The following is a 57,671-nucleotide window of genomic DNA, read 5'->3' on the forward strand; positions in this document are numbered from 1 at the left end:
CCAGCACATCAGCCTGTTCGTGGCCGGGGTGAAGGACAAGGTCAGCCTCAAACTGATCGCCGCCAAGGGCAAGGTGCAGTTGCAGGCGCAGAGCGATGCGATGGAGCTGACGGCGGATAAGGATGTGGCCATCAGCAGCCTGAGCGCCAGCCAGCTGTTCAACGGCAAGAAAGAGGTGCTACTGACCTGCGGCGGCGCCTACATCTGCATCAAGGACGGCAAGATCGAACTGCACGCGCCGGGCAAGGTGAGCTTCAAGGGCGGCAGCCACGACTGGAGCGGGCCGGCGAAGATGACTCCGGCCCATCCGTCCTTTCCGCAGCATGCGCCGACATTCCCGCTCAGCATCAAGGTCGACCAGTCGCCACTGGGCGTGAAGAGCGGTTGGGGCGGCATGCCCTACAAGCTGTATGCCGATGGCGCCTTGCAGGGCGAAGGCGTGATAGACGAACAAGGGCACATTCAGGTGGAGCATCGCGTACCGGTACAGAAATACAAGTTGGAGCTGGCCAATGGCGTGGTGTACGACATTCCGGTTGCCGTGGATTACCACAACCCGGCGCAGGGTGATGCGGCGAATGCCGGCTTTCACAAGCACATTGCCGGACCTGCACCAGACGGTGGTCGTGACGAGCACCAGGCATCGGCGCGTGAAGACTTTCTGGCGCTGTTCAAACCGGCAGACAAGGGCGAATAAGCATGGGAACCAAGATCAAAACGCCGATTGCGGCCAACCAGGGCCTGCAATGCACCATCACCCCGCCATGGTTTGTGCAGCAATCGGAATACACCCCGCTGAACGGCACTTTCGATTTCCTGATCAATGGCGAGCGCGCGTTTGGGGAAGTGCACCACGCCATCGCTGCAGCAAAACAGTCCGTTTGCATCATTTGCTGGGGCTTTCAGCCATCGATGTATTTCATTCGTGATGGCAAATCGCCATCGATAGGCCAATTACTGGAACAGAAAGCCGCGGATGGCGTGAAAGTGCGGGTGCTGTGCTATGTGGTGGGCAATGATTACGCGACCAGCTTGACTGGATTCTCAATGGACGAGCCAAACATGCCGAACCGGTCAGGCCCTTACACCACCGGTTACAAGGATGTGCCAGCCACCAGCAGCAGGGAACAGAACAAGTTCGACAGTCATTGGTTTAGCCGCTACGACCGAGATCGCGGCAAGGCGCAAACACTGACAAAAGCCGCGCAGAATGTTCTTGGGGACAAACAGGTCAAGAATCTGATTTTCCGGGTAAGGGGATTTTCTGCCGCGGACCGCGCCTATCTTGCCAATCAGGAATTCGAAGACAAAAAGGTCTCCGGCACCATGCGAACCGTACTGTCGGCCTTCCCCAGCCATCACCAGAAAATGGTGCTGGTGGATTACGGTAGCCCGAGTGAGCACGTTGGCTTTGTCATGGGGCACAACATGCTGGACGAGTATTGGGATACCTGTGCGCACAGCTACCACCGTAGAACAGCGAATACCGGACGAAACGGCACGCTGCCACGAGAAGATCTTTCCAGTCGGGTAACAGGCCCGATTTGTGGCGCCCTGTTTCGTAATTTCGCCCAAGCCTGGGAAAAAGAAACCGGCGAAAGCCTGGACAAGCCGAGTACCGGCTTTGCCCACTATCCGCTACGCGAAGCATTGGGCAAGAAAATCCAGGGACAGATTCTGCGTACTCAGCCGCAGTACCGGGCGGAAGACATCAAGAAGGCCTATCTGCAGGCGGTAAGCAATGCCACTCAATGCATCTATGTCGAGAACCAGTATTTTCGCTGGCCGCCACTGGCAGACAGGATCAAGCAGGCGGCTGCCAAACAATGCCAATGGGGGCGAGACCCAGCCAGCCATCAATCACTCTATCTGTTCGTGGTAACCAATAGCAGTGATGGCGGCATGGGGTCGGGAACGGTCAAGACTCAGGAAATGCTCAGCAGTCTTGGCCGGGCCGATGTCATGCCCGGTGTCGAGCTGCAAAACCGTATCCAGGATCAGACCACCGCCATTAACCAGGCTGAAAACCGGCTACGCCAGTACGATGCCAGCCTGGGCAAGGTAGCAAGTGCCCTGCCCAACCCCGCTGTCTTCAAGGGTGGCAAATACCCGCCCGCCTGGCTGCGGGACCCGAGAACCCGCGAACTGCTTGAAAAGCATAACCAGCTGGCCAGCCAGCGCGACCGGCTGCAACAGGAAAAAGACAAGATGCAAAAAGACCTGGAGCTGCTGGGCGCCAGGAGCGAAGACAAGCTCGGCCAGAAAATGAAAGCCGCCGAGGCCATCGTGCCGGAAGAACGCCCCGGTCTGAAGGTGCACATCTGTACCCTGGTGCCCCCAGACACCCCGGCAGGGGTTGCCTGGCCCGAGATATACGTGCACAGCAAGCTGCTGCTGGTCAACGATACCTACATGACGCTGGGCAGCGCCAACATCAATACCCGTAGCATGGAAGTGGACAGCGAGCTGAATGTTGCGCACTGCAACCCGCATATCAGTCGCCAGGCACGGCTGGACTTGTGGAACATCCATACCGGAGGCAAGGGAGCACAGGAGGATGTGAGTGAGGCGTTCAAGTCTTGGGAATGGATTATCGACGAAAACAAACGGCGCGAGCCACGAAAACAGGCTCCCCAAGCATCTCTACGAGGCTTTCTACGTTTCGACCCCACCCAATCCAACAAGGACTGAATATGCGGCATGCCCTGCTTTTATTGCTTGCCTTGCTAGCGGCCTGCGGCAAACCCGCCGAAACCCGGAGTCATCCCATGTCCAACTCATCGCCACTGACGGCCATTCCCAACAAGCTGGAACAGCAGCTTACCTTCAGCTGCAGCCATGAACAGGCACGCATCCCCAAGCCGCACCCGGAAGCCGAGCAGCTATTCAAGCATGCACGCTGGCTGCAAAAACGGAACCTGCTCAAGGACGACCCGGCCCAGTATCCGGACATCGAGCGACTGTACCGTATTGCCGCCGCCTGGGGCCACGACAAGGCCAACCACAATCTGGCACTGCTGCTGATTCGCGGCCACAGCGATGCCGACGATGTCATCAGCCTGCCGGTAGCACTGGCGCAAGACCTGATCCAGCGCGGCATCCCGCAGGGCTACTACGATATGGGGGCTCTGCTCACCAAAGGCTATGGGGTGGTCGAAAGCGAGGCATCCGCCCTGCAATACCTGCGCCATGCCGCCGACCTGGGCAATCCGGACGCACAATACTATGTGGGCGACCAGCTATTCAACCTTAGCATTGACTACCCAGTGCCATTCAATATCGGACTGCAAATGAAAAAATGTGCGGCTGAACAGGGGCATAGTGAAGCTGCATTTGAATACGCCATTCGGATGAAGAATTCAAAAAACTATTCCGAAGCTCTCAAGTACTTCCAGTTGGCAGTAAAGGCTGGCAATGAAACTGTAGCCTTCAAACTAGGAAAGGTATTTCTCGCCCCGCCACCCAGCGATGAACTGGATTATCTCGCCCAGGAAAAAGACGAAGAGCGCTCCCGTCGCTACAACATCCTGTCCGACATCCTGGAGCGCTACTCCTATCTCAACCCCACGGTAGACGACATCGACGACATCGTGCCCTTGCCGCCGGCCAAACTGCCGCCGTGGGATGGCAAGACTAAGTGGCTGAAGGACTGGGAAAGCAATGTGCCGCCGCCACTGCCCAGCGAAGCACGCATTGCCGAGATGGCCAAGGCCAAGGGCCTGGACCCGGCCACCGGCATGCCTGTCGCCAAGACGTCGCCGCGATGAGCTTTCGCTGTTCATGTCACCTGCGACTGCCGTTGCGGCCAACCTTGGCCGCAACCTCCCCGCCGCCGACGGCTATCCCCGACCATCTGGAACAGCAGCTTGTCTTTACCTGCCACGATGCACATACGCGTAATCCTGTAATCCGGAATACCTGACATGCTCGAATCCCTCCTCCCTTATTACGAACGCGAGCTCGGCCATCTGCGCGAGCTGTCGGGCGAGTTCGCCCGGCGTTACCCCAAGATTGCCGGCCGGCTGCAGCTGGAAGGCGACCAGTGCGAAGACCCGCATACCGAGCGGCTGATCGAGGCGTTCGCCTTTTTGACGGCGCGGGTGCACAAGAAGCTGGATGACGACTACCCGGAGGTGGCCACCAGCTTTCTGGACGTGATGTACCCGCACTATCTGCAGCCGATGCCGGCGGCCACCGTGGTGCAGTTCGAGTGCGATGCGCAGCGGCCGGAGATCGGCAAGCGCTACCGCATCGAGCGCGGGCAGCAGGTGTTGGCGCCGGCCATCCAGGGGGTAAGTTGCAAGTTCCGCAGCGTGTATCCGGTGGATCTGTACCCGCTGCAACTGCAGGAAGCCAAGCTGGAACTGACCAGCGGCTCGCCCTATCTGCGCAGCCTGGCGCCGGATGCGGCGGCGGTGCTGACGCTGCGGCTGCAGACCCAGGGTGGGGTAGCGCTGAATGCCATCGATCTGCAATCGCTGCGCTTTTTCCTGGACGGGGAACCGGCGCTGATGCACCTGCTGTACGAGATGCTGCTGTCCAATGTGCTGCGGCTGCAGGTGGGAGATGGCAGCGAGGACCCGGTACGCACGCGCATGTTGGCCGCAGACAGCCTGCAGGCGGTGGGCTTTGGTGCCGACGAGGGCATGCTGGAGTACGACGAGCGCTCTTTCCTCGGCTACCGGCTATTGTCGGAATACTTCAGCTATCCGGACAAATTCCTGTTTATCGACCTGCTCAATCTGGCGCCGTTGGTGGCCCGGCTGCAGGGCGATACGCTGCTGCTGCGCATCCAGCTGCGCGACTACCCGGATAGCGAGCGTCATCACCGTTTGCAAAGCCAGTTGCAGCCGGCGCACTTCAAGCTGGGTTGCACGCCGCTGATCAACCTGTTTACCCAGCCGGGCGAGCCGATCCGCGTCACGCACCAGAAAAGCAGTTACCCGGTGCTGGCCGACGGGCGAAAACAGCTTTCCTACGAGGTGGTAAATATCCGCCGCGTGGTGCGGGTGGAGAAATCCGGCGAAGGCGACAGCAGTGAAGAGGTGCCGCCGTTCTACGCAACGCGCCACGGCAGTGGCAAGACGCCGCGTTTCTACTGGCATGCCACGCGCGAGCCATCGGTGCGCCAGGGCGACCGCGGCACAGACATGGCGTTGCACCTGGTGGACCTGCAGTTCGACGCGGTGCGTCCGGCTGGCGAGGTGTTGAGTCTGGAACTGCTGTGCAGCAACCGCGATCTGCCGGAGCAGATTCCGTTTGGCGGCAGTCAGGCCAGCCAGCGTACCGATCTGCAGCTGCCGGGACACTCGGTGGTGAAGCGTGTACGCCTGTTGCGCAAGCCTGGCGCCAGCCAGCGCAGCCCGCTGGGACGGGCATTGCAGTGGCGGTTGATCTCGCATCTGTCGCTCAACTACATGTCCATTGTCGATGCCGGGCGCGAGGCGCTGCAGGAAATGCTCACGCTGTACAACCTGGGCGAAGCAGCGGCCAACGTGCGGCAGATCCAGGGCATTGTCGGCATCAGCAGCCAGCCGGCGGTGCAGCGCGTCAGTGGCCGCCACTTCGCCGGCTTCGTGCGCGGCACCGAGATCACGCTGACGCTGGACGCCGACTACTACGTCGGCGGCAGCGTCTACCTGTTTGCCTCGGTGCTGGAGCGTTTCTTTGCGCTGTACTGCGCGCCGAACAGCTTTACCCGGCTGCGGGTGCATACCGTACAGCACGACGCTGTGGTGGCCAGCTGGCCGGCCCGCGCCGGTGAAGCACTGGTGATCTGAGGAGCCGTCATGTCTGTTCCGATGTTGCCGGTCTCCGGTTTGCCTGTGCCAGGTCGTCAACCACGCGATCTGCGGCAAGCGCTGGCAAAAGATGCCAGCCAGTTCGGCTTCTTCCAGGCAGTGCGCATTCTCGGGTTGTGCGAAGGCACGCGCCGCACGCGTCGCAGCCTGCCTGTGCGGTTGCGTTTCCGGACGCTGGCCAGTCTGGCTTTCCCGGCCAGCGAGCTGGTGAATTACCGGTCACATGAGGCCGATGGGGAGTCGTCTGCCGAGATGACTGTCAGCTTCATGGGGCTGACCGGTCCCAGCGGGGCGTTGCCCACTTCCTATACCGAGCTGCTGCTGGAGCGACGGCAGCAGTATCGCGATGACACATTGCATTCCTTTCTGGATTTGTTCAGTCACCGTGCGGTGTCGCTGTTCTACCAGGCATGGCGCAAGTACCGCTTCTGGCTGGCGGAGGAGGCCGGCGAGGGCGACGGTTTCCGTCGCAACTTGCTGGATCTGGCCGGCCTCGGGCTCGGGCGCTTGCGTAGCCAGACGGCAGAACAGGGGGTACTGGACGAGCGCCTGTTTATCTATTTTTCCGGCCTGCTGAGCCAGAAGCCGCTGTCGGCGCAGACCTTGCAAACGCTGGTGTCCGGCCTGTTCGGCGTGCGCGCGCAGCTTCAGCAGTTTGCCGGGCAGTGGTTGTCGGTTCCGCCGGAAGAGCAGAGCCAGCTGGGTTTACGCAACGGTGAGCTGGGCTTGTCGCTGTTCTGTGGCGAGCGGCAATGGGACCGCCAGACCCGCTTGCAATTGCGGCTGTGCGGGTTGCGGCGTGCGCAGTTCGAGGCATTGCTACAGGGAGGGGCAGGAGCCGTGGCCTTGCAATCACTGCTGCAGTACGCGGTGGGACATCAGCTGGCGGTGGACGTGTGTCTGGAGCTGGACAAGCGCGACGTGCCTCCGGCACGGCTTGACTCTGAACAACCATTACGACTCGGTGCCAGCAGCTGGCTGGGGCCACAACAGCGTGACCCGGACGATGTGCGTTACGCGCTGCTGCACTAGCAGGCGGCGTTTCAATTTTCCTTACTGGATGGACTTGCTATGTCGGTACCTTTGAAATCCCTGATCGAACGCCTTACACCTGCTGCTCGCCGGTGCGTGGAACAGGCGGCCAGTCGTGCCTTGGCGCGGACACACTTCGAAATCGAGATCGAGCATGTGCTGCTGACCTTGCTGGACGAGAACGATAATGCCGCCATTGCCGCACTGCAGGCCGGTGGCGTGGATATTCCCGTTTTGCAACAGGCGCTGGAGCGGGCACTGGATGGTTTCCGCAGCGGCAACAGCCGTAACCCGGTGCTGTCGGCGTGGTTGCCAAAATGGCTGGAGAAAGCCTGGTTGCTGGCCAGCGCGGAATTCGGACAGGACAGCGTCTCTACCCTCGACCTGCTGCTGGCGTTGCTGCGTGACGAGAGTTTGCGCCCGGCCGTGCAAAGCGGCTGCCCGACGCTGTTGCAGCTGGATGCCGGCCGGCTGCTGCCGGCCTATGCCGCGTTACGCCAGCATGGCGGCGAGTCGGCCGAAGGCGGGCCGGCTGGCGCGGATCCGGCGGCGGCACCAGTCACGGCCGCCAAGGTACGGGGCGGGGCTGCGCTGGACAAGTACACCATCGATCTTACTGCCCAGGCCCGAGCCGGCAAGATCGACCCGGTGCTGGGGCGCGAGGTAGAAATCCGCCAGATGATCGACATCCTGATGCGCCGCCGGCAGAACAATCCCATCCTCACCGGCGAGCCTGGCGTGGGCAAGACCGCGGTGGTGGAAGGGCTGGCGCGCAAGATCGTGCACGGCGAGGTACCGCCGGTGCTGACCGGTGTGGCGCTGCGCACACTGGACCTGGGCCTGCTGCAGGCCGGCGCCAGCGTCAAGGGCGAGTTCGAGAACCGCCTGCGCCAGGTGATCGATGAGGTCAAGGCCAGTCCGGTGCCCATCATCCTGTTCATCGACGAGGCGCATACCCTGATCGGCGCCGGCGGTGCCGCCGGGCAGAACGATGCGGCCAACCTGTTGAAGCCGGCGCTGGCGCGTGGCGAGTTGCGTACCATCGCCGCTACCACCTGGGCGGAATACAAGAAGTACTTCGAGAAAGACGCCGCACTGGCGCGTCGTTTCCAGGTGGTGAAGGTGGAGGAGCCGGCACCGGAGATCGCGGTGCAGATGGTGCGCGGCCTGGCGCAGGCCATGGCCGAGCACCACCAGGTGGAGATTCTGGAAGAGGCGGTAGCGGCGGCAGTACACCTGTCCAGCCGCTACATCACCGGCCGTCAGTTGCCGGACAAAGCCATCAGTGTGCTCGACACCGCCTGCGCCCGCGTGGCGCTGTCTCGTGCCGGCAAACCGGGGCCGGTCGAGGATGTGGCCGTGCTGATCGCCAACGTGGAGCGCGAGATTGCCGCATTGCAGCGCGAGGAAGGTCATGGCGAGAGAATCGACGAGCTGGAAGCCCGCCGCGAGCAGCTGCAGGATGATCTGGCGCAATTGCATGCCGCCTGGCAGACGCAGCAGCAACTGGTCGCCGAGATCGATGCTGCTCGCCAGCAGCCAGCTGAGAGCAAAGGCGGCAAAACCCGCAAGGCCAGCCCGTTGCAGAGCAAACGCAAGGCATTGCGCGAGCTGCAGCAGACGCAGCCACTGGCGTTCGAGTGCGTGGATGAAAACGTGATCGCCGACGTGATAGCCGGCTGGACCGGCATTCCGCTGGGCCGCATGGTTAGCAACGAACTGGCGCAGGTGCAGCGCCTGGCTACCCTGCTGGGCGAGCGGGTGATCGGTCAGGACCACGCGCTGCGGCAGATTGCCGAGCGGGTGCAGATCGCCAAGGCCGGGCTGGAAGACCCGGGCAAGCCCAAGGGCGTGTTCCTGCTGGTGGGGCCGTCCGGCGTGGGCAAGACCGAAACCGCGCTGGCGCTGGCCGAGGCGCTGTACGGCGGCGAGCGCAATCTGGTCACCATCAATATGTCGGAATACCAGGAGGCGCACAGCGTATCCGGGCTGAAAGGCTCGCCGCCGGGCTATGTCGGCTATGGCGAGGGCGGTGTGCTCACCGAGGCAGTGCGGCGCAAGCCTTATTCGGTGGTGTTGCTGGATGAAGTGGAAAAAGCGCACCCGGACGTGCTGGAGCTGTTCTTCCAGGTATTCGACAAGGGCGTGCTGGAAGACAGCGAAGGCCGCGAGGTGGACTTCAAGAACACCATCATCCTGCTCACCTCCAACGCCGGCACTGAGCTGGTGATGCGCGCCTGCGAACACGGCGTGACGGTGGAAGGCGAAACCCGCGCTCCTGGCGCCGAAGACCTGGTGGAAGTGCTGCGGCCAACCTTGCAGCAGGTGTTCAAACCTGCCTTCCTCGGCCGGCTGGACATCGTGCCTTACTTCCCGATCAGCGACGACGTACTGCATGCCATCGTGCAACTGAAGTTGGAGCGTATCCGTCGCCGCATTGCCGACAATCACGGCGCACAAGTGGAGTTCCCGGACGAGTTGGCCGCGACCATGGCCGCGCGCTGTCTGGACGTGGACAGCGGTGCCCGCAACGCCGATGCCATCCTCACCCGTACTCTGCTGGCGCAAATCTCCAGCGATCTGCTGGCGCGCATGGCCAGCGGCAAACCGGTGAAGAAGATTGCCGTGGCGCTGAAAGGCGAGGCGCTCAAGGTACGTGTGAGCTAAGAGGCGGGAACCATGCTGAAACTGCTGGCCCTGCTGGGCCTGTCTACCTTGCTGTGGTGGGCGGCGTTGTGGCTGCTCATCCCGGTGAACTGGCAACAAGTCAGCCCGACTGCCATGTTGCTGCTGCACCTGCTGCCGCCGCTGTTGTTGACGGCGTTGGCCTTTTTCTGGCGACAGCGCCGCCTGCGCCAGGAGCAGGCAGCCGCCAAGGCGCAGGCGGATGCCGACGCTGCCATCTTGCAGTCGCAGCGCGATGAAGCGCGCGCACAGCATCTGCATGCATTGCAACAGCGGCAACAGGTAGTGCATTGCCGCTGGCTGTGGGTGCAGGCGCTGCCGCAGCGCGACGAGCCGGCCTGGCTGGCAGAGCTGCCGGATGCGTGCGCATGGGAGCTGCTGGCAAACGACGACCTGGAAACCGGCGAGGTGCTCGATAGCCTGCAACAGAGCGCCGCTGCCGGTCTGGAAGCGCTGTACGCCGAACTGCCGGGGGCCGCGGCCTTGCCGCTGCTGCTGGAAGTGCTGCCCGGAACCAGCGGTGTGGAACAGGTTGGCCGCATCAAGCAGTGGCAGCAACAGGCATGGCAACAGCTGCACGGCGATATGCCACCTCCGGCCAGCGATTGTCGCTTCCTGCCGGGGAGTGGCACGGTAGCCGATCGCGTGCAGCAGTTCCTGGCGCAGGATCCGGAGCTGCCGGGGGCGGTACTGCTGTCGCTGGATGCACCGCGGGCGGCATGGGATCCGGATGACGAGGCCGACGCCACGACCCGGCAACAATGGCGGGAGCAGGGGCGCCCCGGCGCCGCAGTCGTATTGATGTTGTTCCTGCGTGACGGGCTGAGTGCGGTAGAGGGCGATATGCAAGCCTTGGCGGCTGATCCCTATCAGCCGTACTGGGAGCGCGACCCGGCCGGTGCCAGTGCCGGTTGGGGGCGGGTGCCGGCTGGCGCGCAGCAAGCGCTGGCAGCTTTGCCGCTGCTCGGCTGCCTGGCGCAATCCGCCCAGGGAGTACCGGGACGGGTGGGGACGCTGCAGCTTACCCGGCAGTTGCAGCCGTTGCTGGACAACGCGCTGGTGAATGCCAGCCTGCTGGATTTCCCTTTCAGCGCCGAAGATGCGGACCCGGCACGCAACCAGGCCGACAGTGTGGCCTGGCTGGTGCATAACGGTGGCGATGTGGATGTCGGCGGTGTGCGCATGGCGGCCATCGGCAGCAATCTTTCCCGCCACCAGATCGGGCTCGATCTGGTGGAAGAAGCCAGCAATCTGGTGCGCGAATGGGGAGATGTCGGCGCGGCCGCGCCAGCACTGCTGGCGGCATTGGCGGTCAGCCACTGTGCCCGCTTGTCCGCACCGGCCGTGCTGGCGCAGTTTCAACATGATCATGCCGCATTGGGGCTGGTACGGCCGGCCTGACGGGAGAACGGGATGAAACGAGTGATACGGTTGGGCGATCCGACCAGCCATGGCGGTCAGGTAGTCAGTGCCGCCTCGACTACGACGCTGTTTGGCAAACAGGTGGCGTTGCTGGGCGACAAGGTGACTTGCCCGCAGCAGGGCCATGTCAACTGCAGCATTGTGGAAGGTGATGGCAGCTGGCTGGTAGGTGGCAAGCCGGTAGCGCTGGAAGGCCACAAGGTTAGTTGTGGTGCCACGCTGATTTCCACCATGCCGGAAGTGGGCAAAGGCTGAATGCGACAAGATTGGGAACACAACATGACACTGGAACAACTTCTGGCCCCGATCGCGGGGCCGCAGCCAGCGGGCGAGGACATGAGCTACTCGGCGCTGTTCGACCAGATCCGCGAAGCGCGCCGCAGCGACGACCCGTCGCTGGCACAGGGCGACTGGGAGCAGACACTGAAGCAGGCCGACTGGCCCAAGGTAGTGAAACTGTGCGAGCAGGCCCTGGCGGAGCAGAGCAAGGATCTGCAGCTGCTGGTGTGGTATGCGGAAGCCAAGACCAAGGTGGAAGGGCTGGCGGGCTTGCAGTTGGCCCTGGGCGCACTGGATGGCTGGCTGCAGCAGTATTGGGAGAGCGGTTATCCGGAACTGGATCCGCATGACTTTGACGAACGGGTTGGCAAGCTGGAGTGGCTCAATCTGCAGCTTGGGGTGGCGGTACGCGAGGTCGCGCTGACCCGGCCGGAATCCGGAGGTTACAGCTGGCAGCAGTGGCAGCAGTCGCGCGAGGTCGACAACCTCGGGCTGAAGAATCCGGAAGCGCGCGAGGCGGCATTGGCCGAGGGCAAGCTGGCTGGCGAAACTTTCGACAAAGCAGCACAGCAATCGGGGGCCGCATGGTTCCAGCAGTGCATGGAGCAACTGGTGGCGGTATTGGCAAGTTACGAGGCGCTGGATGCCAGCATCGACCTGCGGTTTGGCGCGCAAGCGCCTAGTTTGGCCGAGCTGCGCAATGCGTTGTATGCCTGCCAGGATCTGGTGCTGCGCTATCGCCAGCAGCTGGCTCCGGCCACTGCGAGTCCGGCAGTCCCCCCCCGCACCGTTATCGAGGAGAAAGTCGTGAGCCAGCCGATTACCGTTACGCCCGCTGCGTTGGCCGCGCCGGTTGCCGATTTCGGTGGCCCGATCGCCAACCGCCAGCAGGCTGTGCAGATGCTGACCGAGGTAGCGCGCTATTTTCGTCGTAACGAGCCGCATAGCCCGGTGTCGCTGCTGGCGGAACGGGCCGCACGCTGGGCAGAGATGAGCCTGGAAGAATGGCTGCAGCATGTGGTAAAGGATGACTCCACCCTGCGGCAACTGCAGGAACTGCTGGACGTGCGCGACAACTGAGTCGGTAGTTGGCCGCAGGCAGGCGTGGCGGAGCCCTCCCGGGGCCGGGCGGTACACCTGCCATTTGCCGCAGGAGTGTTGACCCAAGGCAGGGGGCTGGGGATAATCCAGCCTCTTTTCAAATGCTTAGCGCAGATTGCCACCTGTTTCGATGACCGTAGCACCCACCGCCTTGCCCCCGCGCCGCCTGTCCGTAGCTCCGATGCTGGACTGGACCGACCGCCACTACCGCTACTTCGCGCGCCTGATCACCAAGCACACCTGGCTGTACACCGAGATGGTGACCACCGGTGCGCTGCTGCATGGCGATGTTGGCCGCCACCTGCGCTACCACGAAGCGGAGCATCCGATTGCGCTGCAGCTGGGTGGCAGCGAGCCGGCCGAGCTGGCGCAGTGCGCGCGACTGGCGCAGCAGTGGGGCTATGACGAGGTGAATCTGAACGTGGGCTGTCCGTCGGAGCGGGTGCAGAAGGGCGCGTTCGGTGCCTGCCTGATGGCCGAGCCGCAACTGGTAGCCGATTGCGTGAAGGCGATGCGCGACGTGGTGGATATCGACGTGACGGTGAAGCATCGCATCGGTATCGACCAGATCGACAGCTACGACTACATGCGCGAGTTTGTGGATACCGTGGCCGAGGCCGGCTGCCGTACCTTCATCGTGCATGCGCGCAACGCCATCCTGAAGGGCCTGAGCCCGAAGGAGAACCGCGAGATTCCGCCGCTGAAGTACGACTACGTCTACCGGCTGAAGCAGGAGCGTCCGGAGCTGGAAATCATCATCAACGGCGGCATCAAGACCAATGCCGAGATTGCCGGCCACCTGCAGCATGTGGATGGCGTGATGGTTGGCCGCGAGGCGTATCACAACCCCTACCTGATGGCGAGCTGGGATGCCGACTTCTACGGCGACGCCAGCCCGGTGCGTTCGCGCGGCAAGGTGGTGGAGGCGCTGCTGCCCTATGTGGCCGAGCGCTTGCAGGATGGCAGCAGCGTGCGTCACATCGCACGCCATGTGCTGGGGCTGTTCCACGGCGAGCCGGGTGGCCGCCAGTGGCGGCGCCTGCTGTCCGATGCCAAGGCGCTGAAGGATGCGGACGAGCGTCTGTTTATCGAAGCCATGCTGGCCACCCAGGGCCAGCCGGTCTGATGATTTGGTAACATGGCGCCTTTCCCGCCCGGCCAGTCCGGGCGTTTTCACTGCCGGGGCCGTAAGGCTACCGGCGGGCTTGGAGCAAGCATGATTGAAAAACTAGTGCTGGCCAGCAATAACGCCGGCAAGTTGAAGGAATTCTCGGCGCTGCTGGCGCCGCTGGGCGTAGAAGTGATCCCGCAGGGACAGCTGAATGTGCCGGAGTGCCCGGAGCCGCACGGCACCTTCCTGGAGAATGCGCTGGAGAAGGCGCGCCACGCCTGTCGCGTCACCGGCCTGCCGGCGCTGGCCGACGATTCCGGCATCTGCGTGGAAGCGCTGGGCGGTAAGCCCGGTGTGCTGTCGGCACGCTATGCCGGCGAGCCGAAATCGGACGCGCGCAACAACGCGCAGCTGATCGCCGATCTGCAAGGCCAGGGCAACCGCCGCGCCTACTACTATTGCGTGCTGGTGCTGCTGCGCCATGCCGACGACCCGCAGCCGCTGGTGGCGGACGGCGCCTGGTATGGCGAGGTGGTGGACACTGCATCCGGCAACGGCGGCTTCGGCTACGACCCGCACTTCTGGCTGCCGGCGCATGGCTGCACCGTGGCCGATCTGCCGGCCGGCGTGAAGAACGGCATCAGCCACCGCGGCCAGGCAATGCAGGCGTTGCTGGCCAAGCTGCAGGCGCAGCTGGCATGAGCGTGATCGACCTGTCGGCGTTGAAGGGCGGGCTGAGAGAACTGCCGCCGCTGTCGCTGTACATCCATTTCCCGTGGTGCGTGAAGAAGTGCCCGTACTGCGACTTCAACTCGCATGAATTCCGTGCCGGCAGCATCCCGATTGCCAATGCGGCCAACACTGGCCGCAGCCGGGTGGGCGAGGGCTTCGACGAGATGGCCTATGTCGAGGCGCTGCTGCGCGACTTCGAATACAGCCTGCCGTCGATCTGGGGCCGCAGCATTAGCACCATCTTCATGGGCGGCGGTACCCCCAGCCTGTTCAGTCCGCAGGCGATGGACGCGCTGCTGGCCGGTATCCGCGCCCGCGTGCGGCTGCAGCCGGATGCCGAGATCACCATGGAGGCCAATCCGGGCACTTTCGAGCGCGAGCGCTTCCACGGTTACCGCGATGCCGGCATCAACCGGCTGTCCATCGGGATCCAGAGCTTCAACCCGCGCCACCTGCAGGCGCTGGGCCGTATCCACGACGACGCCGAGGCGCGCCGCGCGGTGGAAACTGCGCTGAGCTGCTTCGATAACGTCAACCTCGACCTGATGTACGCGCTGCCGCAGCAGACGCTGGCCGAGGCGCTGGCGGATATCGACACCGCGCTGTCGTATGGCGTCAGCCACATTTCCGCCTACCACCTCACCATCGAGCCGAACACGCTGTTCGCGGTGCAGCTGCCGCAGAACCTGCCGGACGACGAGCTGTCCGCCGACATGCAGGAGGCGATCGAGGCGCGGCTGGAAGGCGCCGGTTTCGTGCATTACGAGACTTCCGCCTTTGCGCAGCCGGGGCGCTTCGCCCGCCACAACGTCAACTACTGGCAGTTTGGCGACTACGTCGGCATCGGTGCCGGCGCGCATGGCAAGATCAGCTCGCACGCAGGTATCGTGCGCGAGATGCGCTACAAGCAGCCGGCGGCCTATCTGCAGGCGATTGCCGAGGGCAAGCCGGTGCAGAGCAGCCACAAGGTTGGCCGCAAGGACCTGCCGTTCGAATTCATGATGAACTTGCTGCGCCTTACTGGCGGTTTCGAGCTGCGACTGTTCAGCGAGCGCACCGGTTTGCCGGTATCCTGTATCCAATCGCAATTGCAGCAAGCGCGGGCGGAAGGGCTGATCGAACATGATCTCACCCACCCGCGGCCAACTTTGAAGGGCCAGCGCTTCCTGAATGACCTGTTAAACCTGTTCCTGCACGAAGACGGAGAAAACTGAAAATGGCTAAAGAGATCATCCACACCGACAAGGCCCCGGCAGCAATCGGCGCTTACTCCCAGGCAGTCAAAGCCGGCGATACCGTATACCTGTCCGGCCAGATCCCGCTCGACCCGGTGACCATGACCGTGGTGGAAGGCGGTTTTGCTGCCGAGGCGCATCAGGTGTTCAAGAACCTGAAAGCCGTGTGTGAGGCCGCCGGTGGCAGCCTGGACCAGATCGTGAAGCTGAATGCCTTCCTGACCGACCTGTCCAACTTCGCCACTTTCAACGAAGTGATGAGCCAGTACATGAGCCAGCCGTTCCCGGCCCGCGCCGCCATCGGCGTGGCCAGCCTGCCGAAGGGCGTGCAGGTGGAAGCCGACGCGGTAATGGTGCTGGGCAACTGATCACGCGATCAGCCTGGTAGTGAAAAGCGGCCTGCGGGCCGCTTTTTCTTTGTGGCGACGGCTGCAGCGGGCAGCAGGGTTTTTCGTGCCGCGGCTGGCGCGTGCGGCCAACGCTGTGCCTCTGCGCGGTTTGGCAAAACAGACTGTTCCCGTGGCCGGCTCGGCTCGCTGCCGGCAGGCGGTTACACTGGCCGGCATTACCTGGGAGCCCGCCATGATTGCCGAATCCACGCTGCTGCTGTTCCTGATGACCGTGCTGCTGCTGTTCCTGTCGCCGGGGCCGAACATGGCCTTCCTGCTGTCGCACAGCACCGTGATGGGGCCGCGTGGCGGTTACGCGGTAGCGCTGGGCATTGCGCTGGCCGACCTGGTGCTGACCGTGCTCACCGCCAGCGGCATCACCGCCATGTTGGCCGCCTGGCCGCCGATGTTCGATCTGTTGCGCCTTGGCGGGGCGCTGTATCTGGGCTGGATGGCGTGGCAGGCGTGGCGCAGCGGTGGCATGGCTGCACTGGCGCAGGCACCGCAGCGCAGCCATCGCCAGATTGTGCGCATGGCGATGCTCAATAGCCTGCTCAACCCCAAGGCGCTGCTGTTCTTCATGGTGTTTCTGCCGCAGTTTGTCGATACCGCGCGCGGTGCGGTGGCGCAGCAGGTGCTGCTGCTGGGGGCGTTGCTGGCGCTGGTCGGGCTGGGGTTCAACTTTGTGCTGGCGCATGGCAGCGGAGTGATCGGCCGTCAGCTGGCGCGGGCGCCGCAATTTGCCCGCTGGCAGGGGCGGGCGCTGGCGCTGGTGTTGCTGGGCCTGGCGCTGCGCTTGCTGCTGTTGCAGCGGCCAACGGCGCAGTAGCCGGTAGCACCGATAAAAAAAGCACCCCGCATGGGGTGCTTTTTTCGTGCCGGCGGCGGGCGATCAGATTTCGTTGCTCGCCAGCTGCGGAACTTCTTCGCTGACATCGCCGGCGGCGATGCAGGCAGCGGCGGTGAACAGCACGTCGGTGGAGCTGTTGAGCGCGGTTTCGGCGGAATCCTGCACCACGCCGATGATGAAGCCGACAGCAACGACCTGCATCGCCACGTCGTTGCTGATGCCGAACAGGCTGCAGGCCATCGGGATCAGCAGCAGCGAACCACCGGCTACGCCGGAGGCACCGCAGGCGGCGACGGCGGACAGCACCGACAGCAGCAGCGCGGTCGGCATGTCCACGTGGATGCCCAGGGTGTGTACCGCGGCCAGGCTCAGCACCGAGATGGTGATGGCGGCACCGGCCATATTGATGGTGGCGCCCAGCGGGATCGACACCGCGTAGGTATCCTCGTTCAGCCCCAGCTTCTTGCACAGGTTCATGTTCACCGGGATGTTGGCCGCCGAGCTGCGGGTGAAGAAGGCGGTGACACCGCTTTCACGCAGGCAGGTCAGCACTAACGGGTACGGGTTGCGGCGGATGGTCAGGCCGACGATCAGCGGGTTCACCACCAGCGCGATAACCAGCATGGCGCCTACCAGTACCAGCAGCAGCTGGCTGTAACCCAGCAGCGAGGACAGGCCGGTGGTGGCCACCGATTCGGCCACCAGACCGAACACGCCCACCGGCGCGAAACGGATGATCACGCTGACAATGCGCGATACGCCGTCGGCCAGCTCGTTCAGCAGCAGTTTGGTGCTGTCGCTGGCGTGATGCAGCGCCATGCCCAGCGCTACGGCCCAGGTCAGGATGCCGATGTAGTTGCCTGTGGCAATGGCATTGATCGGGTTGTCCACGATCTGGAATACCAGGTTGTTCAGCACCTGGCCAATGCCGGCCGGCGGGGTGGTGCCGGTGGCGGCGGCGACCAGGGTCAGCCGGGTCGGGAAGGCAAAGCTGGCCAGCACGCCGGTGACGGCGGCCAGGAAGGTGCCCAGCAGGTACAGGGTCAGCACCGGGCGCATATTGGTCTGCACGCCCTTTTTCTTGTTGGCGATGGCGCTGGCAACCAGCACGAACACCAGTACCGGCGCCACGGCCTTCAGCCCTTTGACGAACAGGCTGCCCAGAAAGGTTAGCGACTTGGCGGTGTCGGGGGAGAAGCTGGCCAGAGCGATACCGGCCAGCATGCCGATCATGATCTGCAGCACGATGCTGCCGTTCATGATTTTGCTGAGAAGGGTTGGGTTCTGCTGCATATCGGTTCCACGTTACTGTCGTTATTGGTTTGATGCCTGCGCCCGGCGCATGACAGGACGGTTGGCGGCCAACCTGGTGACAGTCCGGAAACAGCAGAACAATCAACGGGGTATGGCCAATCGACTCCATCCGGCGCGCAGTGTAACAAAGTTTTTATGGTGACAGAATCCAGTATCCAATCTTGCGTAACTGTCACCATTGTTGGCGCCATAAAAACAATCTGTTTGCATGGCGCTGCTTTATTGCACCGCGGATGGCATGGCTTAATGACAGTATCGATTGCAGTCCAGCACAAGGAGTGAGGCATGACAGCCAGCTTTGATTACCGCATCGTCAACGTGTTTGCCGAGAGCCGTTTCGGCGGCAACCCGCTGGCGGTATTTACCGATGCCTGTGGCCTGGGCGACGAGGATATGCAGCTGATCGCGCGCCAGTTCAATCTGTCGGAGACGGTGTTCCTGCTGCCGGGGGACGCCGAGGCGGTGGCCAGCCTGCGCATCTTCACCCCCAGTTACGAGCTGCCGTTTGCCGGCCATCCCACCATTGGCAGCGCCGCGGTGCTGCACGCGCTGCATGGGCTGGATGAGCGTTTCACCCTGCGCACCAGCGCCGGCTTGATTCCGATCCGCCTGCAGGATGGTGTGTTCCGCCTCACCGCGGTGGCCGCCACACAGCGTACGGCCAACCTTGCCGCCGCGGAGGCTGCCGCCATGCTGGGCATTGGCGCGGAAGACATCGCCGCCGAGCCGGTGTGGGTGAATGCCGGCAGCGAGCAGCTGTTGATCCGCGCTGCCAGCCGTGCGGCGGTGCTGGCGGCCAAACCGCAGCATGAATTGTTTGTGCGTCATGCCACCTTGCGTCCCGGGCGCAGCATCGCCTACCTGTGGCATGAGGCTGCTGGCGTGGCCACCGTGCGGCTGTTCTTCGAGCAGCAAGGCGCAGTGATCGAGGATCCGGGCACCGGCAGCGCCTGCGCCAACCTCGGCGGCTGGTGTGCGCTCAACGGGCTGGCGCCGCTGTCGTGGCGCATCGAGCAGGGCGCGGTGATCCAGCGTCCCAACGTGCTGTATCTGGATGTCGATGCGGCCGGTGGCGTGCAAGTGGGTGGCAAGGTGCAGCAGTTGGGCGTGGGGCAGTTCAGCTTGCCGTAGCCGCGGGCTGTTGCCACTATCAAGGCGGCCATGTTGGCCGCCATTTTTATTGCGAGGAACAGCCATGCTGCCAGATCGTTTTGCGGTCTTGTCCGACATCCACGGCAACCTGCCGGCGCTGCAGGCGGTGCTGGCCGATATGCGCGGCCGCGGCGTCAGCCAGGCGGTCAACCTCGGCGACATCCTCTCCGGTCCGTTGTGGCCGGCGGAAACGGCCGAGCTGCTGATGGGGCTGAAGCTGCCCTCCATTGCCGGCAATCACGAGCGCCAGTTGCTGGCCTGTGCCGATCGCCCGGGCGGACCGTCCGACCAGTACGCCTATGAGCACACCACCGCGACCCAGCGCGCCTGGCTGGCTGCGCTGCCGCCAGGGGGGCAGCTGGGCGAGGTGCAACTGACGCACGGCAGCCCGCAATCGGACCTGCAGTATCTGCTGGACGATATTGTTGCGGCCAACCTGGTGCCGGCCAGTCCGCAGACAGTGGCGGCAAGGCTGGGGCCGACGGCGGCGACGCTGGTGTTGTGTGGCCACAGCCACCTGCCGCGCTTGCTGCAATTGCCGGATGGACCGTTGCTGCTGAATCCGGGCAGCGTCGGTCTGCCGGCGTACGACGACAGCGACGGTGGCTACCACCGGGTGCAGACAGGTGCTCCGCACGCCAGTTACGCCATCGTCGAGCGGCTGGCCACCGGTTGGCAGCTGCAGCTGTTGCGCGTGCAGTACAACTGGCAGGCGGCAGCAGCGCAGGCGGCACGCAATGGCCGGCCGGACTGGGCGCAGTGGCTGCAAAGCGGCGTGGTGGCGTAGCGGGGCGTTGACGCTGGCGCAAGTGACTGATAATTTTGCGCAATACGGCTAGAGCCGTAGCACCAAACTGGCGTTTGAAAAGGCATGAGGGGTGCCCGCGCCAGACACAATACGAGGGAGATACACATGAAAGCACTGGTAAAACTGGCGGCGGTGAGTGCACTGGCCCTGTCGGCACAGGCTGCACTGGCGTTAAGCGCCGGCGGTACCTGGAAGACCATCGACGACGAGAGCCATCAGGCCAAGTCGCTGGTGGAAATCAGCGAGGCCGCCAACGGCGAGCTGACCGGCAAGGTCGTGAAACTGTTCAATAATCCGGATGCGGTATGCGACAAGTGCGACGGCGCACTGAAAGGCAAACCGATCGTCGGCCTGACCATCATCACCGGCCTGAAAAAAGACGGCGAGGCCTGGGAAAACGGCAAGATTCTCGATCCGAAATCCGGCAAGGTGTACAGCGCCAAGGCCAAGCTGGTCGATGGCGGCAAGAAGCTGGAAGTGCGCGGCTTCCTCGGCTTCTCGCTGCTGGGGCGCACCCAGGTGTGGGAACGCCAGTAATCGCGTGCTGAGGTTGGCCGCGGCCAACCTTGACGCTTGCAACGGGACGGCAGCTGCCGTCCCGTTGTGCTTTCTGCCGACACCAGTGGCGGTAGCCGGTGCGAGCAAAAGATCGCGGCGCGGTTCTTGGGTACAATCGTGGCATGAACCATCCCGTCGACATCGCCAGCCAGCCGCCAGCGGCGCCGGCCGCCACCGCCAAGAAACTGGAGAAGCTGGGCATCCGCCGCCGCTTCGATCTGGTGCTGCACCTGCCGCTGCGTTACGAAGACGAAACCCACCTCTACCCCATCGCGCAGGCACCGTATGGCCAGGCAGTGCTGGTGGAAGGCGAGGTGAGCAAGTGCGAGGTGCAGTTCCGCCCGCGGCGCCAGCTGGTGGCGCAGATCGAGGACAAGTCCGGCAAGCTGGTACTGCGCTTCATTCATTTCTACCCCAATACCCAGCAGGCACTGGCCGTCGGGAGTCGCGTGCGCGCACTGGGCGAGATCCGCCGTGGTTTCTTTGGCGACGAGATGGTGCACCCCAAGCTGCGCAGCGTGCGCGAGGGCGATGCGCTGGCCGACAGCCTCACCCCGGTATACCCGACGGTAAACGGCCTGACCCAGCCGGTGCTGCGCAAGCTGATCCACGCCGAGCTGAAAACCCTGCCGCTGCCGGAAACGCTGCCGGACGAGGTGCGCCGCAGCCACGGACTGATGCCGTTTGCCGACGCGGTGCAACTGCTGCACAAGCCGGGGCCGGAGTATTCCGCCACCCAGCTGACCGACGGCAATCTGCCGGCCTGGCAGCGCTTGAAGTTCGATGAGCTGCTGGCGCAGCAGCTGTCGATGCGGCTGGCCTACCGTGCGCGGCGAGAAGGCACTGCGCCGGTGATCCAGGGCGACGGCAGCCTGCGCGGCCAACTGGCGGCCAGCCTGCCGTTCGCACTGACCGGTGCGCAGCAGAAAGTGCTGGCCGAGATCACCGCCGACCTGGCGCTGCCGCACCCGATGAACCGCCTGCTACAGGGCGATGTCGGCAGCGGCAAGACTATCGTGGCGGCGATGAGCGCGCTGGCGGCGATCGAGGCCGGCTTCCAGGTGGCGCTGATGGCGCCGACCGAAATCCTGGCCGAACAGCATTATCTGAAACTGTCGGCGTGGATGGCGCCGCTGGGCATCGAGGTGGCCTGGCTGTCCGGCAGCCTGCGCAAGAAGGCGCGCGGCGAGATGGCGGCCAGCATTGCCAGCGGCAGTGCGCGGCTGGCCGTCGGCACCCACGCGCTGTTCCAGGATGACGTCAACTTCGAGCGGCTGGGGCTGGTGATCGTCGACGAGCAGCACCGCTTCGGCGTCGGCCAGCGGCTGGCGCTGCAGCAGAAGGGCGCCGAACCGCACCAGCTGATGATGTCGGCGACACCGATTCCGCGCACATTGGCAATGAGTTTCTACGCCGACCTGGACGTGTCGGTGATCGACGAGCTGCCGCCGGGACGTACCCCCATCGTCACCAAGCTGATCAGCGCCGAACGCCGCGATGCGGTAGTGGCCTATGTCAACAAGACCTGCGGCGAAGGCAACCAGGTGTACTGGGTGTGTCCGCTGATCGAGGAGTCGGAGGCGCTGCAACTGCAGACTGCAGTGGATACCCATGTGGTGTTGCAGCAGGATCTGCCGCAGTGGGGCATCGGCCTGGTGCACGGCCGCATGAAGGCGGCGGAGAAGGCGGCGGTGATGGCGCAGTTCGCCGCCGGTGAGCTGCATATCCTGGTGGCGACCACGGTGATCGAAGTAGGGGTCGACGTGCCCAATGCCAGCCTGATGGTGATCGAGCACGCCGAACGCATGGGGTTGGCACAATTGCACCAGCTACGTGGCCGGGTTGGCCGCGGCGCCGCCAAGTCCACCTGCGTGCTGTTGTTTGAGACGCCGCTGTCGGAGCTGGCCAAGGCGCGACTGAAGGTGATCTACGAGAATACCGATGGCTTCGAGATCGCGCGGCAGGATCTGAACATCCGCGGCCCGGGCGAGTTTCTCGGTGCCCGGCAGAGCGGGTTGCCGATGCTGCGCTTTGCCGACCTGGAGGCGGATATCGAGCTGCTGGAAGCCGCCCGTCAGCTGGCGCCGCAGCTGCTGCAACGTTGGCCGCAATATGCCAACGCCCACCTGGTACGCTGGCTGGCCGGACGCGAGCATTTCCTCAAGGCCTAGCCACGGCGGCCGCGGTGCGGCCAACCTTCCGGCATGAAAAAAGGGCTGCCAGCAGGCAGCCCTTGTCATGTACGGATCAGCGATCAGGCAATCAGTTTGATACCGCAGTAATACATGCCCAGCGCCAGGCACAGGCTGGCCGGCAGGGTCAGGATCCAGGTCAGGGCGATGGTTTTCACCGTCGAGAAGTGGATGCCGGCGCGGTTGACCAGCATGGTGCCGGCGACGGCGCTGGACAGGATCTGGGTGGTGGACACCGGTGCGCCGATCAGACTGGCCAGGCCAATGGAGGCGGCCGACATGGTCTGTGCGGCCATCCCCTGAGCGTAGGTCATGTCCTGCTTGCCGATCTTCTCGCCAATGGTGTGTACCACGCGCTTCCAGCCCACCATGGTGCCCATGCCGATGGCCAGTGCCACGGCGATGATGACCCAGGTCGGTGCGTATTCGGTCAGGTTGCTCAGGTCCTTCTGCATGCCCTTGAGCTGCTTCTGGTCAACTTCGCTGATGCCTGGCACCTTGGCGATCTTCTTGGCGGCATCGGCCAGGCAGATCAGCTGGGTGCGGGTGCTGCTGCGGGCGTTTTCCGGCAGCTGGTCCAGCGACTTGGCATCGCCGATGGCGGAGAGCAGGGCGCCGCTTTCGTCGACGACCTTGCTTACCTCGCAGGTGTGGTTGCCACCGGCCGGGTACTTGGCATCGATAATGGCCTGATTGCGCTGGTACATCTCTTTCAGTTGTACCACGGCGATCTTGGTGTGCTCGATCTGCAGCGGCTCGGCGTCCAGGTTCACCACAAACTGGGCCGGAGCCAGGGCGATCAGCACCAGCATGACCATGCCGACACCTTTCTGGCCGTCATTGGAGCCGTGGGTGAAGCTCATGCCCATCGACGACACGATCAGCATGAAGCGCGCCCAGAACGGAGGGTGCTTGCGGCCTTCGATCTGCTGGCGCTGGAACGGCGACTTGTGGATGTTGCTCAGCGGGCGGATTTTCAGCAGTGCGTACAGCATCAGGCCGGCCAGGCCAGCGCCGAAGATCGGCGATACCAGCAGCGACATGAACACGTCGAGAGCCTTGCCCCAGTTGATACCGTTGGCGATGGAATCACCGGTGAGCAGGGCGTTGCCGATGCCGACACCCAGGATGGAACCGATCAGCGTGTGCGAGCTGGAGGCCGGAATGCCGAAATACCAGGTGCCCAGGTTCCACAGGATGGCGGAGGCGAACAGCGAGAACACCATCACCATGCCTTGTGCCGACTGGATATGCAGCAGCATCTCGGTAGGAATCAGGTTGACGATGGCGTAGGCCACGGCCAGACCGCCAAAGAACACACCCAGGAAGTTGAAGAAGCCGGACATCAGTACGGCGGTCTGCGGCTTCATGGATTGGGTGTAGATGACGGTGGCCACTGCGTTGGCTGTGTCGTGGAAACCGTTGATGAATTCGAAGGCCAGTACGAAGCCGACGGAAAGGACCAGTGCGACAGCAAGCGAGGTGTCGAGGCCCGAGAGCAATTCCAGCATGATTTTGGCTGTGGTTATTGGGGAAAGGCGGGATTCTTGGGGCTGTAACATGACACGTCAAGAGTCTGTAATAAACTTTTTGACGGCGGTCGGCTTCTGGTGTCAAAAGCAGGTGTTTTACTTGACAACAGGGTATTTGTTTGTGTGCTAGGTATTTGATGTAGAAAAGAAAAAGCTCTTACGGCGTAAACCGTAAGAGCTTTGTAATATAACTGTAATATTAGCCGAATTTACCGGTGATGTAGTCTTCGGTTTCCTTGCGCTTCGGTGCGGTAAAGATGCTGTCGGTATCGCCGAATTCCATCAGCTCGCCCAGATACATGTAGGCCGTGTAGTCGGAAACCCGGGCGGCCTGCTGCATGTTGTGGGTCACGATGGCGATGGTGTAATCCTCTTTCAGTTCATGGATCAGCTCTTCGATGTGCCCGGTGGAGATCGGATCCAGTGCCGAGGTCGGTTCGTCCAGCAGCAGCACTTCCGGGCGGGTGGCGACGGCACGGGCAATGCACAGGCGCTGTTGCTGGCCACCGGACAGCGAGTTACCAGACTGCTTGAGTTTGTCCTTAACTTCGCCCCACAGTGCGGCCTTGCGCAAGGCCCACTCCACGCGGTCATCCATTTCGGCGCGGTTCAGGTTCTCGTACAGCTTTACGCCAAAAGTGATGTTGTCGTAGATCGACATCGGGAACGGGGTCGGCTTCTGGAACACCATGCCGACTTTGGCGCGCAGCATGTTCACGTCCACATTGCGTGCCAGCAGATTGTTACCGTCAAACAGGATTTCGCCTTCGGCGCGCATGCCCGGATACAGTTCGAACATGCGGTTGAATGTGCGCAGCAGGGTGGATTTACCGCAACCGGACGGGCCGATGAAGGCCGTAACCTTGCCGGTAGGAATGGCGAGGTTGATGTTCTTCAGCGCGTGAAACTTGCCGTAGTAGAAGTTCAGGTTGTTTACCTGGAGCTTGATATCGTTAGTGGTCATGAGGCGCCAAACCTTAATGAGATTGCGATTTCTGGCTACCAAGCCAGCGGGCAACGATGTTGAGAGTCAGTACGCTGAAGGTGATCAGGATGGAGCCTGCCCACGCCAGGTGATGCCAGTCTTCGTACGGGCTCATGGCGAACTGGAAGATCACGATGGGCAGGTTGGCCATCGGCTGGTTCATATTGCTCCAGAACTGGTTATTCAGTGCGGTGAACAGCAGCGGGGCGGTTTCACCGGAAATACGGGCCACCGCCAGCAGAATGCCGGTGATCACGCCGGATTTGGCGGCGCGCAGGGTTACCAGCAGGGTGACTTTCCACTGCGGTGCGCCCAAGGCGAATGCTGCCTCGCGCAGGCTGCCCGGTACCAGGCGCAGCATGTTCTCGGTGGTGCGGACCACCACCGGAATCACCAGCAGCGCCAGTGCCAGCGAGCCAGCCCAGCCGGAGAAGTGGCCTACCGAGATGACATACACCTCGTAGATAAACAGGCCAATCACGATGGAGGGTGCCGACAGCAGGATGTCGTTGATGAAGCGGGTTGCCGGAGCGAGCCAGCCGCGATCACCGAATTCGGCCAGATAGATACCGGCCAGGATGCCTACCGGGGTACCGATCAGTGTGCCGAAGAAGGTCATCTGCAACGAGCCGGCAATGGCATTGGCCAGCCCGCCGGCCGACCCCGGGGGCGGGGTGATCTTGGTAAACACATCCATGGACAGGCCGGAAAGGCCGTAGTGCAACAGTGTCCACAGGATCCAGAGCAACCAGAACAGGCCAAAGGCCATTGCCAGGGTGGCCCCAAACATATTGAACTTGTTGACTAGCCGGCGGCGGGCATAAATTGCGCGACTGCGGTGTGGTTGACTTGCCATGGGCTTGCTTGCCTTGTCAGTGCGGGCAACATTATTGGTAGTCATGTTGCCTCCTCAGGATGCGCGGCCTTCCTGCTTCTTCAAGCGCAACAACAGCAGCTTGGAGCAGGCCAGCACGACAAATGTAATAAAGAACAAGATCAGGCCGAGTTCAATCAGCGACCCGAGATACAGCTCGCCATTGGCCTCGGCAAACTCGTTGGCCAGTGTCGATGCAATGGAGTTGCCGGCATCAAACAGGCCGGTGGAAAAGTTGGAGGAGTTACCGATGACAAAGGTTACCGCCATGGTTTCACCCAGTGCCCGGCCCAGACCGAGCATGATGCCGCCCACCACGCCGGTCTTGGTGAATGGCAATACGACATGGCGCACGACCTCCCAGGTGGTGCCGCCCAGTCCATAGGCGGACTCTTTCAGCATCGGGGGGACGACCTCGAACACGTCGCGCATCACCGACGAGATGAAGGGGATCACCATGATGGCCAGAATCAGGCCGGCGGTGAACATGCCGATGCCCATTGGCGCGCCCTGGAACAGGAAGCCGACCAGCGGCAGATCGCCCATGTTTTCCAGAACCCAGGGCTGGACGTACTCGCCGAACAGCGGGGCAAACACGAACAGACCCCACATGCCGTAAATAATCGAAGGAATGCCGGCCAGTAGCTCGACCGCGATCCCCAGGGGGCGCTTGAGCATCGGCGGACACAGTTCTGTCAGGAACAATGCAATACCAAAGCTGATCGGAACGCCGATCAGCAGAGCAATAACCGAGGTCACCAGCGTGCCGAAGATGGGCACCAGGGCGCCGAATTTTTCCGAAACCGGATCCCAGTCACTGCTGGTCAGAAAACCCCAGCCAAAGTGTTTGATGGTTGGCAGGGCGCCGATCAGCAGCGAAAGCAGGATGCCGAGCAGCAGCGCCAGAACCAGGAAGGCGAAGCTTCGGGTCAGCAGGCGGAACAGGGCGTCAAGCATCATCTGTCGTTTGAGATGTGCTGCGTTCTGGGTGTTTTCCATGTTGCTCACATTAGCGTATTACAGACAAAAAGCCGGGAGACTTTCGTCCCCGGCTTATCTGGTAGTCAACTCTACCGGGTTACTTCCATACTTGGGCGCCGGAGGCGTTGGTGATCTGCTTCCAGCTGGTGCGGATCAGCGACTTCACGGTAGCCGGCATCGGAACATAGTCAAGCTGGGTGGCGGTAGCGTCGCCATTGTTGTAAGCCCAGTCGAAGAACTTCAGTGCTTCGGTGCCCTGTTCCGGCTTGTCCTGCTTCTTGTGCATCAGGATAAAGGTCGCACTGGCGATCGGCCAGCTGTCCTTGCCCGGCTGGTTGGTCAGGATCAGGTAGAAATCCTTGGCCTTGGCCCAGTCGGCACCAGCGGCAGCCGCCTTGAAGGTGGTGTCATCCGGCTGAACAAAGCTGCCGGCGCTGTTCTGCATGGCTGCGTGGGCAATCTTGTTCTGCTTGGCGTAAGCATATTCAACGTAGCCGATAGCACCCTTGATACGGGTTACATAGTTGGCCACACCTTCATTGCCCTTGCCGCCAACACCGGTTTTCCAGTTAACAGCGGTATTGGAACCGATGCTGCTGCTCCATTCCGGCGACACTTTGGACAGGTAGTTGGTAAATACAAAAGTGGTGCCGGAGCCGTCGGAGCGACGAACAACGGTAATTTTCTGATCCGGCAGCTTCACGCCCGGGTTCAGCTTGGCCAGGGCAGCATCGTTCCAGTTGCTGATCTTGCCCAGGTAAATGTCTGCCAGCAGGGGACCGGTCAGCTTCAGTTGGCCTGCGGTGATGCCTGGCAGGTTTACTACCGGTACAACGCCACCGATAACGGTCGGGAACTGGGTCAGACCGGATTTTTCCAGATCTTCAGGCTTCAGCGGCATGTCGGAGGCGCCGAAATCGACAGTCTTGGACTGGATCTGCTTGATGCCACCGCCGGAGCCGATCGACTGGTAGTTCATGTTGTTGTTGGTCTTGGCCTTGTAGGCCTCAGCCCACTTGGCGTACAGCGGATACGGGAAAGTGGCGCCAGCGCCAGTGATATCGGCTGCCATTGCATTGCCAACAACAAAACCGGACATTGCCAGGGTGACGGCCCAACGAGTAGTGAAGTTCATGCTTGCTCCGAAGTTGAAGTACGCGTTTCGACGGTTCGGATGCTAGAGCTTTGTCGTTTCAGAAATATTACAGTTAGTCACATACGGTCCGACTAATGGTCAACTGCTATAATCCGCCGCTGTAAAAAGGATAGACACGGAGACGGGCGATGCAAGACAAGCTGGTGTTGGGTAACTGGAAGATGAACGGTCGCCTTGCGGCCAACCTTGCATTACTGCAGGCCATGCTGGCAGATGTAGACATTAATAGGGAGGGGGTCGGTATCGCGGCGCCCTATCCTTATCTTGCGCAACTGGGCGAGCTGTTTGCTGGTAGCAAGCTGGCGGTCGCAGCGCAGGATGTCAGTCGCTATGCAGCAGATGGTGCCTTTACCGGTGAAGTCAGTGCCGCAATGCTGGCCGATATGGGGTGCCGCTATGTGTTGATTGGTCATTCCGAGCGCCGCCAGTATTTTGCCGAGGATGATGCATGTTTGCGCCAGAAGTTGCTGGCTGCGGTGGCTGAGGGCCTGATCCCGGTTTACTGCGTAGGCGAGACGTTGGGGGAGCGCGAAGCCGGGCGTTTTGCCGACGTCATCGGCGAGCAACTCATGGTGCTGGATGCAATTGCCGGCAAGGAATATGTTGTGGCATACGAGCCGGTTTGGGCGATCGGAACCGGGCGTGTCGCCAGTATCGAGCAAATCGACGAAGCGCATCGCCTGATTCTGGAGCGCGTGTTGCATTGCCATGGGGCGTCTGCTAGTATTCGCGTCCTCTATGGCGGAAGCGTCAAAGCCGATAACGCCGACGCAATCCTGTCGCTTGCAAGTGTTGGCGGCGCCTTAGTTGGCGGGGCCTCCCTCGAAGTTCAAGGGTTTGGCAAGATTTGTCAGTCGGCTAAAAAGACTTTATAATATGGAACTTCTGAATACTTTTGCACTTGTCGCGCTAATTGTTTCGGCGCTGACTATTATCGTCCTTGTCCTGATGCAGCATGGCAAGGGGGCAGATATGGGTGCCGCTTTTGGTAGTGGTGCATCTGGCAGTCTGTTTGGTGCAACGGGTTCCGCAAATTTCCTGAGTAGGGCTACTGCGTTGGCGGCAGTCGTATTCTTTTCGATGTTGATGCTGATCAGTTATTTGCATGTTGCTGCTACCAGCAAGCTTGGCGTGATGGATACGGCAGTCGAAAATGTTGCTCCGCAAATCCCGAGCGGAGCAGCAAAGGATAAAAGCTCCGGCAAAGTAATTCCGGAGTAACAATCTAGAGTATTGCCGACATGGTGAAATTGGTAGACACGCTATCTTGAGGGGGTAGTGGCCGTAGGCTGTGTGAGTTCGAGTCTCACTGTCGGCACCACATTCAATAAACAGGCCGCCGGGATTCCGGTGGCCTGTTTTGTTTGGAGTCTAAGGAGGTCTTTGGCCTCCTTTCTTTTAGGGGTGTGCGGGAAATGCTGCAAAATTACTTTCCCATTCTGTTGTTTGTCATCGTCGGCCTGCTGGTCGGGGTGGGGCCTCTGTTACTGGGTTGGCTGTTGGCGCCCAATCGGCCTGATCCCGAAAAGCTGTCTCCCTACGAGTGCGGCTTCGAAGCTTTTGAAGACGCACGGATGAAGTTTGACGTTCGGTATTACCTGATCGCCATCTTGTTCATCCTGTTCGATCTGGAGATCGCCTTTCTGTTCCCATGGGCCGTCGTGTTCAAGGAACTGGGTGCGTATGGCTTCGGCGTGATGCTGGAGTTTCTCACCGTCCTGACGCTTGGCTTCGTATACATGTGGAAAAAAGGAGCTCTGGAATGGGAGTAGAGGGCGTTCTCGAAAAGGGGTTTGTCACCACGACGGCGGACAAACTCATCAACTGGACCCGTACTGGTTCCCTGTGGCCGATGACTTTCGGTCTCGCCTGCTGTGCGGTTGAAATGATGCACGCGGGCGCTGCGCGTTATGACCTGGACCGCTTCGGTATCGTATTTCGTCCAAGTCCACGCCAATCCGACCTGATGATCGTGGCTGGCACCTTGTGTAACAAGATGGCTCCGGCTTTGCGCAAGGTGTACGACCAGATGGCGGAGCCCCGCTGGGTGATTTCCATGGGGTCCTGTGCCAATGGTGGTGGCTACTATCATTACTCCTATTCCGTCGTGCGCGGTTGCGACCGCATCGTGCCGGTGGATGTCTATGTTCCGGGCTGTCCTCCGACTGCCGAGGCGCTGCTGTACGGCATCATCCAGCTGCAGAACAAGATCAAGCGAACCAATACCATCGCCCGTTGAGGTAAAACCATGTCCGTGAAAATGGAAAAGCTCAAAACGGCGGTTGAAGAGGTGCTGGGCGATAAGCTCGTTAGCACCAAGATCGCACTGGATGAGCTGACCGTGGTGTGCAAGGCCGCCGATACTCTGGCAGTGATGACCGCCCTGCGCGACCACGACACCCTGTCGTTCGAACAATGTATCGACGTCTGTGGTATGGACTACAGCACTTACAAGGACCAGCCTTGGGATGGTCCGCGTTTTGCTGTGGTCTACCATCTGCTGTCGCTCAAACATAATGTGCGCGTGCGCGTGCGCATCTTCGCCGAGGACGACAGCTTCCCGGTCGTGCCGTCGGTTGCGGATATCTGGTCTGCGGCCAACTGGTTCGAGCGTGAAGCCTTCGATCTGTACGGTATCGTATTCGATGGCCACCCGGACCTGCGTCGTCTGCTGACAGACTACGGTTTTGTCGGCCATCCGTTCCGCAAGGATTTCCCGCTGTCCGGTCACGTCGAGATGCGTTACGACGCAGCCCAGCAGCGCGTTATCTATCAGCCGGTTACCATCGAGCCGCGCGAAATCACGCCGCGCATCATCCGCGAGGAGAACTACGGTGGCTGAAATCCGTAACTACACGCTGAACTTCGGTCCGCAACACCCGGCAGCGCACGGTGTGCTGCGTCTGGTGCTGGAGCTGGATGGTGAGGTTGTACAGCGTGCCGACCCGCATATTGGCCTGCTGCACCGCGGTACCGAGAAGCTGGCCGAAAGCAAGACATTTATCCAGTCTCTGCCGTACATGGACCGTCTGGACTATGTGTCCATGATGTGTAACGAGCACGCTTACTGCCTGGCTATCGAAAAGCTGGCCGGTATCGAAGTGCCGCTGCGTGCGCAATACATCCGTGTGATGTTTGCCGAGATCACCCGAATCCTGAACCACCTGTTGTGGATCGGTGCTCACGCACTGGATATCGGCGCAATGACCATGTTCTTATACGCCTTCCGTGAGCGTGAAGACCTGATGGACTGCTATGAGGCCGTGTCCGGTGCCCGTATGCATGCTGCCTACTTCCGCCCCGGTGGTGTCTATCGTGATCTGCCGGACTCCATGCCGCAGTACACCGTTTCCAAGATCAAGAACGCTCGTGAACTGGCCAAGCTCAATGAAGGCCGCCAGGGCACCATGCTCGATTTCATCGAAGACTTCACCAAGCGCTTCCCGGAAAAAATCGACGAGTACGAAACCCTGCTTACCGATAACCGTATCTGGAAGCAGCGTACCGTCGGTATTGGCGTTGTGTCACCGGAGCGTGCCAAGAACATGGGCCTCACCGGCGCCATGCTGCGCGGTTCGGGTATCGCCTGGGATCTGCGCAAGACCCAACCGTACGATGTATACGATCGCGTCGAGTTCGACGTACCTGTCGGCGTGACTGGTGACTGTTACGACCGTTACCTGGTGCGCGTGGAAGAAATGCGTCAGTCCAACCGCATCGTCGAACAGTGCGTTGCTTGGCTGAAGGCCAACCCGGGTCCGGTCATCACCGAGAACCACAAGTTCGCTCCGCCGAGCCGTGAAGACATGAAGTCGAACATGGAGGAGCTGATCCACCACTTCAAACTGTTTACCGAAGGCATGCATGTGCCGGAAGGCGAAGCCTATGCCGCGGTGGAACATCCGAAGGGTGAGTTCGGTATTTACCTTGTGTCCGACGGTGCCAACAAGCCGTACCGCCTGAAGATCCGCGCACCTGGCTATGCCCACCTGGCAGCCCTGGACGAAATGTCGCGCGGCCACATGATTGCCGACGTGGTGGCAATCATCGGTACCCAGGATATCGTATTTGGGGAGATCGACCGCTGATGCTATCCGCTGAATCCCTGGCAAAAATTGATCGCGAGCTGGCGAAGTATCCGGCCGATCAGGCTCGTTCTGCTGTGATGGGCGCCCTGCGCATCGCATTGACCGAGCGCCGTGAGAAAGGTGCAACGCCGGAAGAGCGTTGTCTCAATTCGGAAGTGATCGAATTCGTCGCCAACTATATCGGCATTGCGCCGGTGGCCGCGTACGAAGTCGCCACTTTCTACAACATGTACGACATGAAGCCGGTGGGCAAGCACAAGATTACCGTGTGCACCAATCTGCCCTGTGCGCTGCGTGGCGGCATGAATGCTGCCGAATACATCGGCAAGAAACTGGGCATCCATCTGGGCGAAACCACTGCCGACGGCAAGTTCACCCTGCTGGAAGGCGAGTGCATGGGTGCCTGTGGCGATGCGCCGGTACTGCTGGTGAATAACCACTCCATGTGCAGCTTCATGACCCCTGAAGCCATCGATAAGAAACTGGCGGAGTTGGAATAATGGCTATCTTCGTCAAAGGCGTGATTTTCGAGGGTGTGGACACTACTGCACCTGATTGCTGGCACATCGATGCCTACATGGCGCGCGGCGGTTACCAGGCTCTGAAGAAGATCTTGGACAACAAGATGCCGCAGGAAGACGTCATCGCGGAAGTGAAGAACTCCGGTTTGCGTGGTCGTGGCGGTGCAGGCTTCCCCACCGGCCTGAAGTGGAGCTTCATGCCGCGTTCGTTCCCGGGCGACAAATACGTGGTATGCAACACCGACGAGGGCGAACCGGGTACCTTCAAGGACCGCGACATCCTGCTGTATAACCCGCATGCACTGATCGAAGGCATGATCATTGCGGGCTACGCCATGGGTTGCAAGGCCGGCTACAACTATATCCACGGCGAAATTTTCGAAGCCTACGAGCTGTTCGAAGCGGCGCTGGACGAGGCCCGCAAGGCCGGTTTCCTGGGGCAGAACATCCTGGGTACCGACTTCAGCTTCGACCTGTTTGCCCACCATGGTTATGGCGCCTACATCTGTGGCGAGGAAACCGCGCTGCTGGAGTCGCTGGAAGGCAAGAAAGGCCAACCGCGCTTCAAGCCGCCGTTCCCGGCCAGCTTCGGTCTTTACGGCAAGCCGACCACCATCAACAACACCGAATCTTTCGCCTCGGTACCGTTCATCATCCGTGATGGCGGGCAGAAATTCCTGGAAGCCGGCAAGCCGAACAACGGTGGTACCAAGCTGTTCTCGATTTCCGGCCATGTGAACCGTCCGGGTAACTACGAGATTCCGCTGGGCACCCCGTTTGCCACGTTGCTGGAAATGGCCGGCGGCATGAAGGATGGCAAGAAGCTCAAGGCGGTGATCCCCGGTGGCTCCTCCGCACCGGTGCTGCCGGGCGAGGTGATGATGGAGCTGACCATGGATTACGACAGCATCGCCAAGGCCGGCTCCATGCTGGGCTCCGGTGCGGTCATCGTGATGAATGAAGACGTATGCATGGTGAAGGCGCTGGAGCGTCTGGCCTACTTCTATCACGAAGAGTCTTGCGGTCAGTGTACGCCGTGCCGTGAAGGTACCGGCTGGCTGTACAAGGTCATCCACCGCATTGCCAACGGCGAAGGCCGCGAAGGCGATCTGGAATTGCTGGAGTCCGTCGGCAACAACATGGCAGGCCGCACCATCTGCGCGCTGGCCGATGCTGCCGTGTTCCCGGTTCGAAGCTTCACCAAACACTTCCGACACGAGTTCGAACATCTGATCGAGCACAAGAAGTCTTTGGTAGATCACAAATGGTGTTGAGCGATGCTTGAAATCGAAATCGACGGTAAAAAACTGACAGTCAATCAGGGTAGCACCGTAATGGATGCTGCCCACGCTGCCGGTACCTACATTCCGCACTTCTGCTACCACAAGAAACTGTCGATTGCGGCCAACTGCCGCATGTGTCTGGTAGAAGTCGAGAAAGCACCGAAGCCGCTGCCGGCTTGTGCCACACCGGTTACGGATGGCATGAAGGTGTATACCGCCTCGCCGCTGGCTAAAAAGGCCCAGGCAGGCGTGATGGAATTCCTGCTGATCAACCACCCGCTGGATTGCCCGATTTGCGATCAGGGCGGCGAGTGCCAGCTGCAGGATCTGGCGGTGGGCTATGGCAACTCTGCTTCCCGCTACCAGGAAGAAAAACGCGTTGTGGTCGGCAAGGACATGGGCCCGCTGGTTTCCGCCGAGGAAATGAGCCGCTGCATTCATTGCACCCGCTGCGTACGTTTCACCGAAGAAATCGGCGGCTTCCAGGAAATCGGCATGGCGAACCGTAGCGAGTTCTCCGAGATCATGCCGTTCCTGGGCAAGACCGTTGATTCGGAAATTTCCGGTAACGTGATTGATCTGTGCCCGGTAGGCGCGCTGACTTCCAAGCCGTTCCGCTACAGCACCCGCGCGTGGGAACTGTCGCGCCGCAAGTCGGTGAGCCCGCACGACGGTCTGGGTGCCAACCTGATCGTACAGGTGAAGCAGAACGAAGTAATGCGCGTGCTGCCGCTGGAAAACGAAGCCATCAACGAATGCTGGCTGTCCGACCGTGATCGTTTCGCCTACGAAGGCCTGAACAGCGCCGAACGTCTGCAGAAGCCGATGATCAAGTTCGACGGCAAGTGGCATGAGACCGACTGGCAGACTGCGCTGGAATACGTGGTTAAGGGGCTGAACGGCGTATCTGCCGATCATGGCAAGGATGCCATCGGCTTCCTGCTGTCGCCGCACAGTACGACCGAAGAACTGTATCTGGCCCAGAAACTGGCCCGCGCTTTTGGCGTGAACAACGTCGATGCCGCATTGCGTCGCAGCGATACCCGCGTGGCCAAACAGCAGCAGGGCGCGCTGTGGCTGGGTTCCTCCATCGTGGAGCTGGCCGCCAGCAAGTCCATCCTGGTCGTGGGCGCCACCCAGCGCAGCGAGCAGCCGTTGCTGGCTTCCCGTCTGCGTCAGTCGGTGAAGAAGGGTAGCCAGCTGAACGTGATTCACGTGGCTGACGACGAACTGTTCACCAGCCTGAATGCCAAGCTGATCGTGGCACCGCAACAGCTGGTGAATGCTTTGGCTCAGGTGCTGAAGGCGGTGGTTACTGCCAAGGCCGGTGAAACCGCTATCGACCTGGCTGCGGCCAACGTGTCCGCCGAGGCGCAAGCGATTGCCGACAGCCTGTGCGCTGCCGACAGCGCGTCTATCGTGCTGGGCAACGTGGCACAGAACCACCCTGCGTTCTCCGAACTGCTGGCGCTGGCACAGGAAATCGCCCGTCTGACGGGGGCGCGCTTCGGTATCGCCGCTGCTGCGGCCAACACCGTGGGTGCGGATGTGGCCGGTGCCAACCCGGTACGTGGCGCATTTGGCCAGAACGTGACTGCGGGTCTGTCGGCAGCAGAAATGTTGGCCGCACCGCGCAAGGCCTACGTACTGCTGAACAACGAAGTGGAAGCCGATAGCTATAACGGCCAGCAAGCCGTTGCCGCCATGAAGCAGGCCGCAACCGTGATCGCGCTGACCGCATACAAGGGCGCTGGTCTGCTGGACTACGCCGACGTGCTGCTGCCGATCGCGCCGTTCTCCGAAACGGCCGGTTCCTTTATCAACATGGAAGGCAAGCTGCAGTCCTTCAACGGTGTGGTGCGTCCGCTGGGCGAAACCCGTCCGGCCTGGAAGGTGCTGCGCGTGCTGGGCAACATGCTGAGCCTGAACGGCTTCGAGCAGAATTCCTGCGAAGAAGTGCGTGCCGAACTGCTGGCGCTGGGTGACATCGCTGCGCAGCTGAACAACGGCCAAAGCGTGCTTGCGGCCAACGTTGCTGCCGGTAACGGCGAGCTGGTACGTGTCGGTGATGTGCCGCTGTACCACGCTGATCCGATCTGCCGCCGTGCCGACTCGCTGCAGCAGACTGCCGCTGCCGCCGTGCCGCAGCTGCAACTGAACCCGGCTGATGCCGAGCGTCTGGGACTGCAGGATGGTCAGGCTGTGACCGTGGCACAAGGTGCTGCAGAAGTCAGCCTGCAGCTGCGTACCGATGCGGCGCTGGCACAGGGTGCGGCCCGTGTTGCGGCAGCACATCCGGCGACCGTGGCGCTGGGTGGCCTGTTCGAACCGATTCAGATCAAGCGAGGTTAATCCATGGAACTGCTGCAAAGCTTGTTGGGTGCCGATGCCGGTCTCGCAGTGTGGACACTGCTGAAGATCCTGGTCATCGTTGGCCCGATGATGGGGGCTGTAGCCTACCTGACGCTCGCCGAGCGCAAGGTGATTGGCTACATGCAGATTCGTATCGGTCCGAACCGTGTCGGTCCTAAAGGCCTGCTGCAGCCGCTGGCCGATGGCGTCAAGCTGCTGATGAAGGAAATCATTCTGCCGACCAAGTCGAGCAAGGGTCTTTTCCTGCTGGCACCGGTGCTGTCCATCATGCCGGCGCTGGCTGCCTGGGCGGTTATCCCGTTCGATGAGGGCCTGCAGGTCACCAACATCGATGCCTCGCTGCTGTACATCATGGCCATCACCTCGATGGGCGTGTACGGCGTGATCGTGGCTGGTTGGGCGGGTAACTCCAAGTACTCGTTCCTGGGCGCGCTGCGTTCTTCCGCGCAGATCGTGTCCTACGAGATCGCCATGGGTTTCGCGCTGGTTGGCGTGCTGATGGTGTCCAGCAGCCTGAACCTGGTGGATATCGTGAAACAGCAGGGTGTCGGCATCGCCGGCGGCTCCATTCTGTCCTGGAACTGGCTGCCGCTGTTTCCGCTGTTCCTGGTGTACCTGATCTCCGGTGTGGCTGAAACCAACCGTGCGCCGTTCGACGTGGCCGAAGGTGAATCCGAAATCGTGGCCGGTTTCCATGTGGAATACTCCGGCATGGCGTTCGCGATCTTCTTCCTGGCCGAATACGCCAACATGATCCTGATCGCGGCACTGACTTCGATCATGTTCCTGGGGGGGTGGCTGTCGCCGTTCCCGGCATCGTGGGGCATTCTGGGCGCCGGTAGCATCTTGTGGCTGTTTGCCAAGATGTCCGTGGTGCTGTTTCTGTTCCTGTGGTTCCGCGCCACCTTCCCGCGTTACCGCTACGACCAGATCATGCGTCTGGGCTGGAAAGTGTTCATTCCGGTGACGCTGGTTTGGGTGCTGGTACTCGGCGTGTGGATGTTGTCTCCGCTGTCGCTGTGGAAGTGATGGAGCTTGGGTGAAATAGCATGGAAATGATCCGCAACTTTTTCAAAACCTTCCTGCTGGTAGAACTGGTGCAGGGCCTGATGGTGACTGGTCGTCACTTTTTCGCCCGCAAGATCACCGTACAGTTCCCGGAAGAGAAGACCCCGATCTCGCCGCGCTTCCGTGGCCTGCACGCGCAACGCCGTTATGCCAACGGTGAAGAGCGTTGCATTGCCTGTAAGCTGTGCGAGGCTGTGTGCCCGGCAATGGCCATTACCATCGAGTCGGAACAGCGTGAAGACGGCACCCGCCGCACCTCGCGTTACGACATCGACCTGACCAAGTGCATCTTCTGTGGTTTCTGTGAAGAAGCCTGCCCGGTGGATGCCATCGTCGAGACGCACATTTTTGAATACCACGGCGAGAAACGTGGCGACCTGTACTACACCAAGCCGATGCTGCTGGCCGTCGGTGACAAGTACGAAGCGCAAATCGCGGCCAACAAGGCTGCGGACGCCAAGTATCGCTAAGGGGGACCCATGGACTTTCAGGCTGTCGTTTTTTATATCCTGTCGGCGATCCTGATTTTCGCGGGTTTCCGCGTGGTCACGGCTAAAAACCCGGTACATGCTGCGCTGTACCTGGTGCTGGCTTTCTTTACCGCCTCCGGCCACTGGCTGCTGCTGCAGGCCGAATTCCTGGCTATTGCACTGGTACTGGTGTACGTGGGGGCGGTTACGGTGCTGTTCCTGTTTGTGGTGATGATGCTCGACATCAATGTGGAGAAGCTGCGCGCCGGGTTCTGGAGCCACTTCCCGCAAGCTGCCATCGTGGCGCTGATCATGATGGCCGAGATCATCCTGGTGCTGTCCAGCCCCGAGGCCGGTCTGTCCAAACTGCAGCCGGCGGCTGATGCCATGGCCAAAATCAGCAACGTGAAGGTGCTGGGCGGCCAGCTTTACACCACCTACCTGCTGCCGTTTGAAGCGGCTGCGGTAATCCTGCTGGTTGCCATGGTGGCCGCCATCGGCATTACCCAGCGTCAGCGCAAAGACAGCAAGGCAGTTGATCCGGGGGTGCAAGTACGTGTCCGTCGTGACGATCGGGTTCGCATCGTCAAGATGGAAGCGGTAAAGCCGGAAGTGGCTACTGCATCCGAGTCCAATAACGAGCAACAGGCCTGACGGCCGTAACGGGAGTAAATGTGCTTACACTGACTCACTTCCTGGTGCTGGCCGGCATCCTGTTCGCCATCAGCGTCCTGGGTATTTTCCTGAACCGGAAAAACCTCATCGTGCTGTTGATGGCTATCGAATTGATGCTGCTTGCGGTGAACTACAACTTCATCGCTTTCTCGCACTACCTGTCGGATTCGGCAGGGCAGATTTTTGTCTTCTTCATCCTGACCGTGGCGGCCGCCGAATCGGCAATCGGCCTCGCGATCCTGGTGGTGCTGTTCCGTAATCTGAACAGTATCAACGTGGAAGACTTGGGCAGCCTCAAAGGCTAACAAAACCGGATTTCAATTCTAAAAAGCACGACAAACATGGATATGAAGAGCTTATACCTGCTGATTGCGCTCTCACCGCTGGTGGGGTCGATCATTGCAGGCCTGTTTGGCTGGGCGATTGGTCGCCGTGCTGCCCACGTTGTGACGATTCTCGGCGTGGCAGTATCGGCGGTGCTGTCGATCGGAGTACTGAAGGGCTTCCTTGATGGCAGCGCTCAGGTATTCAACGGCCCTGTGTATACCTGGCTGACGGTAGGCGGTTTCGAATTCTCCGTCGGTTTCCTGGTGGATTCGCTGACTGCGATGATGTTGGTGGTGGTGACCTTCGTGTCGCTGATGGTGCATATCTACACCATCGGCTACATGCAGGAAGATCCGGGCTACCAGCGCTTCTTCAGCTACATTTCGCTGTTTACCTTCTCGATGCTGATGCTGGTGATGTCCAACAACTTCATCCAGCTGTTCTTCGGCTGGGAAGCGGTTGGTCTGGTGTCCTACTTGCTGATCGGTTTCTGGTTCAAGCGTCCGACTGCCGTCTTCGCCAACCTGAAGGCGTTCCTGGTTAACCGCGTCGGTGACTTCGGTTTCCTGCTCGGCATCGGTTTGGTGCTGGCTTACTTCGGCGGTTAGCTGAACTACAGCGATGTGTTTGCTGCTGCGCCTGCGCTGGCCAGCAAGACTATCGAGCTGATTCCGGGTACCCACTGGTCGCTGCTGACCGTGACCTGCATCCTGCTGTTCGTCGGTGCAATGGGTAAATCGGCGCAGTTCCCGCTGCATGTGTGGCTGCCTGACTCCATGGAAGGTCCGACCCCGATCTCGGCACTGATTCACGCCGCGACCATGGTGACTGCCGGTATCTTCATGGTGTCGCGGATGAGCCCGCTGTATGAAATGTCCGATGTAGCGCTGAACGTGGTGCTGGTGGCTGGTGCCATTACTGCTCTGTTCATGGGCTTCCTCGGCGTGGTACAGAACGACATCAAGCGTGTCGTGGCTTACTCCACCCTGTCGCAGCTGGGTTACATGACTGTGGCGCTGGGCGCATCTGCCTACTCGGTGGCCATGTTCCACGTGATGACCCACGCCTTCTTCAAGGCTCTGCTGTTCCTCGGCGCCGGTTCCGTGATCATGGGCATGCATCACGATCAGGACATGCGCAATATGGGTGGCCTGCGCAAGTACATGCCGATTACCTGGATTACTTCGCTGCTGGGTTCGTTGGCACTGATCGGTACCCCGTTCTTCTCCGGCTTCTACTCGAAGGATTCCATCATCGAGGCGGTGCATGCATCGCATCTGCCGGCGGCCGGTTTTGCCTACTTCGCCGTAATTGCCGGTGTGTTTGTTACCGCTTTCTACTCCTTCCGCATGTACTTCCTGGTATTCCATGGCAAGGAGCGCTGGATGGAGAACCATGGCAGTGAGCATGCCCATCATGGCGATCATGATGATGAAGAGCCGTCCGACGACCACCACCATGGTCTGGGCCCGAACGACAAGCCGCACGAAAGCCCGTGGGTGGTAACCCTGCCGCTGGTGCTGCTGGCCATCCCGTCGGTGCTGGTAGGTTTCTTTGCTATCGATCCGCTGCTGTACGGTGACTTCTTCAAGGGTGTGATTCACATCAATCACGAACTGCATCCGGCGCTGGAAGAAATGGGGCACGAATTCCACGGTCCGGTCGGCATGGCGCTGCATGCGCTGACCAGCCTGCCGTTCCTGCTGGCGGCCTCTGGCGTTATCGTTGCCTGGTACTTCTATATGAAGGCACCGCACATCCCGGCGGCTATCAAGCAGAAGTTTGCACCGGTGCACACCCTGCTGGAGAACAAGTACTACCTGGATGAGATCTACTTTGCCGTGTTCGCCAAGGGCTCGCGCCTGCTAGGTACTTTCTTCTGGAAAGTCGGCGATATGCTGCTGATTGACGGTTTGCTGGTTAACGGCACTGCCCGTCTGGTGGGCTACTTCTCTGGCGTGGTACGCAAGCTGCAGACCGGTTTCATCTATAGCTACGCAGCCATCATGATTATTGGTGTGCTGGTGCTGATGACCTACTGGTTGAAGCCGCTGATCCTGCGCTAAGGGTCGGTTACCGGAATCGCAAAAAGAATAGGTTATCGATATGTTTGCTAATACCTTGAGTCTGGTGATCTGGACTCCGATTGTGGCAGGCCTCCTGGTGCTGGCCACCGGCGGCGACCAGCGGGCAATGCTGGCGCGCTGGCTGGCGGTCGCCGGTGCCCTCGCGGGTTTTGTGGTGTCTCTGCCGCTGTTTACCCAGTTCAACAACCTGCATGGTGGCATGCAGTTTGTTGAGCAGATGCCGTGGATCAAGTCTCTCGGCATTAACTACCACCTGGGCGTGGACGGTATCTCGATGCTGTTCATTGTGCTCAACAGCTTCACTACCCTGATGGTGGTACTGGCTGGCTGGGAGGTGATCCAGAAACGCACTGCACAGTACATGGCGGCGTTCCTGATCATGTCCGGTCTGATCAACGGTGCCTTTGCCGCACTGGATGCCATCCTGTTCTACGTGTTCTTCGAGGGCATGCTGATCCCGATGTACCTGATCATCGGTGTCTGGGGTGGTCCGCGTCGTGTCTATGCATCGGTAAAGTTCTTCCTTTACACCCTGCTGGGCTCGCTGCTGATGCTGGTTGCGTTTATCTACCTGTATTTCCAGGCTGGTAAAACCTTCGAGATCGAAGCCTTCCAGGCGTTGGCGAAAATCCCGCGTGATGTGCAGATTCTGCTGTTTATCGCTTTCTTCCTGTCCTTCGCGGTGAAGGTGCCGATGTGGCCGGTACATACCTGGTTGCCGGATGCCCACGTGGAAGCGCCAACCGGTGGCTCCATGGTGCTGGCCGCGATTACCCTGAAGATCGGTGCTTACGGCTTCCTGCGGTTTGCACTGCCTATCGTGCCGGATGCCGCGCTGCAGCTGTCGCCGGTGATTGTTGCCATGTCGTTGGTGGCCGTGGTGTACATCGGTCTGGTGGCGCTGGTGCAGACCGACATGAAGAAACTGGTGGCTTACTCCTCCATTTCGCACATGGGTTTCGTTACCCTGGGCATGTTCCTGTTTACCGGTAGCAACCAGAACGTGTGGGCGGTAGAGGGCGCGCTGGTACAGATGGTGTCGCACGGTTTCGTGTCCGCCGCGATGTTCTTCTGTATCGGTGTGATGTACGACCGCGTGCATAGCCGCAACATTGCCGACTACGGTGGCGTTGCCAACAAGATGCCGATCTTTGCTGCCTTCATGATGCTGTTTGCCATGGCCAACTCCGGTCTGCCGGCAACTTCCGGCTTCGTGGGCGAGTTCATGGTGATCATGGGCGCCGTGCAGGTGAATTTCTGGGTTGCTGCCCTTGCTGCCACCACGCTGATCTTCGGCGCTGCTTACACCCTGTGGATGTACAAGCGCGTGATTTTCGGCGAAGTGGGTAACCATCATGTGGCCGAGCTGACCGACGTGAACAAGCGCGAGTTCCTGGTGCTGGCGATCCTGGCGATTGCCGTGCTGGGCATGGGTCTGTACCCGCAAGCCTTTGTCGAGAAGATGCACCTCTCCGTTAATGACCTGATTGCGCACGTAGCGATCAGCAAGCTCTAAGCCAACAAGGACAAAGCTATGAATTGGGCTGATCTCAACCTGATGCCGGCATTGCCCGAGATGTTTCTGCTCGGAGCATTGCTGGTCATCCTGATGCTGGATCTGTTTATCTCGGATGCCAAACGCGTTATCACCTACAGCCTGTCGCTGGTGACGCTGGCGGTGTGCGCGTTCCTGCAGATCAACACGTTTGAACCGTTTGCCAGCTACACCTTCAGTGGCATGTTTATTGACGATCCGATGTCCGATATCGTCAAGGTGGCCATGTACGGCGTTACCGCTACCGTGCTGGTTTACACCCGCCAGTACGCTACCGATCGCGGTCTGTTCAAGGGCGAGTATTTCACCCTGTCGCTGTTTGCCCTGCTGGGTATGAACTTCATGGTGTCGGCCAGCAACTTCGTCAGCCTGTATCTGGGCCTGGAGTTGCTGTCGCTGTCGCTGTACTCGCTGATCGCGCTGCAGCGAGATTCCGCGCGTGCTACCGAGTCGGCAATGAAGTATTTCGTACTCGGCGCACTGGCCTCGGGTCTGCTGCTGTACGGCATGTCCATGCTGTACGGTGCGACCGGCTCGCTGGATCTGGCGCTGATTGCCAAGTCGATTGCTTCCGGTTCTGCCAACCAGACCCTGCTGGTATTTGGCCTGGTATTCATCGTTGCTGGTCTGGCGTTCAAACTGGGTGCCGTTCCGTTCCACATGTGGGTGCCGGACGTTTACCATGGTGCGCCTACCGCGCTGACACTGATGATCGGTGCTGCGCCCAAGTTGGCCGCATTCGTATTCGTGGTGCGTATCCTGGTTCAGGGCTTGGGTGGCATGGTGGCCGACTGGCAGGGCATGCTGGCGATCATTGCGGTGCTGTCGATGGCAATCGGCAACATTACCGCCATTGCCCAGACCAACCTCAAGCGTATGCTGGCTTACTCCACCATTTCGCACATGGGTTTCCTGCTGCTGGGCCTGATTGCCGGCACCCCGGAAGGCTATTCCGCGGCGATGTTCTACGCCATCGTTTACGTGCTGACCACCCTGGTGGGCTTCGGTATCCTGCTGGGCTTGTCCCGTGCCGGTTTCGAGTGCGAGACACTGGACGATCTGAAAGGTCTGAACAGCCGCAATAGCTGGTACGCGCTGCTGATGCTGCTGGCACTGTTCTCCATGGCCGGTATTCCGCCGCTGGCAGGCTTCTATGCCAAGTTTGCCGTGATCCAGGCCATCGTCAACGTGAACCTGGTGTGGCTGGCAGTCGTGGCCGTGCTGATGTCGCTGATCGGCGCTTTCTACTACCTGCGTGCGGTGAAGGCCATGTACTTCGATGATGTGCAGGACAACAGCCCGATCAGCATGGCCGGCGACATGAAGCTGGTACTGTCGATCAATGCCATCGCATTGCTGGTGCTGGGGGTGATGCCGGAACGTCTGGTCGCCATGTGTGTCCAAGCGATGAAACTGTCGCTCACTACCCTGTAAGGACCTGATTGTGGAAACCAGCGTTACCGTTCTGTTGCTTGTCGCCTTTGTTGCGGCCAACCTGCCGTTCGTCAGCAACCGTGTTGCCGGCGTCAAGCAGGTCAGTCGCAAGCATTTCGGCTGGCATCTGGCAGAGCTGGTAACGCTGTTTCTGCTGCTGGGTTTGTTTGCCCGACTACTGGAAGGGCAGCTGGCACCGGTGCACCCGCAGAACTGGCAGTTCTACGTGACTACCGTTGCCTTGTTCCTGGTGTTTGCGTTTCCCGGCTTTGTCGCACGCTACTTCTGGAAACGTCGCAGTAATTAATGCCTGGCATCCAGATAAAACAGCCCGCTCATGCGGGCTGTTTTGCTTGGCAAACTAGTGACCCATGCTGTTGGTGTTAGTCCAGAAGTCATGCCGTGTTTATAGCCGGGCAAGGTGCGGCAGGGGAAAGTATGCGGCCAACCTGAGTATCCATATGATTCAGTGCAGTGCAGCTGAATCACTGGCAAGAAAAAACGGCCGGCTGCAATGCAGCGGGCCGTTTTGTTTGGCGCAGTGTGTTTCAGTACAGCTTGGCTTGTCCGGCTGGACGGGTCTTGAAGCGTTTGTGCAGCCAGAAGTACTGCTCGGGCGCCTCCAGAATTCGCTGCTCGAGAAAGGCGTTCATCGCACGGGTATCAGCAACGACGTCTTCGCTGGGGAAGTTTTCCAGCGGCGGATGAATGTCCAGCACGAAGCGACTGCCCTCGCGGCGCGCAATAGCCGGGACCACCTTTGCCTTGGCAAGCGCGGCGATGCGGGACAGGCCGGTAATGGTGGCGGCGTCAGTGGCAAAGAACTTCACGAACACTGAGTCGCGGGCGCCGAAATCCTGATCCGGCAGATACAGGAACGGGGTGTGATTCTTGCGCATGGCCTTGATGATGCTGCGCAAGCTCTCCTGCCGCGACACGATGAAGGCATTGTCGAAGCGGTTGCGCCCCTTGTAGAACTGCGCATCCAGTGTCTTGTTCTTCTGCTGGGAATAGACGCTGACCAGCGGTACTTCCAGGTTCAGGCGGTAGGCGCAGATTTCGAATGCCACAAAATGGGGGTAGAACAGGATCACATCTTCGCCGGCCTCACGCAGCCGGGTGAGGTTCTCCAGACCGCGAATCTCGACCAGTTTGCGCAAGCGTTCCGGCGATGACCACCAGACAATGCCGTATTCCAGCATCAGCTTCATCATCTCCACGCAATGACGACGGATCAGGCGGCGACGTTCTTGCGGGCTCATGTCGGGAAAACACAGGCGCAGATTGATCAGGCCGACGCGACGGCGCTCTTTGGCCAAGCGGTAAACGATCTGGCCCAGCAGCCAGGCCAGGGCGTGAATCAATTGCAGGGGCAGCAGGCGCAGCAGCCACAACAAGGCTAGTGCAATTTTCATGCAGGCATCTTTCAGACGGAGTCGGGAGCCGGGGCGCCGGCAGGGCGCTTGTAACGGTTGTAGCTCCACAGGTATTGGGATGGAAAGCGGCGGATCAGCCGCTCCACTTCGGCATTCAGGATGGCAACATCGGCTTCGCGCTGGCCGGTGAACGGCTGTGATTGCGGGGCAATATGGACGACAAAACCGGCACCATGCGGCAAACGTTCGCCGGTAAACCACAGCACTGCGACGTTATCCATTTGCGCCAGGCGTGGCAGCAGGCTCATGGTGAAAGCCGGCTTGCCGAAAAAAGGTGCCCAGACCCCCTCGCCACTGCCGGGCACCTGATCCGGCAGGATAATGGTGGCTTCGCCGGATTTCAGGGCCTTCATCAGCAAGCGCACGCCAGCGCCGGTGGCCGGCGCAGTTTTGGCCCCGCCGCGGACGCGGCCCTCGTTCATGATCGGCTCCAGCCAGGCAAGCTTAGGCGGGCGGTACATGGCGGTGAGCGGGAAGGGCAGGCGCGAGGATATATAGCGGCCGGCAATATCGTAACTGCCAAGATGGGGCGTGACGAAGATCAGCCCCTTGCCGGCGGCAAGAGCGGCTTCAACGTGCTCCCACCCCTGACAGCCCTTGATCAGGCTGACAATCGCCGCCGGTTCGCGGCACCAGGCAATCGCCAGTTCCAGTGCGCCCTTGCCGGTTTCTGCCGCAGACTGTTTGACGAGCTGTTCACAAACCTGATAATTTCCACCGATTTTACTATTCGCAATGTTCGTGCGCATGCGCGCGCGAAATCCCGGCGAAAACCAGTACAGCGCTCGCCCGAGCACGCTGCCTAATGCATGCAGCAGCGGAAGCGGTAAGGCGGCAAGCGCCTGCAGAACAAAACGTGCGAGTCGGGTCATGGACTTGGACGGACAAAAAAACGCGCTATTTTACATTAACTCACTGGCCATTTTCTGGAACGAAGACAATGAGCGAATATCTTTTTACCTCGGAATCGGTATCGGAAGGACATCCGGACAAGGTTGCCGATCAGATTTCTGATGCCATCCTGGATGCTATCCTGCGCGAGGACAAGTACGCCCGCGTAGCTGCCGAAACGCTGGTGAATACCGGCCTCGTCGTTCTGGCTGGCGAAATTACCACTACGGCCAACATCGACTATATCAAGGTTGCCCGCGAAACCATCAAGCGCATCGGCTACGACAACTCCGAGCTGGGCTTCGATTATCACGGCTGCGCCGTGCTGGTTGGCTACGACAAGCAGTCGCCGGACATCGCCCAGGGCGTGAACGAAGGCGAGGGTCTGGATCTGGAACAGGGGGCTGGCGACCAGGGCCTGATGTTCGGTTATGCCTGCGACGAAACCCCGACGCTGATGCCGTTCCCGATCTACTACGCACACCGCCTGGTGCAGCGTCAGGCCGAGCTGCGCAAGGATGGCCGCCTGCCGTGGCTGCGTCCCGATGCCAAGAGCCAGATCACCTGCGTCTACGACAGCGCCACCGGCCTGCCCAAGCGCATCGACACCGTGGTGCTGTCTACCCAGCACAGCCCGGACATCGATCACAAGATCCTGACCGAAGCGGTGATCGAGGACATCATCAAGCCGGTGCTGCCGCCGGAGATGATTACTGCCGAGACCAAGTTCCTGATCAACCCGACCGGCCGTTTCGTGATCGGTGGCCCGATGGGCGATTGTGGCCTGACCGGTCGCAAAATCATCGTCGACACCTACGGCGGTGCCGCACCGCACGGCGGTGGCGCCTTCTCCGGCAAGGATCCGACCAAGGTTGACCGTTCCGCCGCCTACGCCGGTCGTTACGTGGCCAAGAACATCGTCGCTGCCGGTCTGGCGCGTCAGTGCCAGATCCAGGTCTCCTACGCCATTGGCGTGGCGCAGCCGACCTCGATCTCGGTAGACACTTTCGGTACCAACGTGATCCCGAACGAACAGATCGTGGAACTGGTGAAGCGTCACTTCGACCTGCGCCCGAAAGGCATCGTGCAGATGCTGGACCTGCTGCGTCCGATCTACACCAAGACTGCCGCCTATGGCCACTTCGGCCGCGAAGAGCCGGAGTTCACCTGGGAACGTACCGACAAGGTGGAAGCGTTGCGCGCCGACGCCGGTCTGTAAGCGTTACCGCGCAAGCCGATGGAAAACCGCCAGCGATTGCTGGCGGTTTTTTCATGTTGGCCGCAGCTAAAGTACGGAAAAACCACGTATAATCGCGCGATTCCGGGGAGCGCTGCGAGGCTACGCCCCAGGCCCGGAACCTCCAAAACGGCGCTCACCTGCTGATTACTCTGCCACCTTCCGACCGGAGGCGGCTGGAAACCCCGTGCCGGGCACGGGATGCGCGGGTGAGCCATCCCTCCCGGCCTTCGTGAAAAGGATTGCACGATGGCTGACTTCAACGACTTCGTTGTTGCCGATATCAACCTGGCCGCTTGGGGCCGCAAAGAACTCAATATCGCCGAAACCGAAATGCCGGGCCTGATGGCGATCCGCAAGGAATACCAGCACGCGCAGCCGCTGCGTGGCGCCCGTATCGCCGGTTCGCTGCACATGACCGTACAGACCGCGGTGCTGATCGAGACCCTGACCGCGTTGGGCGCCGAAGTGCGCTGGGCATCGTGCAACATCTTTTCCACCCAGGACCATGCTGCCGCTGCCATCGCTGCGGCCAACATTCCGGTGTTCGCCTTCAAGGGCGAGAGCCTGGATGAGTACTGGGAATTCAGCCACAAGATCTTCGAATGGCCGGAAGGTCAGCCGGCGAACATGATTCTCGACGACGGTGGCGATGCCACCCTGCTGCTGATGCTGGGCAGCAAGGCCGAGAAAGATCTGGGCGTGATCAGCCACCCGAGCAACGAGGAAGAAACCGCGCTGTTCGCCGCCATCAAGCGCTATCTGGCCATCGATCCGCAGTGGTATTCCAAGCGTCTGCAGCACATCAAGGGCGTCACCGAAGAAACCACCACTGGCGTACATCGCCTGTACCAGCTGGAAAAAGACGGCGCGCTGCCGTTCCCGGCCTTCAACGTCAACGACTCGGTGACCAAGTCCAAGTTCGACAACCTGTACGGCTGCCGCGAGTCGCTGGTCGACGGTATCAAGCGTGCCACCGACGTGATGATCGCCGGTAAAGTGGCCGTGGTGCTGGGTTACGGCGACGTGGGCAAGGGTTGCGCACAGAGCCTGCGTGGCCTGGGCGCCACCGTGTGGGTGACCGAAATCGATCCGATCTGCGCGCTGCAGGCGGCGATGGAAGGCTACCGCGTGGTCCGCATGGATGAAGTGGCCGATCAGGCCGATATCTTCGTCACCACCACCGGCAACGTCGGCGTGATCAGCCACGAGCACATGAAGCGCATGCGCAACAACGCCATCGTGTGCAATATCGGCCACTTCGACAGCGAAATCGAAGTCGCCTCGCTGCGTCAGTACCAGTGGGAGAACATCAAGCCGCAGGTGGATCACATCATCTTCCCGGACGGCAAACGCATCATCCTGCTGGCCGAAGGCCGCCTGGTGAACCTGGGCTGCGCCACCGGCCACCCGAGCTTCGTGATGTCCAACTCCTTCACCAACCAGGTGCTGGCGCAGATCGAGATTTTCGCCAACGAGCACAAGTACGAAAACAAGGTGTACGTGCTGCCGAAGCATCTGGACGAGAAAGTGGCGCGTCTGCACCTGGAGCGCATCGGCGCCCGCCTGACCGAGCTGTCCGACCAGCAGGCCGCCTATATCAGCGTGCCGAAGGAAGGTCCTTATAAGCCGGCACACTATCGTTATTGATATTTGATGTCGGTAAAAAGCGGGCAGGCGGCTAGAATTTCCTGCCCGCTTTTTTGCGGCCAACGTTGGCCGCCAGGCGACAATCGGCATAGACCGGTACGCCTTGCCAGGGAATCCAGAACTCAGCGACCAGAACGGCCATGACAGAACGCAAACATACTTTCAGCTTCGAATTCTTCCCGCCGCGCACGGCGGAGGGGATGAGCAAGCTGCGCACTACCCGCCAGCAGCTGGCGCAATTCAATCCGGAATTTTTCTCGGTGACGTTCGGTGCCGGCGGCACCACGCGTGAAGGTACGCTGGCCACGGTGCTGGAGATTCGCGGCGAAGGCTATGCCGCCGCACCGCACCTGTCGTGTATCGGCTCCACCCGCGACAATATCCGCTCCATCCTCAATGAATACCGCAACCACGGCATCCGCCATATCGTGGCGCTGCGCGGCGATATGCCGTCCGGCATGGTGGAGGCGGGCGAGTTCCGTTACGCCAACGAGCTGGTGGCCTTCATCCGCGAAGAGCACGGCGATCATTTCCATATCGAAGTCGCCGCCTATCCGGAGTTCCATCCGCAGGCCCGTTCCGCCGAAGACGACATCAACAACTTCGTGCGCAAGATGAAGGCTGGCGCCAACTCGGCGATGACGCAGTATTTCTTCAACGCCGATTCCTACTTCCGCTTCGTGGACGAGGTGCAGGCACGCGGCGTGGATGTACCTATCGTGCCGGGCATCATGCCGATCGCCAACTTCGGCCAGCTGTGCCGCTTCTCCGATATGTGCGGCGCGGAAGTGCCGCGCTGGTTGCGTCTGCGCATGCAGGCCTACATGGACGACACCGCGTCGATCCGCGCGCTGGGGCTGGATGTGGTAACCGAGCTGTGCGATCGCCTGCTGGCAAACGGCGCGCCCGGGCTGCATTTCTACACCCTGAACCAGGCCGGCATCGTCTCCACCGTGTGGCAGCGTCTCGGCCTGTAATCGGCTGCGGCCAACCTTGCCGCGAAAAAAAACCGCCGGCTGCCATGCAGTGCGGCGGTTTTTTTATGGCGGGCGGGCTGCCTTTTACGGCCCGACCACGCGGTTGCGGCCCTGATGTTTGGCCTGGTAAAGCCGGCTATCGGCTTCGGCCAGCAAATCGTCGATGCTGTCATGGCGGCTCAGGTCGAGGCTGGCGACGCCGATGCTGATGGTGACATGGGTGGAGACTGCCGAGGCCATGTGCGGGATGGCCAGCTGCCAGACGCGCTGACGCAGCTGTTCCGCTTGCTGGAGGGCATGCTCGCTGTCGGTGCGTGGCAGCAGTACGGCAAACTCCTCGCCGCCGATGCGGGCCACCAGTTCCTCGTCGTGCGGAAACTGCTGTTGCAGTTCACTGGCCAGCTGGCGCAGGCACTGGTCGCCTTCCAGGTGGCCGAAGCAGTCGTTGTAGGCCTTGAACAGGTCCACATCGAGCAGCAGCACCGATAACGGCTGTTGCAGTGAACAGGCGGCGCTAAATTCTTGCTGCTTGCGCAGGTCAAACAGCCGGCGATTGGCCAGCCCGGTCAGTCCGTCGGTGTTGGCGATGCTTTCCAGTTTGGCATTGGCCTGCGCCAGCGCGTGCTGGGCATTGTCCAGTTCTTCCATGTGCTGCTTGCGCAGCAGCACGTTGCATAGCATTTCCCCGACCAGCCGCAGTAGCGACAGCTCCTTGTCCAGCCAGCTGCGCGAGCGGTTTACCGCATCGCAGCCGACAAAGCCCAGCACCTGCCCCTGATGCGACAGCGTCACTACCGCAATACTCTGGATGCCGTGCTCGGCAAAGCGCTCGCGCTCGTAATGGCCTTCCTGCGGAATCTCATCGAGACTGGAAAAGGCCAGCAGCTGCTGGCGCATCAGCTGCGGCACAAACCATAACGACTCGCTGATCGGATAGTCTTCATAAAAGCCGGCGGTGCTTTTTACTCCGCTGGCACACCACTCCTGATTGTCGTGAATGGTCATCTCCGGCGTGACGCGGAACAGGTAGCAGCGGTCGACTTCCAGCAGGGTGCCGATGCGTTCCAGCGCGCTGTCCACCGCCTGATGCTGTTCTTCCAGCGGTAGATGGATGAAGCGGGTGGACAGCTCGGAGATCAGGTGCTGGAAGCGGCTGAGGTGCTCCAGCTCGGCGGTACGCATGGCCACCAGTTCGGCCAGGTGGTCGCGGTGGCGCGCCAGCTCGTGTTCCTGGCGCAGGTGTGTCGCTTCGTAACCCTGTTGTTGCTGCTGCAATTGTTGCAGGGCCGTGCTCAGGGCGGATATTTCATCTTCGGCATCAAGGTTGGCCGCCGGCAGGATACGCTCCTGCAGCTGTCGCAACGGCTGCAGGAAGCGCTGCTGCTGGAAGCGGTAGCACAGCACGGTCAGGCCGCTCAGTCCTGCCAGCAGTTCCAGCAAAATCAGCAGATTGTCGCGCCACAATTGCTGTTCCAGCGCGGCCTGTGACAGGCCGATATGCAGCATGCCCAGCGGCTGGTCGCCGGTGCGGTGCGACTGTACCGGCAGCTCTATCGCATGGCTTACGCCATTGATGTTGCCAAGCTCCAGCAATATTGCACCCTGGTTGTTGCGGAGTGAAATCTGGCGGATGCCGTCTTGTTGCAGCAAGTCCTGCAGCAGTTGCTGGGTGGCGGCCTGGTCAACATCCCAGACACTCTGCGCCAGCATCGGCATGACCTGCTGTTCGATGCGCTGCGGCACTTCGGCCAGTTGCTGCTGCTTGGCGCGATGACCGAGGTACATGTGCAGCAACAACGCCGCGGCGCAGAACAGCGCGCTGAACAGCAGTGCGCGTTGCAGCAGTTGCTGGTTGAGTGGTTTGGCTAGCGTCAAGGCAGGGCTTTCTCAAGAGTCGGCACGAGCAGGTTGCGGCGAGCTGCTGCTAGCAACTGTCAATCAAAAAGCGCGCACTGGCAAGCCGCGCGATGTGCTCACGGCAGGCAGGGCGGCAAGCGCAAGTTGCGGCAATGATAGCCGGATGCGACAAGGCCCGGCGGAGCCGGGCCTTGGTGCTGGCATCGGGGCAGGCCGTTGTCGCCCAACGCTGCTGTCACACGGCGGCGGGCACCGCGCCGCTTATTGTCCCAGATGCGAGATCGGCAGTGCGGTGGTTTTCTTGAACTCTTTCAGCACGAAGCTGGATTTGACGTCCTCGACGCCCGGCTGCTGCAGCAGATCATCCATCACGAAGCGCGAGAAGTGCTCCAGATCTTCAAAGTACACCTGCAGCAGGTAATCCATTTCGCCGGTCATGGCGTAACAGTTCACCACTTCCGGCCAGCGTTGTACCGCTTCCATGAAGTTTTCCAGGTGGCCACCGCCACGTTTTTCCAGCGATACGCGGACAAAAGCCTGCAGGCCGAGGCCGATTTTGGCTGGCTCCAGCAGGGCCACGTACTGGCGGATGACGCCGGATTCTTCCAGCTGTTTCAGGCGGCGCAGGCAGGGTGAGGGGGAGAGGGCTACTTTTTCAGCCAGTTCGACGTTGGTCAGGCGTCCATTGGCTTGTAATGCGGCCAACATCTTGATGTCGGTCTTGTCCAGTGTTGCCACGGGCATGATGTCTCCTGATTATGGGTTTGCTCTGGAATTTTGTTTTATGTTTTTGATTTTCTGCGCATTATATCGCAAGAAAATTGCCGGCAAGTTTACTTAGAATACTCCGCTATAGCCAGTCATTTATTACGGCGGCAGCAGATCGCCGGATAGCAAAATACAAGAGGAGAGTGCCGTCAGGCCGCTGTTTGGCGGCATTTTACGGCGCTGCAGGCAGTACTTCGCGAGATGGTATCTGCTTGTAGTGGTGTTGCATTTTTATCTCCCGTTGTCCGGCATGACGTCGTGATCTGGCCAGGACGGCCTTGTGCCGCACACCTACAGAGCTGCAGCCCGCATCGAGGCCGCAAAGAGGAGAACAGCATGAAAATGGAACACCACCTGATGAATCCGCTGGCAACCGACGGCTTCGAGTTTGTCGAGTACACCGCACCCGATGCCGACGGTGTCGACAAGCTCAAAGCGCTGTTCCTGTCGCTGGGCTTTATCGAAGTGGCCCGCCACCGCAGCAAGAATGTCAGCCTGTTCCGCCAGGGGGATATCAACTTCATCCTCAATGCCGAACCCACCCAGCCGGCTACCGAATTTGCCGGCCAGCATGGCCCGTCGGCCTGCGCCATGGCCTGGCGCGTGCAGGACGCCGCCAAAGCCTACGAGTACGCGTTGGCGCACGGCGCCAAACCGTATACCCGCCCGATCGGCTATATGGAGCTGAACATCCCGGCAGTAGAAGGCATTGGCGGTTCCGCGCTGTACTTTGTGGATCGTTACGGCAGCAAAGACATTTACGACATCGACTTCGTGCCGCTGGAAGGTGTCGACCCGCATCCGGTAGGCGTGGGCCTCAAGGTGATCGATCACCTGACCCACAACGTGTTCCGCGGCAATATGGCGCACTGGGCCGGTTTCTACGAGAACATCGGCAACTTCAAGGAAATCCGCTACTTCGACATCGAAGGCAAGCTCACCGGCCTGGTGTCCAAGGCGATGACCAGCCCGTGCGGCAAGATCCGCATCCCGATCAACGAGTCGTCCGATGACAAGAGCCAGATCGAGGAATTCCTCAAGCAGTACAACGGCGAGGGTATCCAGCACATCGCGCTGACCACAGAGGACATCTACACTACGGTGGAAACCCTGAAGGCACGTGGCACCCGCTTCCTCGACACCCCGGCCACCTACTACGAGAAAGTGGACCAGCGCGTGCCGAACCACGGCGAAGACCTGGCGCGCCTGCAAAAGAACAGCATCCTGATCGACGGTGCGCCGGTGGAAGGCATCCTGCTGCAGATCTTCACCGAAACCGTGATCGGGCCGATCTTCTTCGAGATCATCCAGCGCAAGGGCAATGAAGGCTTTGGCGAAGGCAACTTCCGCGCGCTGTTCGAGTCGATCGAGGAAGACCAGATTCGCCGCGGCGTGCTGTCCGCCGACTAAGTTTCGGCTGCGGTGCCGGGGGCAGGGTGTGGACGATCTGGGCCGCGCCGGCACCGCCTGCCGATCCTGCAAGCGTCTGGCCGCAGCATCCGTGCTGCGGCCAACGTGTTGCTGCAATCTGCTGGAGCAAACCATGACTGATCTCACCAACGTTGGCCGCACGCTGTTCGGCTACTTCCGTTCCTCTGCCGCCTATCGGGTGCGTATTGCCCTCAATCACAAGGGGCTGGCTTACCGGCAGCAGCCGGTCAGCCTGGTCAGGGGCGAGCAACGCAGCGAAGACTATTTGGCGCTGAATCCGCAAGGGCTGGTGCCGGCATTGCTGGATAACGGCGTGCTGCTTACCCAGTCGCTGGCGATCTGCGAGTACCTCGACGAAGCCTATCCGCACACGGCAGCATTATTGCCAACCGCCGCGGCGATGCGGGCGCGGGTACGTGCCGCGGCGCAAAGCATTGCCTGCGACATCCATCCGCTGAATAACCTGCGGGTACTCAACTATCTGAAGAACGAGCTGCAGCAGCCGGAAGAGGCGCGCAATGCCTGGTACCGGCACTGGCTGCAGGAAGGCTTTGCCGCGCTGGAGCTGCAGTTGGCTGATAGCGCCGGCCAGTACTGTTTTGGCGATGACATTACGCTGGCTGATGTATGCCTGCTGCCGCAGGTCTTCAACGCACGGCGTTTCAATGTGGAGATGGCGCCATATCCGCTGCTGGCCGCGATTGCCGACCGCCTGGAGCTGCTACCCGCTTTTGCCGCGGCGCACCCGGCGCAACAGCCGGACGCGGTATAAAAAGCAGCAGATTTGAAAAAGAAGCCGTTTTCGGCAGTATTTACCGGAAAAGCCTTGACGCTTAAATCGCGATCTGCTTTAATGCGTGCCTCTGATGCAGCACGCAAGTGCACGGCGAAGAGGCCAATTAGCTCAGTTGGTAGAGCAACGGATTGAAAATCCGTGTGTCCTTGGTTCGATTCCGAGATTGGCCACCACTTTTCCCGCTTCAGATGTCTGGCCAATTAGCTCAGTTGGTAGAGCAACGGATTGAAAATCCGTGTGTCCTTGGTTCGATTCCGAGATTGGCCACCAGAATATAAAAAAGCCGCAATCGTTTGATTGCGGCTTTTTTGCGTCCTCGCTCGACGCGCGATGTCCGGGTTTGTCGTTCCTGCTTCTATACTGCATAACCTGACGTTGGTCAGGTGGTGAGAAACGTGAAGATGCTAGGCTGCAAGCTGTTCTGGAGCCTGGCTTAACGTGGGAATTGATAATGGAAATGACAGTACTGATTGTTGACGACAATCAGGCCAACCTGATGGTGCTGGAGCACATGGTGGGCCGCATCTCCGGCTGCGAGGTCGTGACGATGACCGATCCGGAAGCGGCGCTGCAGTGGTGTCGTTTCCACGAGCCCGATCTGGTGCTGACCGACTACATGATGCCGGGCATGGATGGCATCGCGCTGGTGAGCGAGATGCGTGCGCTGCCGCATGTCGCCGATGTGCCCATCATCATGGTGACGACCAGTGACATGAAGACGGTGCGGCAGAATGCGCTGGAGTCTGGTACGACCGACTTCCTGGCCAAACCGCTGGACCCGGCGGAAACCCGGGCGCGCATCCAGAACCTGCTCAAACTGCGTCAGGCGCAGCGCCGGCTGAAGGAGGCGGCTGCACAGGATTTGATCATGCGACTGTCGCATATGGCGGAGTCGCGAGATCCGGAAACCGGACGCCATATCGAGCGCATGGCCAAGTACTCGTACCTCATTGCCCGGCAGATGGGGCTGGACGAACATGTCTGCGAGTTGCTGCAGCTGGCCGCGCCGATGCACGACATCGGCAAGGTGGCCATTCCGGACCATATTCTGCTCAAGCCGGGGCGACTGGAGCCGGCCGAGCTGGTTGTCATGCAGACACACGCCAGCCGCGGAGCCGAGTTCCTGCGCGGCAGTAGCTCGCCACTGCTGGAGATGGCTTACGACATAGCCATGACACATCACGAAAAATTCGACGGCAGCGGCTATCCGAACGCGCTGGCCGGTGATGCCATTCCGCTGGTTGGTCGCATCGTGGCGGTGGCCGATGTGTTTGATGCGCTGACCTCGGCGCGGCCGTACAAGCCGGCGTGGCCGCTGGAGCGCGCGCTGGGGCTATTGCAGGAGCAGCGCGGCAAGCATTTTGACCCGCAGGTGGTCGATGCTTTCTTTGCCGCCCAGGCGCAGATCATGCAGGTTTACCAGCAGCTGCACGATGGGGCGGATATGTCATCCCCTGCGGCTGGCGATCAGGCTAGGCCAGCTTCTTGATATAGGCGGCTACGCCACCTAGCAGCATCTCGATGGAGATGGCGGTCAGGATCAGGCCCATCAGCCGCTCCATCGCTGTCATCGCCTGCTCGCCCAGCAGGCGGTGGATCTTGCCGGAAAACAGGAATACCAGCAGCGTGACCAGCATGGTGAGGGTCAGCGCGCCGATCCACTCCGGCATGCGCTCCGGTTCGCGGGTGGACATCAGCAATACGGTAGCCATGGCCGATGGCCCGGCAATCAGCGGCACCGCAATCGGGACGATGAACGGTTCGCCGGTGATCTGGTTGCCCGCCAGGCTGCCTTCGCCCGGAAAGATCATCTTCAGCGCGATCAGGAACAGTATTACCCCGCCGGCCACGCGCAGGCTTTCATCGGTCAGGTGCATCAGCTCCAGAAAGCCTTTGCCGAAGAACATGAAAACCAGCAGTACCAGATAGGCGATCAGGCATTCGCGGTATACCACCTTTCGCCGGCGCTCCGGCTTCACCTTTTTCAGTGCCGAGATGAACAGCGGGATATTGCCCAGCGGGTCGGTGATCAGGATCAGCAGCACGGTGGCAGACAGAAAGGATGTATTCATCAGGCGTTCCGTTCAGGGGCGGAATGAGAAAAAGGGCGCTGTGACACGCCCTTTTGCAACATAGCCTACAACCCGCCTTATTGGCTATCGTCGGCGGTCTTTTCCTTGCGGTTGGAGCCGGCAACCAGTTCGAAGCCATAGACGTGGCAGGCCAGCGGGCCGTTGAACAGCTGCGGGCGGCTGCTGGTGGACAGGCGCATCAGCGACGGCAGGCGGCTATCGGCGGTCATGAAGTGTGCGTGCCAGCCGGCAAAGTTGCGCTTCAGCCAGGTAGCCAGCTGCGGGTACAGCTCGGCCAGGCTCTCCTGTTCGTCCAGGCGCACACCGTACGGCGGGTTGCACACCATCAGGCCGTTGGCGGCGGGTGCGGCCAACGTGGTGGCATCGGCGCAGCTCAGGGTAACCAGCTGCTCGATGTCGGCGCGCGCCAGATTGCGGCGGGTGATCTCTACCAGCTGCGGGTCGCGGTCGTTGCCGAACAGCGGC

General features: G+C 60.8%; 52 protein-coding genes, 3 tRNA genes, 1 pseudogene and 1 riboswitch (1 of these 57 running past the window's edge). Of the genes and pseudogenes, 44 read left to right on the forward strand and 12 right to left on the reverse strand.

Translation table 11 applies throughout. From position 1 onward, the window contains the following. The 14 genes from HU218_RS16980 to HU218_RS15855 form a co-directional block, all read left to right on the forward strand. A partial coding sequence (locus HU218_RS16980) for a DUF2345 domain-containing protein (RefSeq protein ID WP_246211309.1) occupies positions 1-697 on the forward strand: 697 nt, incomplete at its 5' end. A 2-nt stretch (positions 698-699) separates the two neighbouring features. Beyond that, the gene (locus HU218_RS15795; RefSeq protein WP_174875904.1) at positions 700-2,691 is read left to right on the forward strand and encodes a phospholipase D-like domain-containing protein; all 1,992 of its coding nucleotides are present in this window, start codon (positions 700-702) and stop codon (positions 2,689-2,691) included. 77 nt (positions 2,692-2,768) lie between these two features. Then, on the forward strand, positions 2,769-3,767 hold the full coding sequence (locus HU218_RS15800) for an SEL1-like repeat protein (RefSeq protein ID WP_174875905.1): 999 nt from the start codon (positions 2,769-2,771) through the stop codon (positions 3,765-3,767). Positions 3,768-3,923: 156 nt separating this feature from the next. Next, complete coding sequence (tssF, locus tag HU218_RS15805; protein WP_174875906.1) at positions 3,924-5,780, forward strand: type VI secretion system baseplate subunit TssF; 1,857 nt, start codon at positions 3,924-3,926, stop codon at positions 5,778-5,780. A gap of 9 nt (positions 5,781-5,789) precedes the next feature. Then, the gene (gene tssG, locus HU218_RS15810) at positions 5,790-6,833 is read left to right on the forward strand and encodes a type VI secretion system baseplate subunit TssG (RefSeq protein WP_246211319.1); all 1,044 of its coding nucleotides are present in this window, start codon (positions 5,790-5,792) and stop codon (positions 6,831-6,833) included. Between the two features lie 39 nt (positions 6,834-6,872). Next, entirely contained in the window at positions 6,873-9,500 is a 2,628-nt protein-coding gene (gene tssH, locus HU218_RS15815; RefSeq protein WP_174875907.1) for a type VI secretion system ATPase TssH, read from the forward strand. A gap of 12 nt (positions 9,501-9,512) precedes the next feature. Further along, positions 9,513-10,919 (forward strand): hypothetical protein, encoded by a 1,407-nt coding sequence (locus HU218_RS15820; RefSeq protein WP_174875908.1) that lies wholly within the window; start codon positions 9,513-9,515, stop codon positions 10,917-10,919. A 12-nt stretch (positions 10,920-10,931) separates the two neighbouring features. Beyond that, a complete protein-coding gene (locus HU218_RS15825; RefSeq protein ID WP_174875909.1) occupies positions 10,932-11,195 on the forward strand; it encodes a PAAR domain-containing protein in 264 nt (87 codons plus the stop codon). Positions 11,196-11,219: 24 nt separating this feature from the next. Next, a complete protein-coding gene (gene tssA / locus HU218_RS15830; protein ID WP_174875910.1) occupies positions 11,220-12,299 on the forward strand; it encodes a type VI secretion system protein TssA in 1,080 nt (359 codons plus the stop codon). Positions 12,300-12,501: 202 nt separating this feature from the next. Further along, positions 12,502-13,446: a tRNA dihydrouridine(20/20a) synthase DusA gene (gene dusA / locus HU218_RS15835; RefSeq protein WP_246211328.1), complete on the forward strand. Its 945-nt coding sequence runs from the start codon at positions 12,502-12,504 to the stop codon at positions 13,444-13,446. A 90-nt stretch (positions 13,447-13,536) separates the two neighbouring features. After that, on the forward strand, positions 13,537-14,133 hold the full coding sequence (gene rdgB, locus HU218_RS15840; RefSeq protein WP_174875912.1) for an RdgB/HAM1 family non-canonical purine NTP pyrophosphatase: 597 nt from the start codon (positions 13,537-13,539) through the stop codon (positions 14,131-14,133). Next, complete coding sequence (gene hemW / locus HU218_RS15845; protein WP_174875913.1) at positions 14,130-15,377, forward strand: radical SAM family heme chaperone HemW; 1,248 nt, start codon at positions 14,130-14,132, stop codon at positions 15,375-15,377. Before rdgB ends, hemW begins: the two co-directional genes overlap by 4 nt. Before the next feature lie 2 nt (positions 15,378-15,379). Beyond that, positions 15,380-15,766 carry a RidA family protein gene (locus HU218_RS15850; protein ID WP_174875914.1) on the forward strand — a complete coding sequence of 129 codons (387 nt, stop codon included), beginning with the start codon at positions 15,380-15,382 and terminating at the stop codon, positions 15,764-15,766. A gap of 214 nt (positions 15,767-15,980) precedes the next feature. Continuing rightward, positions 15,981-16,616 carry a LysE family translocator gene (locus HU218_RS15855; protein ID WP_174875915.1) on the forward strand — a complete coding sequence of 212 codons (636 nt, stop codon included), beginning with the start codon at positions 15,981-15,983 and terminating at the stop codon, positions 16,614-16,616. A 63-nt stretch (positions 16,617-16,679) separates the two neighbouring features. On the opposite strand, the gene sstT is transcribed toward HU218_RS15855, so the two are convergent. Beyond that, complete coding sequence (gene sstT, locus HU218_RS15860) at positions 16,680-17,930, reverse strand: serine/threonine transporter SstT (RefSeq protein ID WP_174875916.1); 1,251 nt, start codon at positions 17,928-17,930, stop codon at positions 16,680-16,682. Positions 17,931-18,236: 306 nt separating this feature from the next. On the opposite strand from sstT, the gene HU218_RS15865 reads away from it, so the two are divergent. From HU218_RS15865 to recG, 4 genes are all read left to right on the forward strand, one after another. Further along, complete coding sequence (locus HU218_RS15865) at positions 18,237-19,082, forward strand: PhzF family phenazine biosynthesis protein (protein WP_174875917.1); 846 nt, start codon at positions 18,237-18,239, stop codon at positions 19,080-19,082. 64 nt (positions 19,083-19,146) lie between these two features. Beyond that, the gene (locus tag HU218_RS15870) at positions 19,147-19,890 is read left to right on the forward strand and encodes a metallophosphoesterase family protein (protein ID WP_174875918.1); all 744 of its coding nucleotides are present in this window, start codon (positions 19,147-19,149) and stop codon (positions 19,888-19,890) included. Positions 19,891-20,016: 126 nt separating this feature from the next. Next, positions 20,017-20,448 (forward strand): DUF2147 domain-containing protein, encoded by a 432-nt coding sequence (locus HU218_RS15875; protein ID WP_174875919.1) that lies wholly within the window; start codon positions 20,017-20,019, stop codon positions 20,446-20,448. A 143-nt stretch (positions 20,449-20,591) separates the two neighbouring features. Next, on the forward strand, positions 20,592-22,640 hold the full coding sequence (gene recG / locus HU218_RS15880; protein ID WP_174875920.1) for an ATP-dependent DNA helicase RecG: 2,049 nt from the start codon (positions 20,592-20,594) through the stop codon (positions 22,638-22,640). Between the two features lie 83 nt (positions 22,641-22,723). Here recG and HU218_RS15885 read toward each other — a convergent pair whose 3' ends face one another. The 5 genes from HU218_RS15885 to pstS form a co-directional block, all read right to left on the reverse strand. Beyond that, entirely contained in the window at positions 22,724-24,172 is a 1,449-nt protein-coding gene (locus HU218_RS15885) for an inorganic phosphate transporter (protein WP_174875921.1), read from the reverse strand. Positions 24,173-24,392: 220 nt separating this feature from the next. Beyond that, complete coding sequence (gene pstB / locus HU218_RS15890; protein ID WP_174875922.1) at positions 24,393-25,157, reverse strand: phosphate ABC transporter ATP-binding protein PstB; 765 nt, start codon at positions 25,155-25,157, stop codon at positions 24,393-24,395. Between the two features lie 13 nt (positions 25,158-25,170). Continuing rightward, positions 25,171-26,034: a phosphate ABC transporter permease PstA gene (pstA, locus tag HU218_RS15895; RefSeq protein ID WP_217450855.1), complete on the reverse strand. Its 864-nt coding sequence runs from the start codon at positions 26,032-26,034 to the stop codon at positions 25,171-25,173. 54 nt (positions 26,035-26,088) lie between these two features. Then, complete coding sequence (gene pstC / locus HU218_RS15900; RefSeq protein WP_174875924.1) at positions 26,089-27,051, reverse strand: phosphate ABC transporter permease subunit PstC; 963 nt, start codon at positions 27,049-27,051, stop codon at positions 26,089-26,091. A gap of 79 nt (positions 27,052-27,130) precedes the next feature. After that, a complete protein-coding gene (gene pstS / locus HU218_RS15905; RefSeq protein ID WP_174875925.1) occupies positions 27,131-28,168 on the reverse strand; it encodes a phosphate ABC transporter substrate-binding protein PstS in 1,038 nt (345 codons plus the stop codon). Positions 28,169-28,317: 149 nt separating this feature from the next. Here pstS and tpiA point away from each other — a divergent pair, with 149 nt between their 5' ends. The 18 genes and pseudogenes from tpiA to HU218_RS15995 all read left to right on the forward strand — a co-directional run bounded on the left by tpiA (position 28,318) and on the right by HU218_RS15995 (position 44,377). Further along, positions 28,318-29,064, forward strand: a complete 747-nt coding sequence (tpiA, locus tag HU218_RS15910) for a triose-phosphate isomerase (RefSeq protein WP_174875926.1) — start codon at positions 28,318-28,320, stop codon at positions 29,062-29,064. A gap of 1 nt (position 29,065) precedes the next feature. Beyond that, the gene (gene secG / locus HU218_RS15915) at positions 29,066-29,410 is read left to right on the forward strand and encodes a preprotein translocase subunit SecG (RefSeq protein ID WP_174875927.1); all 345 of its coding nucleotides are present in this window, start codon (positions 29,066-29,068) and stop codon (positions 29,408-29,410) included. A 14-nt stretch (positions 29,411-29,424) separates the two neighbouring features. After that, positions 29,425-29,510, forward strand: a tRNA-Leu gene (locus HU218_RS15920). Positions 29,511-29,604: 94 nt separating this feature from the next. Beyond that, entirely contained in the window at positions 29,605-29,961 is a 357-nt protein-coding gene (locus HU218_RS15925; protein ID WP_174875928.1) for an NADH-quinone oxidoreductase subunit A, read from the forward strand. After that, on the forward strand, positions 29,952-30,428 hold the full coding sequence (locus tag HU218_RS15930; protein WP_047966924.1) for a NuoB/complex I 20 kDa subunit family protein: 477 nt from the start codon (positions 29,952-29,954) through the stop codon (positions 30,426-30,428). The genes HU218_RS15925 and HU218_RS15930 overlap by 10 nt, the downstream gene beginning before the upstream one ends. Positions 30,429-30,449: 21 nt before the next feature. After that, positions 30,450-31,031: an NADH-quinone oxidoreductase subunit C gene (locus tag HU218_RS15935; protein ID WP_425509259.1), complete on the forward strand. Its 582-nt coding sequence runs from the start codon at positions 30,450-30,452 to the stop codon at positions 31,029-31,031. Next, positions 31,024-32,277 carry an NADH-quinone oxidoreductase subunit D gene (locus HU218_RS15940; RefSeq protein ID WP_174875930.1) on the forward strand — a complete coding sequence of 418 codons (1,254 nt, stop codon included), beginning with the start codon at positions 31,024-31,026 and terminating at the stop codon, positions 32,275-32,277. Before HU218_RS15935 ends, HU218_RS15940 begins: the two co-directional genes overlap by 8 nt. Then, positions 32,277-32,777, forward strand: a complete 501-nt coding sequence (gene nuoE / locus HU218_RS15945; RefSeq protein ID WP_174875931.1) for an NADH-quinone oxidoreductase subunit NuoE — start codon at positions 32,277-32,279, stop codon at positions 32,775-32,777. Before HU218_RS15940 ends, nuoE begins: the two co-directional genes overlap by 1 nt. After that, the gene (gene nuoF, locus HU218_RS15950; protein WP_174875932.1) at positions 32,777-34,072 is read left to right on the forward strand and encodes an NADH-quinone oxidoreductase subunit NuoF; all 1,296 of its coding nucleotides are present in this window, start codon (positions 32,777-32,779) and stop codon (positions 34,070-34,072) included. The genes nuoE and nuoF overlap by 1 nt, the downstream gene beginning before the upstream one ends. A gap of 3 nt (positions 34,073-34,075) precedes the next feature. After that, the gene (nuoG, locus tag HU218_RS15955) at positions 34,076-36,433 is read left to right on the forward strand and encodes an NADH-quinone oxidoreductase subunit NuoG (RefSeq protein ID WP_174875933.1); all 2,358 of its coding nucleotides are present in this window, start codon (positions 34,076-34,078) and stop codon (positions 36,431-36,433) included. 3 nt (positions 36,434-36,436) lie between these two features. Next, complete coding sequence (nuoH, locus tag HU218_RS15960) at positions 36,437-37,483, forward strand: NADH-quinone oxidoreductase subunit NuoH (protein WP_174875934.1); 1,047 nt, start codon at positions 36,437-36,439, stop codon at positions 37,481-37,483. Between the two features lie 29 nt (positions 37,484-37,512). Continuing rightward, positions 37,513-37,992: an NADH-quinone oxidoreductase subunit NuoI gene (gene nuoI / locus HU218_RS15965; protein WP_217450857.1), complete on the forward strand. Its 480-nt coding sequence runs from the start codon at positions 37,513-37,515 to the stop codon at positions 37,990-37,992. Positions 37,993-38,001: 9 nt separating this feature from the next. After that, positions 38,002-38,646 carry an NADH-quinone oxidoreductase subunit J gene (locus tag HU218_RS15970; protein ID WP_174875936.1) on the forward strand — a complete coding sequence of 215 codons (645 nt, stop codon included), beginning with the start codon at positions 38,002-38,004 and terminating at the stop codon, positions 38,644-38,646. A gap of 20 nt (positions 38,647-38,666) precedes the next feature. Next, on the forward strand, positions 38,667-38,972 hold the full coding sequence (gene nuoK / locus HU218_RS15975; protein WP_174875937.1) for an NADH-quinone oxidoreductase subunit NuoK: 306 nt from the start codon (positions 38,667-38,669) through the stop codon (positions 38,970-38,972). Between the two features lie 36 nt (positions 38,973-39,008). After that, positions 39,009-41,060: pseudogene (nuoL, locus tag HU218_RS15980) on the forward strand (NADH-quinone oxidoreductase subunit L). 40 nt (positions 41,061-41,100) lie between these two features. Next, on the forward strand, positions 41,101-42,597 hold the full coding sequence (locus tag HU218_RS15985; RefSeq protein WP_174875938.1) for an NADH-quinone oxidoreductase subunit M: 1,497 nt from the start codon (positions 41,101-41,103) through the stop codon (positions 42,595-42,597). Between the two features lie 18 nt (positions 42,598-42,615). Beyond that, a complete protein-coding gene (nuoN, locus tag HU218_RS15990) occupies positions 42,616-44,070 on the forward strand; it encodes an NADH-quinone oxidoreductase subunit NuoN (RefSeq protein WP_174875939.1) in 1,455 nt (484 codons plus the stop codon). A 10-nt stretch (positions 44,071-44,080) separates the two neighbouring features. Continuing rightward, entirely contained in the window at positions 44,081-44,377 is a 297-nt protein-coding gene (locus tag HU218_RS15995) for a DUF2818 family protein (RefSeq protein ID WP_174875940.1), read from the forward strand. 241 nt (positions 44,378-44,618) lie between these two features. On the opposite strand, the gene HU218_RS16000 is transcribed toward HU218_RS15995, so the two are convergent. Together HU218_RS16000 and HU218_RS16005 are read right to left on the reverse strand one after the other, a co-directional pair. Further along, the gene (locus HU218_RS16000; RefSeq protein WP_174875941.1) at positions 44,619-45,485 is read right to left on the reverse strand and encodes a lipid A biosynthesis lauroyl acyltransferase; all 867 of its coding nucleotides are present in this window, start codon (positions 45,483-45,485) and stop codon (positions 44,619-44,621) included. A gap of 11 nt (positions 45,486-45,496) precedes the next feature. Beyond that, entirely contained in the window at positions 45,497-46,378 is an 882-nt protein-coding gene (locus HU218_RS16005; RefSeq protein ID WP_174875942.1) for a lysophospholipid acyltransferase family protein, read from the reverse strand. A 68-nt stretch (positions 46,379-46,446) separates the two neighbouring features. Between HU218_RS16005 and metK the strand changes: the two genes are divergently transcribed. The 3 genes from metK (at position 46,447) to metF (ending at position 50,261) form a co-directional block, all read left to right on the forward strand. Then, a complete protein-coding gene (metK, locus tag HU218_RS16010; RefSeq protein ID WP_174875943.1) occupies positions 46,447-47,616 on the forward strand; it encodes a methionine adenosyltransferase in 1,170 nt (389 codons plus the stop codon). A gap of 98 nt (positions 47,617-47,714) precedes the next feature. Beyond that, positions 47,715-47,779, forward strand: a riboswitch (S-adenosyl-L-homocysteine riboswitch). A 104-nt stretch (positions 47,780-47,883) separates the two neighbouring features. Next, on the forward strand, positions 47,884-49,284 hold the full coding sequence (ahcY, locus tag HU218_RS16015) for an adenosylhomocysteinase (protein WP_174875944.1): 1,401 nt from the start codon (positions 47,884-47,886) through the stop codon (positions 49,282-49,284). Positions 49,285-49,424: 140 nt separating this feature from the next. Next, complete coding sequence (metF, locus tag HU218_RS16020) at positions 49,425-50,261, forward strand: methylenetetrahydrofolate reductase [NAD(P)H] (RefSeq protein ID WP_174875945.1); 837 nt, start codon at positions 49,425-49,427, stop codon at positions 50,259-50,261. 84 nt (positions 50,262-50,345) lie between these two features. Here the strand turns inward: metF and HU218_RS16025 are convergent, their stop codons facing one another. Continuing rightward, positions 50,346-52,136, reverse strand: coding sequence for a GGDEF domain-containing protein (locus tag HU218_RS16025; protein WP_174875946.1), 1,791 nt, complete (start codon positions 52,134-52,136; stop codon positions 50,346-50,348). A 243-nt stretch (positions 52,137-52,379) separates the two neighbouring features. Beyond that, positions 52,380-52,862 carry an Lrp/AsnC family transcriptional regulator gene (locus HU218_RS16030; protein WP_174875947.1) on the reverse strand — a complete coding sequence of 161 codons (483 nt, stop codon included), beginning with the start codon at positions 52,860-52,862 and terminating at the stop codon, positions 52,380-52,382. 360 nt (positions 52,863-53,222) lie between these two features. On the opposite strand from HU218_RS16030, the gene hppD reads away from it, so the two are divergent. The 5 genes from hppD to HU218_RS16055 all read left to right on the forward strand — a co-directional run bounded on the left by hppD (position 53,223) and on the right by HU218_RS16055 (position 56,602). Beyond that, positions 53,223-54,296 (forward strand): 4-hydroxyphenylpyruvate dioxygenase, encoded by a 1,074-nt coding sequence (gene hppD / locus HU218_RS16035; protein WP_174875948.1) that lies wholly within the window; start codon positions 53,223-53,225, stop codon positions 54,294-54,296. A gap of 133 nt (positions 54,297-54,429) precedes the next feature. Further along, complete coding sequence (maiA, locus tag HU218_RS16040; RefSeq protein WP_174875949.1) at positions 54,430-55,089, forward strand: maleylacetoacetate isomerase; 660 nt, start codon at positions 54,430-54,432, stop codon at positions 55,087-55,089. Between the two features lie 121 nt (positions 55,090-55,210). Next, positions 55,211-55,286, forward strand: a tRNA-Phe gene (locus tag HU218_RS16045). 21 nt (positions 55,287-55,307) lie between these two features. After that, positions 55,308-55,383 (forward strand) — tRNA-Phe (locus tag HU218_RS16050). Between the two features lie 181 nt (positions 55,384-55,564). Continuing rightward, positions 55,565-56,602, forward strand: a complete 1,038-nt coding sequence (locus tag HU218_RS16055; protein WP_246211336.1) for an HD domain-containing phosphohydrolase — start codon at positions 55,565-55,567, stop codon at positions 56,600-56,602. On the opposite strand, the gene HU218_RS16060 is transcribed toward HU218_RS16055, so the two are convergent. Together HU218_RS16060 and HU218_RS16820 are read right to left on the reverse strand one after the other, a co-directional pair. After that, positions 56,586-57,185 carry a MarC family protein gene (locus HU218_RS16060; RefSeq protein ID WP_174875950.1) on the reverse strand — a complete coding sequence of 200 codons (600 nt, stop codon included), beginning with the start codon at positions 57,183-57,185 and terminating at the stop codon, positions 56,586-56,588. The genes HU218_RS16055 and HU218_RS16060 overlap by 17 nt on opposite strands. A gap of 77 nt (positions 57,186-57,262) precedes the next feature. Next, positions 57,263-57,671, reverse strand: the final stretch of a protein-coding gene (locus tag HU218_RS16820; protein ID WP_217450856.1) for a THUMP domain-containing protein. Its footprint extends 2,375 nt past the window's final position; only the last 409 of its 2,784 coding nucleotides appear in the window; the start codon falls outside the window, past its right edge — the gene reads right to left on this strand; it ends in the stop codon at positions 57,263-57,265.

The sequence above is a fragment of the Vogesella oryzae genome (genome assembly GCF_902829295.1).
GTDB classification, from domain to species: Bacteria; Pseudomonadota; Gammaproteobacteria; order Burkholderiales; family Chromobacteriaceae; genus Vogesella; species Vogesella oryzae.

Coding starts and splice junctions, on each gene's coding strand:
- HU218_RS15795 (WP_174875904.1), top strand. CDS start 700: ATGGGAACCAAGATCAAAACGCCGATTGCGGCCAACCAGGGCCTGCAA.
- HU218_RS15800 (WP_174875905.1), top strand. CDS start 2,769: ATGTCCAACTCATCGCCACTGACGGCCATTCCCAACAAGCTGGAACAG.
- tssF (WP_174875906.1), top strand. CDS start 3,924: ATGCTCGAATCCCTCCTCCCTTATTACGAACGCGAGCTCGGCCATCTG.
- tssG (WP_246211319.1), top strand. CDS start 5,790: ATGTCTGTTCCGATGTTGCCGGTCTCCGGTTTGCCTGTGCCAGGTCGT.
- tssH (WP_174875907.1), top strand. CDS start 6,873: ATGTCGGTACCTTTGAAATCCCTGATCGAACGCCTTACACCTGCTGCT.
- HU218_RS15820 (WP_174875908.1), top strand. CDS start 9,513: ATGCTGAAACTGCTGGCCCTGCTGGGCCTGTCTACCTTGCTGTGGTGG.
- HU218_RS15825 (WP_174875909.1), top strand. CDS start 10,932: ATGAAACGAGTGATACGGTTGGGCGATCCGACCAGCCATGGCGGTCAG.
- tssA (WP_174875910.1), top strand. CDS start 11,220: ATGACACTGGAACAACTTCTGGCCCCGATCGCGGGGCCGCAGCCAGCG.
- dusA (WP_246211328.1), top strand. CDS start 12,502: ATGCTGGACTGGACCGACCGCCACTACCGCTACTTCGCGCGCCTGATC.
- rdgB (WP_174875912.1), top strand. CDS start 13,537: ATGATTGAAAAACTAGTGCTGGCCAGCAATAACGCCGGCAAGTTGAAG.
- hemW (WP_174875913.1), top strand. CDS start 14,130: ATGAGCGTGATCGACCTGTCGGCGTTGAAGGGCGGGCTGAGAGAACTG.
- HU218_RS15850 (WP_174875914.1), top strand. CDS start 15,380: ATGGCTAAAGAGATCATCCACACCGACAAGGCCCCGGCAGCAATCGGC.
- HU218_RS15855 (WP_174875915.1), top strand. CDS start 15,981: ATGATTGCCGAATCCACGCTGCTGCTGTTCCTGATGACCGTGCTGCTG.
- sstT (WP_174875916.1), bottom strand. CDS start 17,930: ATGCAGCAGAACCCAACCCTTCTCAGCAAAATCATGAACGGCAGCATC.
- HU218_RS15865 (WP_174875917.1), top strand. CDS start 18,237: ATGACAGCCAGCTTTGATTACCGCATCGTCAACGTGTTTGCCGAGAGC.
- HU218_RS15870 (WP_174875918.1), top strand. CDS start 19,147: ATGCTGCCAGATCGTTTTGCGGTCTTGTCCGACATCCACGGCAACCTG.
- HU218_RS15875 (WP_174875919.1), top strand. CDS start 20,017: ATGAAAGCACTGGTAAAACTGGCGGCGGTGAGTGCACTGGCCCTGTCG.
- recG (WP_174875920.1), top strand. CDS start 20,592: ATGAACCATCCCGTCGACATCGCCAGCCAGCCGCCAGCGGCGCCGGCC.
- HU218_RS15885 (WP_174875921.1), bottom strand. CDS start 24,172: ATGCTGGAATTGCTCTCGGGCCTCGACACCTCGCTTGCTGTCGCACTG.
- pstB (WP_174875922.1), bottom strand. CDS start 25,157: ATGACCACTAACGATATCAAGCTCCAGGTAAACAACCTGAACTTCTAC.
- pstA (WP_217450855.1), bottom strand. CDS start 26,034: ATGGCAAGTCAACCACACCGCAGTCGCGCAATTTATGCCCGCCGCCGG.
- pstC (WP_174875924.1), bottom strand. CDS start 27,051: ATGGAAAACACCCAGAACGCAGCACATCTCAAACGACAGATGATGCTT.
- pstS (WP_174875925.1), bottom strand. CDS start 28,168: ATGAACTTCACTACTCGTTGGGCCGTCACCCTGGCAATGTCCGGTTTT.
- tpiA (WP_174875926.1), top strand. CDS start 28,318: ATGCAAGACAAGCTGGTGTTGGGTAACTGGAAGATGAACGGTCGCCTT.
- secG (WP_174875927.1), top strand. CDS start 29,066: ATGGAACTTCTGAATACTTTTGCACTTGTCGCGCTAATTGTTTCGGCG.
- HU218_RS15925 (WP_174875928.1), top strand. CDS start 29,605: ATGCTGCAAAATTACTTTCCCATTCTGTTGTTTGTCATCGTCGGCCTG.
- HU218_RS15930 (WP_047966924.1), top strand. CDS start 29,952: ATGGGAGTAGAGGGCGTTCTCGAAAAGGGGTTTGTCACCACGACGGCG.
- HU218_RS15935 (WP_425509259.1), top strand. CDS start 30,450: ATGGAAAAGCTCAAAACGGCGGTTGAAGAGGTGCTGGGCGATAAGCTC.
- nuoE (WP_174875931.1), top strand. CDS start 32,277: ATGCTATCCGCTGAATCCCTGGCAAAAATTGATCGCGAGCTGGCGAAG.
- nuoF (WP_174875932.1), top strand. CDS start 32,777: ATGGCTATCTTCGTCAAAGGCGTGATTTTCGAGGGTGTGGACACTACT.
- nuoG (WP_174875933.1), top strand. CDS start 34,076: ATGCTTGAAATCGAAATCGACGGTAAAAAACTGACAGTCAATCAGGGT.
- nuoH (WP_174875934.1), top strand. CDS start 36,437: ATGGAACTGCTGCAAAGCTTGTTGGGTGCCGATGCCGGTCTCGCAGTG.
- HU218_RS15970 (WP_174875936.1), top strand. CDS start 38,002: ATGGACTTTCAGGCTGTCGTTTTTTATATCCTGTCGGCGATCCTGATT.
- HU218_RS15985 (WP_174875938.1), top strand. CDS start 41,101: ATGTTTGCTAATACCTTGAGTCTGGTGATCTGGACTCCGATTGTGGCA.
- nuoN (WP_174875939.1), top strand. CDS start 42,616: ATGAATTGGGCTGATCTCAACCTGATGCCGGCATTGCCCGAGATGTTT.
- HU218_RS16000 (WP_174875941.1), bottom strand. CDS start 45,485: ATGAAAATTGCACTAGCCTTGTTGTGGCTGCTGCGCCTGCTGCCCCTG.
- HU218_RS16005 (WP_174875942.1), bottom strand. CDS start 46,378: ATGACCCGACTCGCACGTTTTGTTCTGCAGGCGCTTGCCGCCTTACCG.
- metK (WP_174875943.1), top strand. CDS start 46,447: ATGAGCGAATATCTTTTTACCTCGGAATCGGTATCGGAAGGACATCCG.
- ahcY (WP_174875944.1), top strand. CDS start 47,884: ATGGCTGACTTCAACGACTTCGTTGTTGCCGATATCAACCTGGCCGCT.
- metF (WP_174875945.1), top strand. CDS start 49,425: ATGACAGAACGCAAACATACTTTCAGCTTCGAATTCTTCCCGCCGCGC.
- HU218_RS16030 (WP_174875947.1), bottom strand. CDS start 52,862: ATGCCCGTGGCAACACTGGACAAGACCGACATCAAGATGTTGGCCGCA.
- hppD (WP_174875948.1), top strand. CDS start 53,223: ATGAAAATGGAACACCACCTGATGAATCCGCTGGCAACCGACGGCTTC.
- maiA (WP_174875949.1), top strand. CDS start 54,430: ATGACTGATCTCACCAACGTTGGCCGCACGCTGTTCGGCTACTTCCGT.
- HU218_RS16055 (WP_246211336.1), top strand. CDS start 55,565: ATGGAAATGACAGTACTGATTGTTGACGACAATCAGGCCAACCTGATG.
- HU218_RS16060 (WP_174875950.1), bottom strand. CDS start 57,185: ATGAATACATCCTTTCTGTCTGCCACCGTGCTGCTGATCCTGATCACC.